The sequence below is a fragment of the Pseudoalteromonas sp. SG45-5 genome, from assembly GCF_014164085.1.
Lineage (GTDB): Bacteria > Pseudomonadota > Gammaproteobacteria > Enterobacterales > Alteromonadaceae > Pseudoalteromonas > Pseudoalteromonas aliena.
The window spans coordinates 1-57,671 of record NZ_JACJEM010000012.1 but is presented as its reverse complement, the minus strand read 5'-3'; the positions used below and the strand labels follow the sequence as shown (position 1 = coordinate 57,671).

At 38.5% G+C, this 57,671-nt stretch carries 51 protein-coding genes (1 of these 51 running past the window's edge); 16 read left to right on the top strand and 35 right to left on the bottom strand.

What is annotated here, in order from left to right:
- Nucleotides 1-272 carry the 5' portion of a DUF3016 domain-containing protein gene (locus H5119_RS05620; RefSeq protein WP_182701533.1) on the bottom strand. The gene continues 220 nt to the left of window position 1, outside the view, so the window shows 272 of its 492 coding nt (coding positions 1-272); its start codon is at nt 270-272; the stop codon falls past the left edge of the window.
- Nucleotides 273-819: 547 nt separating this feature from the next.
- On the opposite strand from H5119_RS05620, the gene galE reads away from it, so the two are divergent.
- Complete coding sequence (galE, locus tag H5119_RS05615) at nt 820-1,836, top strand: UDP-glucose 4-epimerase GalE (RefSeq protein WP_182701532.1); 1,017 nt, start codon at nt 820-822, stop codon at nt 1,834-1,836.
- A 77-nt stretch (nt 1,837-1,913) separates the two neighbouring features.
- Here galE and zapE read toward each other — a convergent pair whose 3' ends face one another.
- The gene (zapE, locus tag H5119_RS05610; protein WP_182701531.1) at nt 1,914-3,023 is read right to left on the bottom strand and encodes a cell division protein ZapE; all 1,110 of its coding nucleotides are present in this window, start codon (nt 3,021-3,023) and stop codon (nt 1,914-1,916) included.
- 59 nt (nt 3,024-3,082) lie between these two features.
- Between zapE and rsuA the strand changes: the two genes are divergently transcribed.
- Nucleotides 3,083-3,781, top strand: a complete 699-nt coding sequence (gene rsuA / locus H5119_RS05605) for a 16S rRNA pseudouridine(516) synthase RsuA (RefSeq protein ID WP_077536051.1) — start codon at nt 3,083-3,085, stop codon at nt 3,779-3,781.
- 9 nt (nt 3,782-3,790) lie between these two features.
- Here the strand turns inward: rsuA and H5119_RS05600 are convergent, their stop codons facing one another.
- Both H5119_RS05600 and H5119_RS05595 read right to left on the bottom strand, forming a co-directional pair.
- Nucleotides 3,791-4,564 carry a YggN family protein gene (locus H5119_RS05600; RefSeq protein WP_182701530.1) on the bottom strand — a complete coding sequence of 258 codons (774 nt, stop codon included), beginning with the start codon at nt 4,562-4,564 and terminating at the stop codon, nt 3,791-3,793.
- A gap of 154 nt (nt 4,565-4,718) precedes the next feature.
- Nucleotides 4,719-7,148: a zinc-dependent metalloprotease gene (locus H5119_RS05595; protein ID WP_182701529.1), complete on the bottom strand. Its 2,430-nt coding sequence runs from the start codon at nt 7,146-7,148 to the stop codon at nt 4,719-4,721.
- 154 nt (nt 7,149-7,302) lie between these two features.
- On the opposite strand from H5119_RS05595, the gene H5119_RS05590 reads away from it, so the two are divergent.
- The gene (locus H5119_RS05590; RefSeq protein WP_077536054.1) at nt 7,303-8,271 is read left to right on the top strand and encodes a class 1 fructose-bisphosphatase; all 969 of its coding nucleotides are present in this window, start codon (nt 7,303-7,305) and stop codon (nt 8,269-8,271) included.
- Between the two features lie 204 nt (nt 8,272-8,475).
- Here H5119_RS05590 and H5119_RS05585 read toward each other — a convergent pair whose 3' ends face one another.
- Complete coding sequence (locus H5119_RS05585) at nt 8,476-8,802, bottom strand: hypothetical protein (protein ID WP_077536055.1); 327 nt, start codon at nt 8,800-8,802, stop codon at nt 8,476-8,478.
- A gap of 43 nt (nt 8,803-8,845) precedes the next feature.
- On the opposite strand from H5119_RS05585, the gene H5119_RS05580 reads away from it, so the two are divergent.
- Nucleotides 8,846-9,205 (top strand): DUF5522 domain-containing protein, encoded by a 360-nt coding sequence (locus H5119_RS05580; RefSeq protein ID WP_182701528.1) that lies wholly within the window; start codon nt 8,846-8,848, stop codon nt 9,203-9,205.
- A gap of 106 nt (nt 9,206-9,311) precedes the next feature.
- Here H5119_RS05580 and H5119_RS05575 read toward each other — a convergent pair whose 3' ends face one another.
- A complete protein-coding gene (locus H5119_RS05575; protein WP_182701527.1) occupies nt 9,312-10,145 on the bottom strand; it encodes a sulfurtransferase in 834 nt (277 codons plus the stop codon).
- Nucleotides 10,146-10,275: 130 nt separating this feature from the next.
- Here H5119_RS05575 and H5119_RS05570 point away from each other — a divergent pair, with 130 nt between their 5' ends.
- Nucleotides 10,276-11,289, top strand: coding sequence for a glycosyltransferase family 9 protein (locus H5119_RS05570; protein ID WP_182701526.1), 1,014 nt, complete (start codon nt 10,276-10,278; stop codon nt 11,287-11,289).
- Between the two features lie 43 nt (nt 11,290-11,332).
- On the opposite strand, the gene H5119_RS05565 is transcribed toward H5119_RS05570, so the two are convergent.
- The 5 genes from H5119_RS05565 to H5119_RS05545 all read right to left on the bottom strand — a co-directional run bounded on the left by H5119_RS05565 (nt 11,333) and on the right by H5119_RS05545 (nt 16,774).
- Complete coding sequence (locus H5119_RS05565; RefSeq protein WP_182701525.1) at nt 11,333-11,752, bottom strand: group 1 truncated hemoglobin; 420 nt, start codon at nt 11,750-11,752, stop codon at nt 11,333-11,335.
- The gene (locus H5119_RS05560) at nt 11,752-12,591 is read right to left on the bottom strand and encodes a DUF3034 family protein (RefSeq protein WP_182701524.1); all 840 of its coding nucleotides are present in this window, start codon (nt 12,589-12,591) and stop codon (nt 11,752-11,754) included. Before H5119_RS05560 ends, H5119_RS05565 begins: the two co-directional genes overlap by 1 nt.
- Nucleotides 12,578-14,893, bottom strand: a complete 2,316-nt coding sequence (locus H5119_RS05555; RefSeq protein ID WP_182701523.1) for an EAL domain-containing protein — start codon at nt 14,891-14,893, stop codon at nt 12,578-12,580. Before H5119_RS05555 ends, H5119_RS05560 begins: the two co-directional genes overlap by 14 nt.
- Nucleotides 14,886-15,548: a methylamine utilization protein gene (locus H5119_RS05550; protein ID WP_182701522.1), complete on the bottom strand. Its 663-nt coding sequence runs from the start codon at nt 15,546-15,548 to the stop codon at nt 14,886-14,888. The genes H5119_RS05555 and H5119_RS05550 overlap by 8 nt, the downstream gene beginning before the upstream one ends.
- Before the next feature lie 119 nt (nt 15,549-15,667).
- Nucleotides 15,668-16,774 carry a phosphoribosylaminoimidazolesuccinocarboxamide synthase gene (locus tag H5119_RS05545; protein ID WP_182701521.1) on the bottom strand — a complete coding sequence of 369 codons (1,107 nt, stop codon included), beginning with the start codon at nt 16,772-16,774 and terminating at the stop codon, nt 15,668-15,670.
- A gap of 178 nt (nt 16,775-16,952) precedes the next feature.
- Here H5119_RS05545 and H5119_RS05540 point away from each other — a divergent pair, with 178 nt between their 5' ends.
- Genes H5119_RS05540 through H5119_RS05525 form a run of 4 tightly spaced genes read left to right on the top strand, consistent with a single transcriptional unit; the run spans nt 16,953 to nt 20,464 of the window.
- On the top strand, nt 16,953-18,023 hold the full coding sequence (locus H5119_RS05540) for a CDP-glycerol glycerophosphotransferase family protein (protein WP_182701520.1): 1,071 nt from the start codon (nt 16,953-16,955) through the stop codon (nt 18,021-18,023).
- 7 nt (nt 18,024-18,030) lie between these two features.
- Nucleotides 18,031-18,717 carry an ABC transporter ATP-binding protein gene (locus H5119_RS05535; protein ID WP_077536062.1) on the top strand — a complete coding sequence of 229 codons (687 nt, stop codon included), beginning with the start codon at nt 18,031-18,033 and terminating at the stop codon, nt 18,715-18,717.
- Nucleotides 18,714-19,949, top strand: a complete 1,236-nt coding sequence (locus tag H5119_RS05530) for an ABC transporter permease (protein WP_182701519.1) — start codon at nt 18,714-18,716, stop codon at nt 19,947-19,949. The genes H5119_RS05535 and H5119_RS05530 overlap by 4 nt, the downstream gene beginning before the upstream one ends.
- A gap of 14 nt (nt 19,950-19,963) precedes the next feature.
- On the top strand, nt 19,964-20,464 hold the full coding sequence (locus H5119_RS05525) for a DUF3299 domain-containing protein (protein ID WP_182701518.1): 501 nt from the start codon (nt 19,964-19,966) through the stop codon (nt 20,462-20,464).
- 51 nt (nt 20,465-20,515) lie between these two features.
- Here H5119_RS05525 and mutM read toward each other — a convergent pair whose 3' ends face one another.
- Nucleotides 20,516-21,325, bottom strand: a complete 810-nt coding sequence (gene mutM, locus H5119_RS05520) for a bifunctional DNA-formamidopyrimidine glycosylase/DNA-(apurinic or apyrimidinic site) lyase (RefSeq protein ID WP_182701517.1) — start codon at nt 21,323-21,325, stop codon at nt 20,516-20,518.
- Complete coding sequence (locus H5119_RS05515; RefSeq protein WP_182701516.1) at nt 21,325-21,840, bottom strand: hypothetical protein; 516 nt, start codon at nt 21,838-21,840, stop codon at nt 21,325-21,327. Before H5119_RS05515 ends, mutM begins: the two co-directional genes overlap by 1 nt.
- Nucleotides 21,841-21,958: 118 nt before the next feature.
- On the opposite strand from H5119_RS05515, the gene H5119_RS05510 reads away from it, so the two are divergent.
- Complete coding sequence (locus H5119_RS05510; protein ID WP_182701515.1) at nt 21,959-22,885, top strand: manganese-dependent inorganic pyrophosphatase; 927 nt, start codon at nt 21,959-21,961, stop codon at nt 22,883-22,885.
- A 289-nt stretch (nt 22,886-23,174) separates the two neighbouring features.
- Here the strand turns inward: H5119_RS05510 and rpmG are convergent, their stop codons facing one another.
- The 3 genes from rpmG to radC form a co-directional block, all read right to left on the bottom strand.
- The gene (rpmG, locus tag H5119_RS05505) at nt 23,175-23,330 is read right to left on the bottom strand and encodes a 50S ribosomal protein L33 (protein ID WP_004335545.1); all 156 of its coding nucleotides are present in this window, start codon (nt 23,328-23,330) and stop codon (nt 23,175-23,177) included.
- 11 nt (nt 23,331-23,341) lie between these two features.
- On the bottom strand, nt 23,342-23,578 hold the full coding sequence (gene rpmB / locus H5119_RS05500) for a 50S ribosomal protein L28 (RefSeq protein ID WP_004335549.1): 237 nt from the start codon (nt 23,576-23,578) through the stop codon (nt 23,342-23,344).
- A gap of 274 nt (nt 23,579-23,852) precedes the next feature.
- Nucleotides 23,853-24,527 (bottom strand): DNA repair protein RadC, encoded by a 675-nt coding sequence (gene radC / locus H5119_RS05495; protein WP_077536068.1) that lies wholly within the window; start codon nt 24,525-24,527, stop codon nt 23,853-23,855.
- Nucleotides 24,528-24,670: 143 nt separating this feature from the next.
- Here radC and coaBC point away from each other — a divergent pair, with 143 nt between their 5' ends.
- The 5 genes from coaBC (at nt 24,671) to H5119_RS05470 (ending at nt 32,127) form a co-directional block, all read left to right on the top strand.
- A complete protein-coding gene (gene coaBC / locus H5119_RS05490) occupies nt 24,671-25,864 on the top strand; it encodes a bifunctional phosphopantothenoylcysteine decarboxylase/phosphopantothenate--cysteine ligase CoaBC (protein ID WP_182701514.1) in 1,194 nt (397 codons plus the stop codon).
- Between the two features lie 111 nt (nt 25,865-25,975).
- Complete coding sequence (slmA, locus tag H5119_RS05485) at nt 25,976-26,563, top strand: nucleoid occlusion factor SlmA (protein ID WP_077536070.1); 588 nt, start codon at nt 25,976-25,978, stop codon at nt 26,561-26,563.
- A gap of 173 nt (nt 26,564-26,736) precedes the next feature.
- Complete coding sequence (locus tag H5119_RS05480; protein WP_182701513.1) at nt 26,737-29,511, top strand: prolyl oligopeptidase family serine peptidase; 2,775 nt, start codon at nt 26,737-26,739, stop codon at nt 29,509-29,511.
- Nucleotides 29,512-29,768: 257 nt separating this feature from the next.
- The gene (locus H5119_RS05475; RefSeq protein ID WP_182701512.1) at nt 29,769-30,779 is read left to right on the top strand and encodes a Fic family protein; all 1,011 of its coding nucleotides are present in this window, start codon (nt 29,769-29,771) and stop codon (nt 30,777-30,779) included.
- Nucleotides 30,780-31,500: 721 nt separating this feature from the next.
- Nucleotides 31,501-32,127, top strand: a complete 627-nt coding sequence (locus H5119_RS05470; protein WP_182701511.1) for a hypothetical protein — start codon at nt 31,501-31,503, stop codon at nt 32,125-32,127.
- A 112-nt stretch (nt 32,128-32,239) separates the two neighbouring features.
- Here H5119_RS05470 and H5119_RS05465 read toward each other — a convergent pair whose 3' ends face one another.
- Nucleotides 32,240-33,424 (bottom strand): NAD(P)/FAD-dependent oxidoreductase, encoded by a 1,185-nt coding sequence (locus H5119_RS05465; RefSeq protein ID WP_182701510.1) that lies wholly within the window; start codon nt 33,422-33,424, stop codon nt 32,240-32,242.
- A 323-nt stretch (nt 33,425-33,747) separates the two neighbouring features.
- On the opposite strand from H5119_RS05465, the gene H5119_RS05460 reads away from it, so the two are divergent.
- A complete protein-coding gene (locus H5119_RS05460) occupies nt 33,748-35,535 on the top strand; it encodes a S8 family peptidase (protein ID WP_182701509.1) in 1,788 nt (595 codons plus the stop codon).
- Between the two features lie 86 nt (nt 35,536-35,621).
- Here H5119_RS05460 and H5119_RS05455 read toward each other — a convergent pair whose 3' ends face one another.
- From H5119_RS05455 to H5119_RS05370, 18 genes are all read right to left on the bottom strand, one after another.
- On the bottom strand, nt 35,622-36,095 hold the full coding sequence (locus tag H5119_RS05455) for a peroxiredoxin (protein ID WP_182701508.1): 474 nt from the start codon (nt 36,093-36,095) through the stop codon (nt 35,622-35,624).
- Between the two features lie 339 nt (nt 36,096-36,434).
- Nucleotides 36,435-38,360 (bottom strand): methyl-accepting chemotaxis protein, encoded by a 1,926-nt coding sequence (locus tag H5119_RS05450; RefSeq protein WP_182701507.1) that lies wholly within the window; start codon nt 38,358-38,360, stop codon nt 36,435-36,437.
- 257 nt (nt 38,361-38,617) lie between these two features.
- Nucleotides 38,618-39,526, bottom strand: a complete 909-nt coding sequence (gene galU / locus H5119_RS05445) for a UTP--glucose-1-phosphate uridylyltransferase GalU (protein ID WP_182701506.1) — start codon at nt 39,524-39,526, stop codon at nt 38,618-38,620.
- Nucleotides 39,527-39,756: 230 nt separating this feature from the next.
- The gene (locus H5119_RS05440; RefSeq protein ID WP_077536079.1) at nt 39,757-40,923 is read right to left on the bottom strand and encodes a nucleotide sugar dehydrogenase; all 1,167 of its coding nucleotides are present in this window, start codon (nt 40,921-40,923) and stop codon (nt 39,757-39,759) included.
- Between the two features lie 194 nt (nt 40,924-41,117).
- Nucleotides 41,118-41,840: a WecB/TagA/CpsF family glycosyltransferase gene (locus H5119_RS05435; protein WP_182701505.1), complete on the bottom strand. Its 723-nt coding sequence runs from the start codon at nt 41,838-41,840 to the stop codon at nt 41,118-41,120.
- The gene (locus H5119_RS05430; protein WP_182701504.1) at nt 41,830-42,906 is read right to left on the bottom strand and encodes a glycosyltransferase family 4 protein; all 1,077 of its coding nucleotides are present in this window, start codon (nt 42,904-42,906) and stop codon (nt 41,830-41,832) included. Before H5119_RS05430 ends, H5119_RS05435 begins: the two co-directional genes overlap by 11 nt.
- Complete coding sequence (locus tag H5119_RS05425) at nt 42,903-44,408, bottom strand: hypothetical protein (protein ID WP_182701503.1); 1,506 nt, start codon at nt 44,406-44,408, stop codon at nt 42,903-42,905. Before H5119_RS05425 ends, H5119_RS05430 begins: the two co-directional genes overlap by 4 nt.
- Before the next feature lie 10 nt (nt 44,409-44,418).
- Nucleotides 44,419-45,363 (bottom strand): glycosyltransferase, encoded by a 945-nt coding sequence (locus tag H5119_RS05420; protein ID WP_182701502.1) that lies wholly within the window; start codon nt 45,361-45,363, stop codon nt 44,419-44,421.
- 25 nt (nt 45,364-45,388) lie between these two features.
- Nucleotides 45,389-46,678 (bottom strand): EpsG family protein, encoded by a 1,290-nt coding sequence (locus H5119_RS05415; protein WP_310737439.1) that lies wholly within the window; start codon nt 46,676-46,678, stop codon nt 45,389-45,391.
- 24 nt (nt 46,679-46,702) lie between these two features.
- Entirely contained in the window at nt 46,703-47,659 is a 957-nt protein-coding gene (locus H5119_RS05410) for a Wzz/FepE/Etk N-terminal domain-containing protein (protein ID WP_182701500.1), read from the bottom strand.
- Entirely contained in the window at nt 47,659-48,531 is an 873-nt protein-coding gene (gene rfbA / locus H5119_RS05405; RefSeq protein ID WP_182701499.1) for a glucose-1-phosphate thymidylyltransferase RfbA, read from the bottom strand. Before rfbA ends, H5119_RS05410 begins: the two co-directional genes overlap by 1 nt.
- The gene (gene rfbB, locus H5119_RS05400; protein WP_182701498.1) at nt 48,528-49,649 is read right to left on the bottom strand and encodes a dTDP-glucose 4,6-dehydratase; all 1,122 of its coding nucleotides are present in this window, start codon (nt 49,647-49,649) and stop codon (nt 48,528-48,530) included. The genes rfbA and rfbB overlap by 4 nt, the downstream gene beginning before the upstream one ends.
- 115 nt (nt 49,650-49,764) lie before the next feature.
- Nucleotides 49,765-51,516 (bottom strand): asparagine synthase-related protein, encoded by a 1,752-nt coding sequence (locus H5119_RS05395; RefSeq protein ID WP_182701497.1) that lies wholly within the window; start codon nt 51,514-51,516, stop codon nt 49,765-49,767.
- A gap of 1 nt (nt 51,517) precedes the next feature.
- A complete protein-coding gene (locus H5119_RS05390) occupies nt 51,518-52,936 on the bottom strand; it encodes an MOP flippase family protein (protein ID WP_182701496.1) in 1,419 nt (472 codons plus the stop codon).
- 33 nt (nt 52,937-52,969) lie between these two features.
- Nucleotides 52,970-54,022: a TDP-N-acetylfucosamine:lipid II N-acetylfucosaminyltransferase gene (locus H5119_RS05385; RefSeq protein WP_182701495.1), complete on the bottom strand. Its 1,053-nt coding sequence runs from the start codon at nt 54,020-54,022 to the stop codon at nt 52,970-52,972.
- A 40-nt stretch (nt 54,023-54,062) separates the two neighbouring features.
- Nucleotides 54,063-54,638, bottom strand: a complete 576-nt coding sequence (locus H5119_RS05380) for an acyltransferase (protein ID WP_182701494.1) — start codon at nt 54,636-54,638, stop codon at nt 54,063-54,065.
- 46 nt (nt 54,639-54,684) lie between these two features.
- Nucleotides 54,685-55,812: a DegT/DnrJ/EryC1/StrS aminotransferase family protein gene (locus H5119_RS05375; RefSeq protein WP_182701493.1), complete on the bottom strand. Its 1,128-nt coding sequence runs from the start codon at nt 55,810-55,812 to the stop codon at nt 54,685-54,687.
- A 196-nt stretch (nt 55,813-56,008) separates the two neighbouring features.
- Nucleotides 56,009-57,322 (bottom strand): hypothetical protein, encoded by a 1,314-nt coding sequence (locus H5119_RS05370; protein ID WP_182701492.1) that lies wholly within the window; start codon nt 57,320-57,322, stop codon nt 56,009-56,011.
- Between the last annotated feature and the right edge of the window lie 349 nt (nt 57,323-57,671).

Sequence of the window (57,671 nt, the reverse complement as noted above, 5' to 3'; positions counted from 1 at the left end):
TCCATACCACCGTAACGAACATCACCTGCTAAATCTAAATCAGTAAATTCTACATTTAATTTATACTCATTTGGCAATTGCTCTGCCAATTTAGTCATGTGTGCTTCAAAACTTTTAATAATATGCTTGTGATACGAACCTTTCGCTTGGTTTGATGAGCGCACATCGCGATAGTCATTAAAGTCATGCCATTTAACAACAGACTCGCCTGCATGAGCAAATACAGGTAATGCTACACACATCAACATTGCAATTTTTTTAACTAAATTCATGACTTTCTCCAAAAAAGATATACCAATCACAAAAGTGTGTATTGGAGTAAACCCAGCATTAGCTTTTACTGCGTTTATTTTAGCACTTGTTTATTAACTATAACTTAATTCCCCACATTGACGTGTTATTTAAAACGTACTAAATGTAATCAAGGTTGTTTAATTTACCAGCATTCAAGAAAGACCGTATTTAAGCTAGGGCGTGTTGACCTTTCGTGATTGATTTTGCAGCAGACTGTTTGGTATTTAGGCAAGGCAGAGCCTATGTAGTGTGGTTGTTCCCCATAAATAGGCGATAACGCAGCATAAATGCCAAGCATGCGCTGCCCTTTGGGTTTTTTCTAGGGGCGATTGACTCTTTGTTGCTCGGTTTTTACTTAGCCCACTAGGTTACAAACCTCGCGCCGCGATTAAATAGCCCCTAGATTGAACAAATTCCAATCCACAAAAGTCAACACGCCCTAATAAAATTACAGATAAAACATGAAAAACAACACGATTTATGGTGAAATTGACACAATTGATAAAAGGTACCCACGGAGCTTTCATGACTATTTTAGTAACCGGTGGCGCAGGCTATATTGGCTCACACACTGTTTTAGAACTTTTACAGCAAGGTAACAAAGTTGTTGTTATTGATAATTTAAGTAATTCATCACAGGAGTCTCTTGCTCGTGTAAAAAAAATCACAGGTAAGGAAGCCGATTTTTACCAAGGCGACATTCTCGACAAATCTTTTTTAGATTCAGTGTTTGCTAAGCACAAAATTGATAGTGTTATACATTTTGCGGGTTTAAAAGCGGTGGGTGAATCAGTTGCCAAACCCGTAGAGTACTATCAAAACAATGTACAAGGGACATTAACACTTGTTGATGCAATGCGTGACGCTGAGGTATTTAGGTTAGTGTTTAGCTCATCAGCGACTGTTTACGGCGATCCTGCTAGCTTACCAATTAGAGAAGACTTCCCCGTAGGCGGTACTACTAACCCTTACGGCACATCTAAACTTATGGTTGAAATGATGCTACAAGATATCGCCAAATCAGATGAGCGTTTTGCGTTTGCTATTTTACGTTACTTCAACCCCGTTGGCGCGCATAAATCAGGCTTAATTGGTGAAGACCCTAATGGTATCCCAAACAACCTTTTACCATTTATTGCACAAGTTGCTGTAGGTAAATTAAAGCAACTTGCTGTATTTGGTGATGACTACGGTACCGTTGATGGCACTGGTGTGCGCGACTATATTCATGTAGTAGATTTAGCAATTGGCCATTTAAAAGCGCTTGATAAAATTGCCTCGAGCACTGGTGCGCTAGTCTATAACTTAGGAACTGGTAATGGGTATTCTGTGTTGCAAATGGTAAATGCATTTATTAAAGCTAGCGATCAAGCTGTGCCGTATCAGGTTTCCCCACGTCGTGCTGGCGACATTGCTGCATGTTATGCAGCACCAGAAAAAGCACTTAACGAACTAGGCTGGGAAGCTCTGCGCGGTATTGATGAAATGATGCAAGATACATGGCGTTGGCAGTCAAATAACCCGAATGGGTATAGACAATAAAGGTCTTATGAAAACAAGGTAAGGTCTAAATTTTATATTTACACTTTAGCCTAATGCCTAAAATCCATTATTTATACTCACCAATTTTGCATTTCTACTATGCGCGACTGTGTCCGTGCATATTCAAAACTCAATTTTTTGCCTTTATATAAATGCTCAATATCAGTTTGGGCATTGATCACTAACAACTTATTACAATCATAAAACTCATCCACTAATGCAATAAAGCGCCGCGCTTCGTCGTCAAAGGTGTGCTCGTCGAGCGTTTGCTTTTCACGTTGATAGCTATCTTCTATACCGTGCACTATCACTTTACCTGTCGCTTTAATACCCATTTGTGGCACGTTCGATACATATAACACATCAAATTGCGTTGCTAAAAACATATAATCGTTAGCACTGCGCGGGCCTGAACATAGCGCCATAAAATCAATCATCAAGGCGCTATCGGCTTTTAATAAATATGGTAATTCGCGGCCATGCACGCTAATTGTATTATTATGAATTACTGTAGAGAAAGACGTTAAAAACTCATTTTTAAAATCGTTATTTGGTAAATTAATAAAATAATGTCGACTATTTTTACCGTATCTAAAACGATGATCATCATCCCCCGCTACATTAATGATATGGCAATGACTATTAATTAAATCAATAGTAGGTAAAAATCGTACCCGTTGCAGGCCGTTGTAATAAAGCTGCTCAGGCTTTGCGTTAGATGTAGCCACCAGCACCACACCTTGTTCAAACAACGCATTAAATAACCTAGCCATGATCATGGCATCGCCAATGTCGCTCACAAAAAACTCATCAAAACACAGTACACGAATATTGTTAGCCCAATGCTTAGCAATCAGTGTGAGTGGATTTGCTTGTCCTTGCAGCTGCGAAAGCTGGGCATGCACTTGCGCTATAAAATGATGAAAATGCAGCCGCTGCTTTTGCTCAATAGGTAGGTTTTTATAAAATAAATCCATCAACATAGATTTACCACGCCCTACTGGCCCATATAAATAAACACCTTTTATTGTGGGTACTTTTTGCCACCACTTTAACGGTGTTTGTAACTGCTCACTTAAGCTATTTAATGCCATTACCGCGTTTTGTTGGGCTGCATCAAAGATAAGCTCACCGGATATAACTTTTGCTTGGTAATGGTTTAAAATTAGTGTGCTGTGCTCTGTCATGGCATTTCACTATCGGCTATAATCGCGCCCATTGTAGCCGACTAAAAATGTGAACTAAAATGAAATTCCCTTGCCGCTTAGATAAATTTATTAGCCACTTAGCAGAAATGCCACGCACGCAAGCCCGCGCGAGCATAAAGCGAAAAGAAGTAAGCGTTAATGGCGAAGTAATTACATCACATAATTTTCAACTTGCTGAGCAAGATGAAGTATTACATCAAGGCGAGCCTTTAGTCTTTTTAGGTAAGCGTTACATTATGCTCAACAAACCTGTCGGTTATGTATGCGCTAATAGTGACGAGCTACACAAAACTGTTTTTGACTTACTTGATGAGCCAAATATGAGCGATTTTCACGTAGCCGGTCGTTTAGATATAGACACCACAGGTTTGGTTATTATTACTAACGATGGCGAGTGGTCACATAAAATCACCTCACCTAAAAGTAATAAATTTAAAACTTACTTGGTAGAAACCCAAGAACCTATTACCGATGAAGCGCTTAAGCAACTACAAACAGGTGTCATGCTGCATAACGAAAAAGATCTAACCCGTCCAGCTATAGCTGAACGACTCGCAAATTACGGGCTGCGTTTGTCAATAAGTGAAGGTAAATATCATCAAGTTAAGCGCATGCTTTACGCGGTAGATAATAAAGTCGTTGAATTACATCGCGAGCAGATTGCGGGGATTAAATTAGATGAAAACCTAGCAAGCGGTGAGTATCGGTTGCTAACAGCCGAAGAGATTAAGCTATAAAAACCGTGTTTAAGATTTTATCTGTACTAAATCAAAATCTGCCATACCTGGCACAATTGCTTGCAGACGCGATTCGGTGACATCCAATGCATTTAAACATTCGCAGTATTCAGATGCTTTAAGTTCAAGTTGATGGGCTTTTTTTTGTAACGACTTATCAATCTCTTTGGTAATGATATCCATGCGTTGGCCCATATCGTTAATGCGATCTTCTATATTACCTTCACGCGATTTAAACGCATCCCCCAACGACATTAAAATAGCACCGAGAGAGCCATGCACTGCAGAGTGAATTTTTTGGCTGATCTCTTTAGTAAAAAAATCATCAATTTGAGAAAGCGATTGTGGCGCTATAAAAAAGAAATCGTCGCCGCGCTTAAACTTATCCATTAATGCACGTTCTACATATTGCAGTTGGGTTTTAAGTACCTCAGGCTCTTTATCTGACATGCCTTCAACAATGTGCTCAATGGCACTTAGCCCTAAGTTAACGCCATCGGTGGCTAGGTTTACTAGTTCAGGTACTGTCTGGCGAATGCCATTACTAAATTGCTCAAGTACTTTGCTTTCGTCGTCACTCAAATCAACCCAATAACCACGAATAAATAATTGGTTATTGTTATTAATTTGCACGCGGGTTTGGCCTTTATCAACAATACGAATTACATCATCGGTAATAATTAAACCGTGTCTGAGTTCTACGTCACACTGCTTTTGAGCGAATACGCTGCTGCTTGAAAATGCTATGGACAACGCCAATATCGAACGAGATAGAAACGCCATAAACACCTCAAAAAGACTAAAATCGAAGGCGGGTAGGTTAACAAAAAACCAACTTTATGCAAGTAAAAGTACGCTATCGGCTATAAGCACATAATAAAACACCGAGCATAAATACACTCGGTGTTTTACTTTAATCGCTTACTAAAAATAAGTACTAAATTGGTGAGCCTGGTGGTATTGGCAATACTTTAAAATTGCTTGGCCACTGACCTTTAATTAAAAACTGATTTATTTGCTCAGCTAAATATTGTTTAAACGCACTCTCGCCACTACTTGTATGGCTTAGCATTGAATTTTGGTTAAAGTCTTCACTAAGCTCAACTAAATAATAACGCAATTGTGCTTGCACCTCTGGGCTGACACTATCACTTGCAACTAAATCAGCCATAGTTTTTGCTGTTAAAAATTGTACGCGCTGGGTGATTTTACCTACCATAGTGTTAGGCGACGATACATTGAACACTTGGCTATAAAGCGCTTTTAATAATTCATCTAAACTATAAAATTCATTATTGCGTGCTTGTTGTTGCGCTAGACGATTTAAGCGTTGTGCGTTTAACAAAAGTGACAAACTATGCTGTACAGCCACCTCTGGCAACGCCATTGCATCAAGTGTTAACCCCGTGCGCCCGACTATGCTTTCGCGAGACTTAGACTCGCCATACGCTTTTGGGGGAATGAGCGATAACACAGATTCAGGAAGTAACAAGTTACTGGGTTTAAGCGTTGCAAAAATAGCGTTTACCGCTTCTTGCTGCACTTTTTTATCAACCACTTGCGCGCCTTTTACGGGTGAATCACCGCGTGTTTCGTATTCATAATCAACACCTGCGATAAGTTTAACCACAGCTTCAACCTGAAAACGGTGAAACAGATAAAGCGGAACTAGTTTTTCCTCTAATTGCGATAGTGAGTCGCCCGTTTTAATATTATTAATACCAAACTGCGAAAGCGCTTTTTTACGTACGTCGAGTACGCGTAAAAGTTCCTGTGAAGGGTTAGTACCATTATCCCATAAATGGGCTGTTGGATGCGCACCACCTTTAGCTCGTGCATCATTGTCTGATATAAACTCAAGGCCTTTGGCTTTATTTTCTTTTAAAATAGCAGCGAGTTCTGCGCTTTCATCTTGGTTAGTAAAATCGCTATAACCATATTTAATTACTTGGCTATCCCACACGCCCATGCCTGTTGCATAGCCACGTGTTACATCAAGCTTACCTTGTTCATTAAAACTAAGTAACGGATGTGGGTAATCCATTACAGAGGCTCTATCGCCGATTGATGCCGCAAAATTATGAGAAATACCTAGTGTATGACCAATTTCATGGGCGCTTAATTGACGAATACGATCAAGCGCCATTGCTTGTAAATTTTTAGCAACTTCATTGCCTTTCAAATAAGGTGCAGCAAGTGCTTCGGCTATTAAAATATCTTGGCGAACACGCAGGGATCCAAGTGTTACATGGCCTTTAATTATTTCGCCAGTACGCGGATCGATTACCGAACTACCGTATGACCAACCACGCGTTGCACGGTGTACCCATTGAATAACGTTGTAACGAATATCCATAGGATCGGCATTACTTGGCAACACTTTTACTATAAATGCGTTCTTATATCCGGCGCCGCTAAAGGCATCGTTCCACCACTTTGCGCCTTCAAGTAACGCACTTTTAACCGGTTCGGGCACGCCTGGATCAAGATAATAAACAATAGGTTCAACTGGCTCACTAATAGGCAGACTTGAATCTTTTTTAGCTAAACGATGGCGTGGTATATAGCGCACATACAGTGACTCACCCAGTGGCGCGGCGTAATCTTTGTGTTCGATACTCCAAAAGCCTGATTGTGGATTAAACTTTCGAGGTGTGTAGTTATCATCTGGTAATTGAACAAGTGAATGATGCATATGCACAGTAAGCGCATATGGGTCGGCACTTACTTGGCGAACAAATTCACCTGGTTTTGTGCCTTTAAAAGTAAGTACCGCCTCAAGCTCAGTATTTTTTACAAACGCCTTTGAGCGATTCATATCTACTGCGCTGCGTGTCTCATCAAGGCTAAAACTGCCTTGCTTACGCGCAGCAAGCGTGCGGCTTACACCATGTACATCACTCAATAAGTAAGGCGTGTAATCAATAAGCGCTATGGCTTTATCTTCGGCGACCACTTTAAAACCTGCGAGTATGCTTGATGCAAACGCTTCTTTAATGCTTTGCTGCTCAGCCTTATTACTCGTATTAGCACGATAGTAAGTGTTTACAGCACGTAGCATCACTTTGTCACCAAAACGCTCAAATTGCACAAGGTGGGTATTACCAAGCTGACCCCGGTCAAGGCCTATGTCATTAGAGCCAATACCATATGGCAAACTTTGCTGTAATAAAAATTGTTGTTCAAACTTATCTACTTTTAAATATACTTTTCCATTTTGGGTATCATAAAAAAATGAGTAATAACCCGGAAAGTGATTCATTTGCGTAGTAAATTCATCAATTGACTTAATTGCTGCGTGCGCTTGGGTTATGATACAGAGCAACACGGTCAAGAATATGTAACTTAGTTGTGATATTTTTTTCATAATCTTATCTTTGTTATTGGCGTTTTAAGTACGATTAGGTGCCACCATTATAAGGTGGTATTCAAACAATACAGGTATTTAAGACGAATTTCAGCGCTCTAAGCTAATCTCTCTCACATTATGATTGGTTTTAACACGTTATCAGGAAAATAGAATGCGTAGACTCCCTCCAGTATTACTTGAAGATGGTTGTTCAAGAGAACTTTTATCGTTAATTCGAACAATTTTAGCAGCATGTAAAGAAATTTCGTTTCGCGTTGGTCAAGGCGAACTATCTGGCGTATTAGGCTCAACCCTTGATGAAAATATTCAAGGCGAAACCCAAAAAAAGCTCGATGTATTATCTAACCAGCTGTTAAAAGATATTTTACTGGAATCAGGCACGGTTAAAGCAATCGCCTCAGAAGAAGAAGACTACACGGTAGCAGGTAATCCAGATGCTAAATTTATCGTGGCATTTGACCCACTGGATGGCTCGTCAAATACCGATATTAACTCACTTGTGGGTACTATATTTTCTATTATGGAAGCGCCTGAAGGCTCTGACGCTGCTGATGAAAGCATTTTTATGCAGCCAGGTCATAAGCAAGTTGCTGCAGGTTACGTACTTTACGGGCCATCAACGATGCTTGCGCTTACCACAGGCAAAGGCACCCGCATGTTTACCCTTGATAAAACACAAGGCAGCTTTTTACTCACTGAAGATTTTGCCACTATCCCTGCAGATACAAACGAATTTGCAATTAATGCATCGAATCAACGTCATTGGCAACCAGCTATGCAAAACTACATCAATGATTTACTAGCAGGCGATACTGGCCCTCGCGCTAAAAACTTTAATATGCGCTGGATTGCAGCGATGGTAGGCGATGTTCATCGCGTACTGAGTCGCGGTGGTTTATTTACTTATCCTACCGACACAAAAGATCCTAAAAAACCAAATAAATTACGCCTACTTTACGAAGCAAACCCAATGGCCATGCTTGTAGAGCAAGCTGGCGGTATCGCATCAACAGGGTCTGAACGTATTATGGATATTCAACCTGATGCAATCCACCAGCGCGTAGCTGTTATTTTAGGTTCTAAAAACGAAGTAGAAACGTGCTTGGGATATCATAAGTAATAAAGTTTTAAGTTACTTGAAAAGAAACACCATATTCAATTTGAGTATGGTGTTTTTTATTGTAAGTGAGGTTTATACCTCGCTTTTAAAATATGTTACATAAGCACGAAGTAATTTCCTACCTGCGAGCTTTTAACGTGAGCAAGCCCTACGTCTACAATCCTGGGCTTGATGTTAAATTTATCTGCAAACATGCAGCTTGCTTCATTTAGCTATTAGCTTCAATATTTGAGCCAGTTTTTCATGATTAAGCACTCCCATTTGTTCACTGTTGCTGAGCGCATAAATAACACCGTCATGCTCTGAGCAATCAATATCATCTCGCGATTCAATTACGTTTGCCCAAAGCTCCAAGTCATCCAAGTCTATTTCGTTACTTAAACAGCGTTTAAGTACATCAATTAAAACCTCGGTTGAGAGAGTATAATGGGTTTTATTGCTATCAGCAGAACCTGAAACAATAACCGATATAGCTTCATCCCTTTGTTCACCAAACGTAATAAATTCAGCTAATGCTTTTTGTGTATTCATAATATTTGTTATTCTTGGCTCACTGTTACTAAAAAGAATTATAATGACTCAACTTAACTGCACTCAATGCAATACCGCTCTAACATGTAATGTGGATAATATATCGGCGTGTTGGTGCAACGAGCTGCCTGCTATTTTACCGCTAGACACCACAGCAACAAGTTGTTTATGCCGCAAGTGCACGCTAAGTAAAATAAATGCTTTTTTAGAGGATGTTTATACACAACCCATTAAAATCCAAATAGACTTTGCAAAACAATTTAGAGGGAGCAGCAATCTAATTGAAGGGCTTGATTACACCATGCAAAATGGCTATATGGTATTTAGTAAGTGGTTTTTTTTAAAGCGAGGATCGTGTTGTAAAAACGGTTGCAAAAATTGCCCGTATGGCTTTCAAAAATAAAAACGCCAAGCTTTTAACGTGAGCAAGATCTACGTCTACAACCTCCTAGCAAAGCTCGTAATAACTTAAACTACAAAAGCTCTACGTCTACAATTTATTAAAATATCTAAACTCTACCTGTAGCAATGGGTAACGCAGTATTTGCGCCCCACTCACTCCACGAGCCATCATAAACACTTAGGTTACTATAACCGCATTCATCAGCAAATAATGCTAAAATACAGGCTGTAACTCCAGAGCCACAACTAAATTGTAACTGCTGTGCATCACCTACTACGTTATTAAATATAGCTTTAATTTCAGAAAGTGGTTTTGCTTCACCTTCATTAAGTAAATCAGCAAAAGGTAATGAGCGGCTGTTAGGTATATGCCCACTGCGCATACCTAAACGAGGCTCGCCTTTTTCACCAGTAAAACGCGTGAGCCCACGCGCATCAAGCAAAAGCGTATTTGGCTTATTTATCGCGCTAACAACCAGCTGCTTATTAATAAAATACTTTGAGTGATAGTGAGCGATAAAATCACCTGCACTCAATGCGTTACTGTAACCTTGCTGCACAGCGTAGCCGTACTCTAACCACTTTTTAAGGCCACCACTTAGTACTTTAACATTATGATGACCCATAGATTTAAGCATCCACCATGCTCTTGCTGCGCTAAATAAACCAGCATCTTCATATATAGCAATAAATGAGTTGTTATTTACACCTTCGCTTTGCATTACTTGGGTAAACTGCTGCTCACTACATACTGTGTTTGGTAAGGGACTTGATCTGTCAGCCAATTTATTTTTTATATCAAAACGTTTAGCGTTAGGTAACATAGCCTTTGGTGAGTAAGTACCTATAACACTTGGGCGTAACATACCTGCATTAAATATCACTAATGCAGGGTTACTGAGTTGTTCATGTAATTGCTGGCAAGTAATGATGTTTTTCATGCTTTATCCAACTGCTGATGATTTAGATCACTTTTAATAGTGCAAAATAAAAAATTCACAAACTAGGCGATTCTCAGTTTTATATATTTAAGTTATTATTATAAATAAGTTAATACCAATATAATGTGCTATGAAGCAACTAATAAATAAAAAAATAACCGGCTCTATTTTAATTATTCAACCAAAGTATATTGGTGATGCAATTAACAGCATAGCGGCAATAGCATTGCTCAGAGAACTTTATCCTGGTAATCAAATAATCTTATTGGTCAAACCGCTTCTTGCAGCTATTTTTGAGCGCGATGACCGCTTAAATTTAACCATAATGATAGATCAGCGCTGTAACAAAAAAAAGCTGTCTTCTGTGTTTTCTTTAGCTAAAAAAATTCGTAATAATAATGTCCAAATGGCTGTAATTATGAGAAGTGGATTCTCTGAGGCGCTATTATGCTCTTTAGCTAAAATTAAATACAAAATAGGTTATAAAAAGAATGGACGCTCTTGGCTACTTAGCCATAGCTACAAACTAAATAATAATCACCATTATATAAATAGATACTGTCGATTAGTGAATGAACCTCACAACAATCCTTTTTCGGCTTCTCCACCTCCGTACTTATTTAGCCAAAAGAGCGAGTTAATAGAGACAACAAGCAAACCTGTAGTGGTAGTTTATTACGGTGGTGTGATCAAAAAACAAAGGCATTACCCATCATCTCAGGCACTTAAATCTTTAGCATATTTGAATGAAATAACACCCTGTCATTTTATACTTGTCGGAGATAATCAAGAGACAACTGAGAATAATAAAATATCAAAAGATTTATACCAACAGCAAATTGATCATCAAGATCTCACAGGACTAACCTCCCTTACCGAATTGGTTGATATAATCGCAAATGCTAATTTATTAATCACTATTGACTCGGGAGCAATGCACATAGCGGCGGCAACAAAAACCGCGTTCGTAGCGGTTGTAGGGCTTGGTACGTCACCGTGGAGCATTGTAGAACCTAAATATGAAAATAAAATATCTTTAGTGGCTAACGGTACAAGTCTGCATGATGCAGATATTATTACAGAAATCACACCCGAGACAGTTGCTAATGCTAGCGCGTCTTTACTTGCTCTGGAAGGTAAATGACTTGAACTCTGGTAATCACTTTATATGTTCTTTTATAAAGTATTTAAATGCGAATAACTTCGCCACGCAGCGGTGCCATTTTAAAAAGAATTTTATTTTGTATTTTATGATTTATTTTTTGTTTATTCATTGCATTAATAAGTAAATCAACCACGTGGTTAAAGTCTTTTTCTGATATATGCATACCCGTATGAATCGCGACCATTGAATCGCCATTATATTTACAAGGGCCTTCGAGCAACATGCACATGTGGGTTATAAAGCCTTGGCGAAAATGCGTAATATTAGCGTGTTCAAAATAATGAAATACCTGCTCATCATTACCTATTTGATTAATAAAGCTATCAATTAGCTTTTCTATGCCGGCTTTACCACCTACCTGCTCATAGAGCGATAATTTAGGTGTATTAGTACAGCCGGCTAGTAACGTTATACATAATAAAAATACAAAAAGGTTTTTCATTACCAATACCCTGTTACCGACACATACCAGCCTGTTTGATCATTTGCACCAGCAATCCGCCCTAAATTTAAATATGCAGTAGTGACACTCACACTTTTATTCGGCATCCACGCAACAAATACATCTTTCCAATCTTGCTCACCTAAGTTGAGATTATCTGATTTTTGCCGATACTCTATACCCACCGCCACTTCACGGCTAAAAAATATCGCGGTACTGCCCTCAAACAGTATTTTTGAACCATTATTAGTATTGGCACTGCCATAACCTAACAAGCCTAATTCGTTTGCTTTGCTATAACGTGTTGTGACGTTCCAAAACCAGTTGTAACCTGCAACCGCACCTAAATGCAGCTTGCTTGCTGCTAAGTAAACATCTGTTCCGCTAGTCTCTTTTGCGCCGATTAACTTAGCAACGGCTCCATCGTTTAATGACTTGTGTGTAATTCCTAAACTTAATTGCGGCAAAGGACTGTAAACAATATCACCATATAAACGAACTTTAACTCCCGTTATTGATTGCTCTATTTTTTTGCTAAGTGCAGGAACATCAAACTGCTGTAATGCATAGCTAAATTCAACGCGGTTAAATACATTAAGCTGCGCACCACATACATCAAGCGTGTAGTCAGTTATATCTGCGCGACTACAAAAACCATTTATCGAAAACTCATCATCACTGGCATACCCAGCAAGTTGCGCCCACGGAACAATACCGCCACCTGCACTCCCCTCTATTTGAGAAACGCCTGGGGTGGCTAATAATTTTCCGCTACTGGCGATACTAGGTACGCTTGTTAGTAATAAACAAAAGACTATAAAGCATTTAATTTTTTGCATAATACTCATGCAGCCATTCTTCTAATAGCTCTGCTTTTAAAGGTCTGCTTAAGTAATATCCTTGTGCATGGTCGCATTTCATATTTTTTAATAAATTTAACGAGTCCAATGTTTCAACACCTTCAGCAACAACAGAGAAACCTAGCTGGTGCCCCAAAGTGATGGAAGACTGCACTATAAATTGATCTTTTTGTGACTCATCTAATTTTAAAATAAAGCACTTATCTAGTTTTAATTCATCGATAGGCAGCATTTTTAAGCGCCCGAGCGATGTTTGTCCTACACCGTAATCATCTAATGATATTTTAACGCCAATCATTTTCAAATCTTCGAGTGCTTTAATGCCTTTTTCTTCATTTTCGATCATATCTCGCTCCGTAAGCTCAATAGTGATCAACCCTGGGGCCACTTTGTATTCTTTAAGTGTATCCACCAATGCGCTATGAAACCCCGGAAATGCAATATCTTGCGCTGATACATTAATAGCTGCTTGTAAATCAATGCCCTTTGATTGCCAATTAGCAACCTGTGCAACAACTGTATTCACAACCCATGCGGTTAACTCTACAATGAGGCCTGATTGTTCAGCTAAATCAATAAATAGCTCAGGATTAACCCAGCTACCATCTTTTCGTTGCCAACGAATAAGCGACTCAACTTTATCTATTTTTTGCGTTTTCATGTGTAGTTTAGGCTGATAGGTCATAAATAATTGACCATCATTGTCACTAATCGCTTGTTTTAATTCATCAAGCATAATTAAACGATCTAAATGTGCTTCATCCTCGCCTACTTGATAATAATGAATACTTTCATGCTCATTTGCTGCGCTATCAACGGCAATCAATACACGGCGCATTAGATCATCACTCGCAATACCTTGCGTAGGATACTGGACAATACCGGCACTAAAGCGCAGATTAATTTTTAATTTTTGAATTGTGTAACATGCTTGCAGTTGCGCCATTAACCCTGCAATACCACTTTTAAGCTCTTTTGCCGCAGCCATTGGAAACACAGTTAAAAATTCATCCCCACCAATACGCGCATGAAAACCGCCAAGTTCATCCGAAAATTCACCGATACGGCACGCAACCGCTTTTAGGCAGTCATCACCAATACGTGGCCCTAATTTGTCATTGATATGACGCAAACCTTTTATATCGATACCAACTAAGGTGTACTCAGTTGAGGGTTCGAGTTGTTCACAAAGTACTTCTAGCATCGCCGAACGATTATAAAACCCAGTAAGTGAGTCATGCTTTGCCTGAAAATTTATTTGCTGTTCACGCTCATGAATATCGTTACCCATGCTGTTGAATGCTTCAACTAAAGTCGTTATTTCTGAACTTTGCTTTTTACCTTTAAATTCAAAGCTGTAATTACCTAATGCAAATTGCCTTGCAATGGCTGCTAATTGAGTCAAGGGAGTAGTTAAATTATTAGCCAGTAAACTACTGGTAACTACGCCCACAAATAAGGTCAAAATAGCCAATACCATTAAGGTCAAAAATAGCTTTTCAAAATCGCTATAGCTTTGCGTTAAATCAGCGCTAAGCAATATAATAATCGGGTGGCTGTGCAATGAAGGTAGGTTTATATCGCGATTGCGATACACTAAATATTCACTAAAAAAGCGTGACGTAGTGAGTGTATTAAAATAATTAACAGGCTCAAATTGTTCAGGGCGCTTAACTAACGAGCTAATAACCAAATCATCCGCACTTCCTATGAAGCTCACATCCATGCCGGTTAAGTTTTTAAGTTCGCTGGCAACACTATCGTCAATTTTAAAGCCAACCAAACTATAAGCCACTGTACGAGGCGCTTTTACTGGTAGTAAAATAACTTGATAAAGTTCTTTGTTTAATACAACAAAACTAGATTGCTCAGGAGCATTTAATAACTCTTTCATCAATGGTCGTAAATCGTGGGCAAAATGATCTTCACTGGTGTTAGCTGAAATTAGCGTCCCTGACAAATCAATCAACATCATAAGCTCAGCATCTATACGCTGGCTATGATTGAATAACACACTGCTTATAGTTCCTGCATCACGCGTAGCAACTGCTTGCTTAAAGCCAAAGTCAGAGGTAAGTACCTTGGCTGCTGTTAATAGTAAGCTTTCTTTTGATTTTAAATATTGCTTATAAACGTTTTGCGCTACGCTAATATCTTGATTAACTTTCTCTTCTTGAAATTTACTTGTAGACCACCAAAAACTAAACAAACTGACCATAGTAGTTAATAACACTAAGCCAACACAAAGTATGGTTATACGATTTTTTAAACTATTAGTCATTACCAGCCTTAAATTTACTGCCAAACGTATTACGTGGTGATGGTGATGAAGTATTTATTGTTACTACTAAATCACTTTTATCATTAATTGTTATGATTTTTTTACTCTCCAACGACTCAGTTTGCAAAGGGTGCCATACACTAATTTGCAGAGGAAAATCATTTAAAGGTAACTCAATGCGGCCTTGTTTATCTGTTTTATAAACACGTTCACTGCTTGCTACGTAAATATAGCCAACCATAGAATCATGAATGTTACATCCCAAAACAACAACACCTTGTTGCTCAAAAGTAATTGGATCTTTTGGTTGCCCTGAATATAACTTTAGTTGAAATGGTTTAGCTTGTGAAAAAGAATACACATGATGACGAATGTTATCACTATTAGGAAAATTCACTCGCTGCCCTTTTTGTACAATTAATAGCTCAGGTAAAAACTGCTTATGAACCTGATCCATAATAGCAACGCTACGAGGGGCTAGCGAATACGGCTTATTTATTTGTTCTAATTCAACTACCGCATCTGCTAATTGTTGACCATATTGATCTTTAACGACTAACTCAATATTTTCAGCCAGAGCTGAGTGACTAAAAAGAAAACAGGTAATTAAAAAACAGTAATTTTTCACACAACGCTGTAATACCCGTTTAAACATAACAACACCCAACGATTAATATTAGGTTAAGTTAATTTGAGACAGGGACTAATTGCAAGAACTATAGCCCAGTAACTAAAAATAAAGACTTAGCCACTGGTCTACTTAATTCTTTAGGATTACTTTTTAACAATCAGTCCGTAATCGTTATCTAAAATAGCAATCACTTCTTTACGAGGATCTTCAGGAATAACAATCTCTTCACCAACAATCTTACTTGCAATACCTACGTAGGTGTTTGACACTTCAAGCATTACTGATTCCGGTAAAATGTAGTCTTTAGCCAGTTGTTCACGCTCGCCCATGCGATCTTTATTTAATAATACGTCGCTTTCAGGCACATTATTAATAAGCAACTGACGAAAGCCCTCTTTAGAATTTTCGACAATTTTACCTTCACGGTAAGACGCTTCATCCCAAATACGCGATGAATCGGGAGTACCTACTTCATCAATATAAATAAGTTGCTGCGTGCCGTTTAAATCCTCTACATAACCAAACTCAAATTTTGTATCAACAAAAATTTGCGCAAGCTTTGCAAGTTCATCGCTAATTAATTTAAAGCCTTCAACTAATAACTTTTCGTATTTGGTTACATCATCTGCAGATTTAAAATTAAATACGTCTAAGTTATTAGTGATATTAGCTCGGGTAATATTTACATCATCAACAGCTGGAATATCGGCAACACCTTCAATAATACCTTTAGTTGATGGTGTAATGAGTACATTATCGAGCTTTTGATTTGCTTTTAAGCCCTCAGGTAAATCAATACCGCAAAAGTTACGAACGCCTTTTGCGTAATCGCGCCACATGCTACCGGTAATATATTGACGTGCAATAGCTTCAACTTTAACAGTACTCGCTTTACGCACAATCCATACATAAGGATGCGGAATATCAACAATATGGTTACCCGCAAGGCCTGCTTTATCAAATAACTTAAACCAATGCGATGCCACCGTATTTAATGCAATACCTTTACCTGGCACACCGTTTAAGCCATTTTCGCCCTGCCAAATACAATCAAATGCAGAAATTCTATCGGAAATAACCATAATAGCTAATTCAGTCCCCGCAGGTACTTTATAGCCTTTTTCTTTAATTAATCGCGCGCTATCTTCATCAGTTAACCAATAAACTGAACGAACCTTACCGCTGTGTACTTCACCTTTGGTACGAATGGGTAAATCATCGTTTACGTCTAAAACTTTATAGCTAGTCATGCTATCTCCGGGGTTAGGGATGCTCAAAGAGCAAAGTATGGTTTGGGGTTATATGGGCGGTATAATAATCCACCCCATGAAAAAGCTCAATCTTGCACTGAAAACAAAAAACGGTGAATATTTATATAGCTGTAATAATAGGGTAAACTTAGTATGCTAACTAGCCTAAGGAGATACCTTGAACTACCTAACCGCCACAAAAAATAAAAAATACCTAATGTATATTTCTCAAAACTATTCATACGCTATTTTGAGGCCATTACAGCAGCAAATATTAGCGCATGGTGGTCAGGTAAGCTGGTTTTTAGAAGGCAAAGATGTCAATCCAAATTTTTTGACTCCTGACGAGTTAAGGCTTACTTCTATCGAGCACATAAAACAATGGCAACCAGATGCAGTTTTCGTCCCTGGAAATGTAATTCCTAATTTTATTCCGGGTAGAAAAGTGGCTGTATTTCACGGATTCAATTCAGGAAAATTAAATCGAAAAGGGAAAGAAGACCATTTTAATATTCGCGGTTGTTACGATTTATATTGTACGCAAGGACCAAATACAACAACCCAATTTAAAGAGCTGGCTAAGCAACATGGTTTCTTTAAAGTAACTGAAACTGGCTGGCCAACACTCGATCCACTTTTTAACGATACCTCAAATAATCCTTATGTAAGTGACGACTCTCGCCCTACTTTACTTATATGTTCTACTTTCTCACGAAAGCTATCACTTGCTCCTAAATTATATGGGCAAATAAAACATTTTAGTGAACAAGGTAGGTGGCGTATTTTGATGCAGTTTCATCCTAAAATGCCTGCCGAATGGGTTAATAAATACAAAGCACTGAGTAACGAAAACCTAACATTTATTGAAACCGATAATGTGTTGCCGTTACTGCAAGCTGCTGATGTTATGCTGTGCGATACATCGTCAGTTCTTTTAATGTTTTTACTACTACGTAAACCGGTAGTCACGTTTTGTAATCAGAAACCACTTCCTCATTTACTCGATATTACCGACGCTGATGAAGTAGAAGCCGCTATTGAACATGCACTTACTAAACCTAGTGATTTAATGCAAAATATTAAAAGCTATTGCCAAGAGCTTCATCCATATACCGATGGTCAATCTAGCCAACGCGTATTGAATGCAGCTAATGAGCTGTTACAAAGTAACGAGAAACTAAAACCCAAACCGCTAAATGTTTTAAGACAGCTAAAAATGCGTAAAGCTCTAAATTATTGGGGTTGGTAACCAAATAATGATCAACCTAAAAAACGTCACTTTTAAATGGCATAAAAATGATAACGCCCCCACGCTTAGCATCAGCGAATTAATTATAAAGAAAGGCCAACATGTTTTTTTACATGGCCCTAGTGGCTCTGGTAAATCAACGCTGCTTGCATTACTTGGGGGAATAAATACCGCCACCAGCGGCGATGTTGTAATATTAAGTCAAAATTTAAATACGCAAAGTAACACCAAGCGAGATGCATTTAGAGCGGATCATATTGGCACTATTTTTCAAAACTTTAATTTACTGCCTTATTTAACACCCCTCGAAAACGTGGTTTTAGGGTGTCAATTTTCTAAAATACGTCAGCGCCAAGCATTAAAACACTCCACTACTTTAACCAAAGAAGCCAAGCGCTTACTAAACGCACTTGGCTTAAGCGAGCAACAATATAATAAAAATGTTGCAGAGCTAAGCACAGGTCAACAGCAGCGTGTTGCCGCTGCCCGCGCTTTTATTGGCAGCCCAGAACTAATAATAGCGGACGAGCCTACATCTGCACTCGATACCCAAAACCGTGAAAGCTTTATTAAATTACTGTTTGAACAAGCCAAATACTCAAACAGTACTTTGATGTTTGTAAGCCATGATGAAAGTTTAAAACCGTTATTCGACCGCTCAGTTGATCTTATCAGCTTGCAGGAGCAGCTATGATCCTTGCTAAACTTGCTTACAAAAGCCTATTAAATCGTCGTACCAGTGTGCTTTTAACGCTCTTTACAATCGCCGTTAGTGTCATGTTACTGCTTAGCGTTGAGCGCATACGCATTGATGCCAAAAGTAGTTTTAGTAATACAATTTCGGGCACTGATTTAATTGTCGGCGCACGCACTGGCGATATACAATTACTGCTTTCCTCTGTCTTTAGAATTGGCCACACCAACAATAACGTAAGTTGGCAAAGCTATGAATATATAACAAGCCAGCGTGGTGTAAAATGGAGCATACCTATAAGCCTAGGCGACAGTCACAAAGGCCAAGCTGTACTGGGTACAACACTTGATTACTTTAGCCATTATCGTTTTGCAAAAAAGCAAAGCTTAAGCTTTAACAAGGGTCACACTTTTAATGCCATTAACGAGGTGGTACTCGGCAGTGATGTCGCAACTGCATTAGGGTATAAACTTAACGACTCTATTGCTATATCTCACGGCATGGGCAACACAAGCTTTCATCACCACGACGATAATCCGTTTAAAGTAGTAGGAATTTTAAATCCCACAGGAACACCCGTTGATAAAACGCTACATATACCGCTTGCAGCTATCGATTTAATTCACGGCAACAATTCTGGCGATGACCATGACGAACATAACAGCCTAATTGGCCATCCAAAGCAAATTACTGCGTTTTTAATGGGATTTAAATCGCCTTTATACACATTGCAAATTAGGCGCAATATAAATCAATATAAAAAAGAAGCACTGCTTGGCATTATGCCAACGGTCACACTTAAAGAATTATGGCAAATGCTCGCCATTGTAGAAAACGTACTGATGTTGTTTTCAGCCGTAATTGTGTTGGTAAGCTTACTTGGTATGCTAACCTCGCTGCTTGCCAACTTAAGTCAGCGTCGACGTGAGCTTGCCATATTACGCTCAGTAGGTGCTCGCCCATGGCAGTTATTTACGCTCATTAGTATCGAATCATTATTTACAACATTACTTGGTTGCATAGTGGGCTGTGCATTATATTACTTAGCGCTATTTACAGGCGGCTCTTATTTGCAAAGCCACGCTGGCATTAGCGTTAACATAGCCATGCTTTCTAGCTATGAACTTACACTTATCGGCGTTATTATGATTGCTGGCTTTATTATTGGCTTAATACCCGCTACACGCGCTTACTTTTATTCGCTCAGCGATGGCATGAGTATAAAAACATAATTATTAGGTAGTTTATGACTTTTTTCAAAACAACATTTTATTACAGCGCGCTAGTGTGCTTACTAATAAGCAGCTTTATAAGCAACGCAAACCCACCAAAAGAGATTTTTTGGGAAGACTTAATTCCTAAAAATCATGTACAAATAGACACACAAACTCAAGCTAATCACGACGGTAGTGAGCAAAACTGGGTGCAGCCCGATTTAGATGCCCCTATTGTAAAAGAGCTAAATGGACAATCGGTTAGCTTACCTGGCTTTGTTGTGCCGCTTGAGGGTGACAGCGAAGTCATTACCGAGTTTTTACTGGTACCGTACTTTGGCGCTTGCATACACGTTCCGCCGCCACCACCTAATCAAATAGTGCATGTAACAATTAAAGGCGGTGTCCCTATTGAAAGCCTATACGACGCAATTGTGGTCACAGGAATAATAAGCACTGAATCATGGTCAGGAGAGATAGCCCAAACAGGCTATAAAATCAAAGCAGTAGGTGTTGCACCGTTCGAACTTTAAAATATACGGTCAATCGAATTAAATTGACCGTATATTTTAAATTCAAGTAATCTACTTTTGGCAGTTTGAGCAAAAAATAGTACTGCGCTGCCCCAATCTAATTTCTTCTAATTCGTTTTCACACGTCATGCACCGTTTTCCTTTGCGTCCATAAACTAATAACTCTTGAGCAAAGTAACCTGGCTTTCCATCGCTTTGTGCAAAATCTTTAAGCGTTGTTCCACCTTGTTTTATGGCCGCAGCAAGCGTGTCTTTTATAATAGGGATAAGTGCCTGATAATGCTTTAGTGATACTTTGCCAGCCTCTCGTTTGGGATGAATACCGGCTTTAAAGAGTGATTCATTCGCGTAAATATTACCGACTCCAACAACCACAGCGTTATCCATAATAAACTGCTTTACGGGCACTTTTTTATTGCGCGATTGTTCGTACACGCGTTTAGCAAAAAAATCATCAGTAAGCGGCTCAGGACCAAGCTTAGAAAGCAGCTTGTGTACCTCTCCTAGCTCTTGCCATAAGCAGCAACCAAAACGACGAGGATCGTTTAAACGCAGCGCCTTACCATTACCAAAAATAAACTCAACATGGTCGTGCTTTTTTAATGGTTCAGCTTTATCTACTACACGTAAATTACCCGACATTCCCAAATGCAAAATAGTACTACCAAGTTGGCAATGTAACAGTAAGTATTTAGCTCGTCGTTCAATGCTTGTTACGGTTAAGCCTTCTAGTTGATAAACATCATCAGGCACTGGCCAACGCATACTGGCATTGTAAATGTTCACCTTAGTAACAACTTGGTTCTGTATATGGGGAGTGATCCCCATTCGGCTCACTTCTACCTCTGGTAACTCAGGCATTAATTAGACTCACTTTGTGAAAAATCAAAACTAGGAAATAACTGCTTCGCAGTCGCTAAATCAAGCTTAAGTACTCGTTGGCTACTTTTTTCAAGTAAGTAATAATGCGCATTATCTTTATACAACAAATAAATCCATGGCAAACTCTCCCCTGCTAACTCAAATGTAGCGACATATAAAGGCGCTCTAGGACTAAACACAACCGACTCATTAATATTTATAAGCTCAATACTTTGCCAACGGTTGATAAGCTCACCAAGCTGCTGTTCAGACGGCAGCCAACGAAGAGATACGTCATTTTGTAACGCAGTTGTACGCCAACTAGTGCCAATTCGTTCAATTTTTTGATCGACAAACTTAAGGGTCAAAACAAAACTCTGCACTGGCAATAACGGCTGCATTGATGGCGCATCGATATTGCTAAAAAGTTGTTTATGCCAGCCATTTAAAAAGAAGATCATAATCAACATCGAAAATATAATAACGTTGTTCCAACCTTTGCGGCCCAGTCGCATATTTACACACCCAATTAATTCAAGAATTTAAAGTGTAACTAAAACTTAATTGCACTGTCTATATGTTAAACCCTACATACTTTGTTAGAATATCGGCAAATTTATAGGAGTTCCGTCAATGTCTATGTATGTAGTGGGCCATAAAATCCCAGATTCAGATTCTATTTGTGGTGCAATTGCACTCGCGTATTTAAAAAACCAAATCGATGAGCCAGCAATTCCAACACGTCTTGGTGAAATTTCACCAGAAACGCAGTTTATCCTTGATAAATTTGGTTTCGAAGCACCAGAGCTAAAATTAAGCTACGCTGGTGAAGATGTTTACATTGTGGATCACACAGAAAAAACACAAGCACCCGATGATATCGACCAAGCTCGCGTTGTTGGCGTGGTAGATCACCATAAGCTAGGTGACTTAACATCATCGACTCCGCTTGAATGCTGGATCCGCCCTGTTGGTTGTTCAAACACCATTATTAAAATGATGTACGACTTTTACAGTGTAGAAATCCCAAAAGACATCGCTGGTATTATGCTATGCGCTATTTTAAGCGACACCGTAATATTTAAATCGCCAACATGTACCACAGCCGACATTAAATGCGTTGAAGCCCTAGCAAAAATTGCAGGCATTGAGGATTTTAAAGAGCTTGGCATGGATATGTTTCGCGTTAAGTCTGCTGTAGAAAACACACCAGCGCGTGACTTAGTGATGCGTGACTTTAAAGATTTCAACATGAACGGTAATTTAGTCGGCATTGGCCAGCTAGAAGTAATCGACCTTGCTGTTTTTGATGATATTAAAGCAGATCTTGCTGCTGATATTGCTAAGCTAAAGCAAGAGGGCAATCGCCATTCTGTATTTTTACTGCTTACCGATATCATGAAAGAAGGCTCAGAAATGCTAATTGTATCTGACGATGCAAACTTAGTTGAGCAAGCTTATGGTGTAAAACCAGAAAATGATAAAGTATGGTTAGATGGTGTACTGAGTCGTAAAAAGCAAGTTGTGCCACCATTACAAGATGCGTTCACAAAAATCTAATAATGTTTTCATTAATTGATTTAAAAGCCTTGTTGGTTATGCCAACGAGGCTTTTTTATATTATACCAATTGCATTAAATTAGTGATCTATTATAGCGATAAGAAAATAGTGCAATAACAAGGCTAAAATTATGATACATAGTTGTTCTATATAAATAATTTTTAACGTCGTTAGTGAGTTGTTTAATACGCTAGAATGATCATGTTTTTAATAAAATTGGTATAATCATAATTTAAACAATAAAAAACCCAGCCTAGGCTGGGTTTTTAAATTCTAAAAGAACTAAAATTACTTAATTTTAGCTTCTTTAAAAAGAACATGTTTACGAATCTTTGGATCAAACTTTTTGATTTCCATCTTCTCAGGCATGTTACGTTTGTTTTTGTCAGTAGTGTAGAAAAAACCAGTACCGGCAGTTGAAACTAAACGGATTTTATCGCGCATGATTCAGATCCTTAAACTTTAACGCCGCGAGCACGGATTTCTGTAAGAACCGTGTCGATGCCTTTTTTATCGATAATACGCATACCTTTAGTAGTAGTGCGTAATGTTACAAAACGTTTTTCACTTTCAACCCAAAAACGGTGTGTTTGTAGGTTAGGTAGGAAACGACGTCTAGTCGCGTTTCTCGCGTGTGAACGGTGATTACCAACCGCTGGACGCTTACCTGTAACTTGACATACTTTAGACATGTCTATATATCTCCAATAACTTCGCTCGAGCTTAATTTAATCTAAGGCCGTGTATTTTCGCCCTAGAGATAAATCGAAGGGCGCTCTTTATACAGCTTTTACAGGCAAAGATCAAACACTGATCTATCCAATCAGCTCATATATGTAAATTTGATAGCGGCTAATTATAAAGATCGAATGCCCTTAGGGAAAGTAAAAACTGCATTTAAATTAAACTAATTTGCTAAAACTCGTTAAACAGCTCATTTTTAACACACTTCTGTGCCTAACAAAGCTAAATAAGGCCTCGCTCAGCAAAAGAAACACAGGTTTCCCCACCCACAATGATGTGATCAAGCACACTTATGTCTACCAATTGCAGTGCTTGTTGTAATTTATTGGTTATAAGTTTGTCAGCTTGGCTAGGTTCTGCAATACCACTTGGGTGATTATGTGCAAAAATAACTGCCGCAGCATTGTTTTTAAGCGCCGCCTTTACCACCTCTCGCGGATAAACACTGGCTGAATTAATCGTACCGTAAAAAAGAATTTCATCTTTCACTAATCTATTTTGGCTGTCGAGGTATAACACCATAAACACTTCTTGTTGCAAGCCACGCATTTGAAGAGTGAGATAGTCGTAAACCGAGTTTGGCGAATTAAACACAGCGTCTCGCTGGCAACGTTCCTGCATATATCGCTGGCTTAATTCAAGAACTGCTTGTAGCTGCACATACTTTGCGGTCCCTAACCCCTTTTGAGAACAAAACTCCTCAATACTGGCATTAAACAAGTTATGCAGTGTTTTATTTTCATTAAGTAAATGCTGAGCCAACTCGATTACGTTCATACCAGGTAAGCCAGTGCGTAAAAAAATAGCCAGCAACTCTGCATCTGTTAATGCTTTGGCTCCTTTAGCAATGAGCTTTTCACGTGGGCGAAGTGAATTTGGTAGCGATGTTAATTGCATTATTCATCCTTGCTGAGCAAAAGTGTCTTTTAACTGTAATGCAAATTTTTAAATTAGCCTGATAATTTCAAATTAAAAACTTAGCTGTACAGGTAAAGATTTGTTATTTTAGCCACAATATTAAATAAGGCTTATAGACAACCATGATTGATTTAACCAATAAAAAAATTGTACTGGGTATTACCGGCGGTATTGCAGCTTATAAATGCGCCGAATTAGTTAGACGATTAAAAGACCATGGTTGTGAAGTTAAAGTGGTAATGACCGAATCGGCCAAGCACTTTATAACCCCCTTAACAATGCAAGCGGTAAGTGGTGAAATAGTATCAGACTCATTGCTCGACCCCTCTGCTGAAGCGGCAATGGGCCATATAGAGTTTGCAAAATGGGCTGATCTAATTTTAGTCGCACCCGCAACCTGTAACATTATTGCTAAAATGGCGACCGGTATTGCCGATGACTTATTAACAACGTTACTGCTAGCTACACCAGCTAAAGTAGCCGTTGCGCCAGCTATGAACCAACAAATGTATGCACACCCTGCAACGCAAGCTAATTTAGCAACGTTAAAAGCACGTAACATACTTATTTGGGGCCCAGGTAAAGGAGAACAAGCCTGTGGTGATGTAGGCGCTGGTCGCATGCTAGAACCTCATGAACTTGTTGAGTTATGCATTGCGAAAGAGCAACCACAGTTACTTTTGGGTAAAACAATTACCATAACAGCAGGGCCAACACGTGAGCCACTTGATCCGGTTCGTTTTATATCAAATCACAGCTCAGGAAAAATGGGCTATGCACTCGCACAAGCCGCTTTATTGCTTGGCGCAAAAGTGAATTTAATTTCAGGCCCCGTTAATATTAAGCCGCCAACTGGCGTAAACTTAATTAATATACAAAGCGCTGAGCAACTACTCGCAGAGTCACTTACTTACGCTCCACAATCAGATGCATTTATTGGCTGCGCTGCCGTTGCCGATTACCGGGCTGCGAATGCTGCGACTCAAAAAATGAAAAAACAAGGTGACGAACTTACCCTCACCTTAGTAAAAAACCCTGATGTGATTGCAGCAGTTGCAGGCCTTACTCAAAATCGCCCTTACACGGTCGGCTTTGCCGCTGAAACACAAAATGTAGAAAACTACGCTAAAGGCAAACTCAAAAACAAAAATCTCGACATGATTTGTGCTAACGATGTATCGCAAAGTGGCTTGGGGTTTAATTCTGATCAAAATGCGCTAACGCTTTATTGGCATAATGAGCAGTTAGAATTAGCGCAAAGCAGTAAAGTAGAAATTGCCCGCAAAGTGATCGAGCAACTCGCTAAACACCTATAAAAAGGCTGGAAACAAACTGAATAAAACATTAACATAAGCCATTCATTTGAACAAAAAATGACTAGGGTCCTTAACTGTGCCACTAAGAAATAACTAAAAAAAGGAATGTTCATGCCTGCGACAAAAAAAAGCAATCGCAAAGAGCAAATACTGCAAGCACTCGCACAAATGTTAGAAACCAGCCTAGGACAACGTATCACCACAGCTAAGTTAGCCGCTGAAGTAGGCGTATCGGAAGCCGCGCTGTACCGTCATTTTCCTAGCAAAGCACGTATGTTTGAAGGCCTGATAGAGTTTATTGAAGACACTCTTTTATCGCGCATAAACCTTATTTTAGAAAATGAAAAAGAAAGCCAAACTCGCATTTATAATATTTTGTTATTACTTTTAACATTCGCTGAAAAAAACCCAGGCATAACCCGTATTTTAACGGGCGATGCCTTGCAAGGTGAGCAAGAGCGCTTACGCGAACGAGTGCAGAGCTTTTTTGAAAAACTCGAAACCCAGTTTAAGCAAGTATTACGTGAGCGAAAACTACGCGAAGGTAGAAATTTTCAAAGCGATGAACTGACACTTGCAAATTTTTTACTTGCTTATGTTGAAGGTAAAATGAACCAATTTGTACGCAGCGACTTTAAAGCAAAACCAAGCACTCAATTTGAAAAGCAATGGCCAGAGTTACAAAAAATCTGGCTTTAACTACGACTCTTTGCCAAATTAAATTTATAATTAGCAGATACAAAAAGCGACCTTTTGGTCGTTTTTTTGTATCCGCATGTTACTCATCGTCCCTGCTTGCTATTTATCTGATCTACTCGAAATATTAATCAAACTCGTTACACTAAATAAATGTTAAAAAATGAGAACCTATAATGAAAACAAAGCTCACCTTATTAAGTTCTGCGCTTATTATTAGCTTAACGAGCACAGCTATAAACGCCAAAGACGCATTGCAATTTAAAGATATATTTAATTTTAAATCAGCTAAAAGTACTCAGCTATCTGAAGATGGGAGTATTTTGTCACTCAGTGCAACGCCTTATCGTGGTAATGCCACTGGCCAAGTTTACTCACTGAGCAGTAATAGTTTAATTGGCGAAGTTGAGCGAGGTACTAAACCCGTTATAAATAAAGCTGCAAATTGGGTCGCATTTACGCAAGTACCTACTTTGCTTGAAAAAGAAACCAGCAAGAAAAAAGACACACTAAAAAATAATGTCGTACTCGTAAACACACTATCAGGCGAACAACAAAGCTTTGCTGATGTTAAAGATTATAAACTGTCAGACGACGGTGCTTGGCTTGCTTATCGTTTAAATAAAGCCGCTGATAAAGAAGATGACGAAAAAGAAAAAAGTGAAAGCACTGGCGACATTAAAGACGAGAGCGCAATTTCACCAGATAAAAAAGATAAAACTTACTCACTCGTTATTATAAATTTAGCCGATAAACGCAGCCACACAATAGAAAACGTATTTAGCTATGATATTAGCGCGACTAACGATCAATTACTGGTTAGCCAAAGTTACAGTGATGGCAATAATAATCAAATAGCGCTTATAAACTTAAATAACTTTCAAAGCACAACCTTAATAGATGAGCCTGGCGTAGTAGCCAGTAAAATAGCTTGGCATCCAACAAATACGAGTGTTGCGTTTACTGTAGGAAATTACGTCAATGACGATACACGCCGCCGCAACTACAGTTTACAGCTATGGAAAAACGAACTTCTTTCAACAATAAGCTCGCCAAATAAAGATTGGACAATAGGTAAAACAGCCACGCTAACATGGTCTGAAAACGGCGAACGCTTATATTTTGAGAATCATCCAAAACTCGCAGCGAAAGTAAAAGCAAGAGAATACACTGACGAAGCATCACTTTACGATTTTGATACCATACGTGAACACAAAGGTTTAAATGTATGGCATAACAACGATGCACAAATAAAGCCGCGCGAAGAGCAACAATGGGACGAAGTTAATAAAACTCGCCATTACAGCGCGGTGTACCACGTTAATTCACAAAAAGCGGTACAGCTAAGTACCACTAATATGCCTGAGGTTGCACTAAACTCTGAGCGAGATGTGTCTTTACTTGGCTCATCTAACATCCCCTACCTAGAAAAAATAATGTACGGCGGTTTTTTTGCAGACTACTTTGCTGTAAATATAAATACAGGCAAGCAAACAGCTATTATTAATGACTACCCATTTAGGCCAAGCCTTGCACCTAATGGTGAGTTTGCCGCTTACTTTAGCAATAGCCAAATACAGCTTAAAGATTTAAAGAACAATCAAGTAGCCTCACTGACTAAAGCAATTCAGGCCACCTTTGCTGACGATAAACATGACTACCCTTCAACTCAGCCAGGCTATGGCTTTGCCGGCTGGATGCAAGACAGCAGCCAAGTACTTGCTTACAGCAAATACGATATCTGGGCATTTGACGTACAAACTAAGCAAGCAACCCGTTTAACCGATGGAAAACAAAGTAATACGCAATATCGCGTTGTTAAGCTTGATAAAGACCAAATTGGCTTTAAAAAAGCAGACACCCTGCTTTTATCTGCTATAAACCTACAGACTAAGCAAAGCGAAGTTGCAAAACTCGACTTAACTACAAATACGATCACCAAAGTACTGAGTGGACAAAAACGCTTTGAGCTGGTCAAAAAAGCTAAAAATGCCGACAAGTACGTGTTTACCTCGCAAACTTACAGTCAATTTCCTGATTTCTATCACACTGACTTTAGTTTTAGTGCACCAAAAAAAGTAACGACATTAAACCCACAAATTAATGATTTTGCTTGGGGTGAAAAGCCAGAACTAATAAGCTACAAAGGCTTTGATGGCGAAGACTTGCAAGGCGTGCTTATAAAACCAGCAGGCTATAAAAAAGGTGATAAAGTCCCTGTTGTTGTGTACTTTTACCGTTATATGAGCCAGCGCATGTTTGATTTTCCAAAAATGGAATTAAACCATCGCCCTAACTTCCCTATGTTCACATCAAACGGTTATGCAATATTTTTACCTGATATTCGTTTTGAAATAGGCCACCCAGGCAAATCATCAACACAAACCATGATTAATGCCACCCAAAAGCTAATCGACTTAGGGATTGCTGATCCAAATAAAATAGGTTTACAAGGCCACTCATGGGCGGGTTATCAAAGCGCCTTTATGATCACCCAAACTGATATGTTTAAAGCCGTTGTGTCAGGGGCTCCTGTATCTAACATGACCAGTGCTTACAGTGGTATTCGCCTTAAATCGGGCCTTGCACGTCAATTTCAATACGAAACAGGGCAAAGCCGTATTGGCAAAAACTTATTTGAAGCACCAGAGCTTTACATTGAAAACTCACCGGTGTTTTTTGCAGATAAAGTAAACACTCCCATCTTAATTATGTTTGGTGATAAAGATGATGCTGTTCCATGGCACGAAGGCGTACAGTATTATTTAGCACTACGCCGCGCAGGCAAAGACGCCACCTTTTTACAATATGAAGGTGAACCGCACCACTTGAAAAAATTCCCTAATCAGGTCGACTTTTCAGTGCGTATGATGCAGTACTTTGATCATCATTTAAAAGGCAAGCCTGCCGCCAAATGGATAACTGAAGGAGAAGCATTTATTGAAGAATAAATGCAGTTACTTATTGTTAGCAATCGTGTGTTTGGTTTTAAAGTAATTTTGTATTGTTATTAACAATCATAAAAACACGCCATTTTGAGCCCTCTTTGTAAAGAGGGCTATTTACCTTATAAATACTTAATAAAAACATAGGATAGATGTAAGGCTTTACTCTTTATTAATAATTTTAAATTATACCAATAGCGCTGACTTTTAAGTTTGATTAGCGTATCTTATAGATCGAATTAAAGCTTAAAATTTATTATTTCATGAGTCATTTTCAACCTCCCTTTACGATTACAGCAAAAATTATTCACTATATTTCTGATATTGCCGAAGCCCTTGGTAAGTTGTCTGTTTTTTATAATAAAAACGACATACATCAAGACCGCGAAAACATTGTCAAAAATCAGATTCAAAACACTCTTGCTATTGAAGGCAGTGATTTAACCAGCCCGCATATAAATACACCACATCGTGATGACGGCCATTTGATGGCTGAAATCGCCCAAGAAAAAAACGACATAGCTAACACCTATAATCAATTAGAAAATTGGGATACAAACCTTTGCAATGACTTTTTAAGTGCGCATAAAACCCTCATGCTATCGCGAGGAAGTAATGCGGGTCATTATCGAACCAGCAATGTCGATAAAGGTAAAAGATTGCAAATGGCTCCACAAGCTCTGCATATTCCACAAATGATGGGAGAGCTGTTTAGTTGGCTTGCTAGCTCAAACCAACATCCTCTTATAAAAAGCTCGGTGTTTCACTATGAGCTTAAATTTATACATCCCTTTGTTGATGGTAATAGCCGGATTGGGTGTATTTGGCAAACTCAAATGCTAAAGCAATGGAACCCATTATTTGCTCTAATGCCAATAGAGGGCATCGTCGCGACAAGTGAAGAACAATACCGCACAGCAATAAGTAACAGTACCGAAACAGGTGACTCTTGCGCCTTTATAGAATACATACTAGAAAACGTTTTATGTGCAGTTTTAACATTTAATGATTCATTATCAGACAAAAAACCAACCCCCCAACAAAACCCCACAACAGCAAAAACCCAACAAACCCCACAAGTTAAAGCCTTAATAAACGTACTATCCCAAGCGGGTGATTCTTTAAATCGAAAGCAATTACAAGTAAAACTAAATTTAAAAGACAGAAAGCATTTTAGAGAGCGTTACCTAAAACCAGCTATAGATGCCGCGCTAATTGAGATGACAATACCTGATAAGCCAAACAGCAAATTGCAAAAGTACAGGTTAGTTTAATAAACATAAGCATTTAAATAATGCAGCCATAAGCGCCAGCAATAGTTTGTTTTAAGTGATAAAACGTGAAAGAACAAAGATGATTTATAGCATATACCAAGGCATGAAATGAGAACGTAATGAATAATCTAATCCGCCAGTACAACCGATAGTTTAATAAAAATCACATTACTGGCGGTAAAAATAACAACAAAAATACGCTAAGATACAAAGTTCAATGTGCTTACAATCCACCTAATTTCACTTAGACTGACTATATTATGACTTCGATATGTTGAATACTAATCAAACAAAGTTAAGCTGTTCACCTCTGTATAAAAGTACACATATGTTCAGCGACAATAAAATTAACCCGTAACAATATGTATAATAATACCTCACAGCCACTGTGAATTTTATAAACCCTATAATACTAAGGATAATGTAAAAATAAACGTTTCTAAATTTTAACTCAAACTAGTCTTACTATTCATGATCTCCCCTGCTGTAATACTCTGTAATACCATCACAAAAATTCCTTCTATAAAGTGTTTATTTCCGTGAAACTAAACGGACTTATAATTCAACATAACGATAGGAAGAGCAGTGTGGAATTATAATGGTAATCCTTCCTAAAAAAGAAGAATATATAAAACAACTCATGAATTACGGGCAATCAGAAGTGCTGGTGGCTGCATAACAATAGTGCTTAATACTTGAACTTAAAAAGAGAAAATACAAAATGTCTCAAGAAATAATTAAATTAAACTTTATCAACCGCTCTAGCGATATAAATAACAGTGAAGTGGTTATTTTCCAAAAAAACATCGCGGAAACTTTTGACGAACTAGCTGTTGCTTGGCGAGTTATTCAAAATTGTGGCCGTAACGATAACCACCCTTTTAATTATTCGTTGCAATTTCAAGTTTGTGCAAGTGATTCATATGGTAACTATTCACCAGAATTGAATGCCTATGAAGGTCAATCCTTTGAAATGGTCAAAGATACCTCTGGTGATGTGTTGCAATTATCGTCAACACCTGCAGTATCTCCACAGGAAGTTGAAATTAAAAACAATTTAAGTACTCGTGCAATCAGTGGCAACATCTATCGCGACGGTAAATTACTCGCGACAAAAACTAATCTTGTACCTAGTCAAAAAGGGGGATTCCAATTTAAGCCAAGTATTTTTATTGGTGTTGCCTCTCAAGTCGAAGAAGGTGAAGTAATAAATTCAGCAATTATTCAACAAATAAATACCGAAATTAACCTCTTTGGTATTAAAAATGCTGACATTGTGATGACTGGCGGTGGTTCAGGGCCTAATGCAGCGGCATTTAGCTTTCATTTAGAAAACATTAATAGATAGCCTGCAACATCATCCAAATGTTGCAGGCTATTTATTTAGCCTCAACATTTTTATTTTTACACTTATGTGCAGCGACAATAAAGTTTGTAACTTTAGAATGATGGCTTAACCGCTAACAATACTGCCCTGCTGCGAAACCACAGCTCCACGCATACTGAAAGTTGTAGCCCCCCAACCAACCCGTTACATCGGTTACTTCGCCTATAAAGTATAGGCCTTTAGCTTTTTTAGCTTCAAACGTTTTAGAGCTTAGCTCGCCAGTGTCTACACCACCGAGTGTAACTTCTGCTGTTCTATATCCTTCTGTGCCATTGGGTTTAATTTGCCAAGCGTGAATGTAATTTACTAACTCATCTATTTGAGCATGTGTAAGCTGATTAATATTACAATCTGGTATTGCTTTGCTTTCGTGCAGTATTTCTATAAAGCGTTTAGGTAAAATAGTTGCAAGGCTGTTTTTTAACGACTTTTGGGCTTGCGTTTCTCGCCAATTGGCAAGTTGCTGTCTTAAGTCTATTTCAGGTAGTAAGTTTATAGTTACAGCTTGCCCTGCTCGCCAAAATGAGCTGATTTGTAGTATTGCAGGTCCCGATAATCCACGATGCGTAAAAAGAATATTTTCTTTAAATACAGTGCCGTCTTCGCTTGAAACGTCACATGGGATACTAATTCCCGAAAGCCCTTCAAAGCGATCTTTATCGTGCTGATGCAAAGTAAATGGCACAAGTGCAGCCATTGTTGGCAATACATTTAACCCAAACTGCTCAGCAACTTTATAGCCAATGGGGGTTGCACCTAGTTTAGGCATCGTTAAACCACCCGATGCAATGACTAACGACTCACAGTAAAGCGTTTCTTGCTCGGTCACTACGCAGTAACCATTATCAGTTTTTGATACGCTGATCACTTCGTTACGTAACTTGATATTTACCCCAGCCCATTCACATTCGGTCAGTAAAATATCAACAATGTCTTGTGCGTTATTATCACAAAACAGCTGGCCAAGAGTTTTGTGGTGATAAGCCAAACCATGTCTGTCCACCAGCTCAATAAAATCATGCTGAGTATAGCGACTTAAACATGATTTAACAAAATGTGCATTACTGCATAAGTAGTTATCTGGACTCGCATTTTCATTTGTAAAATTACAACGCCCACCACCACTTATTAAAATTTTACGACCGGGTTTTTTACCCATATCAAGTACAGTAACGCTTCGACCTCGGTACCCAGCTTGTGCCGCACACATTAATCCGGCAGCTCCCGCGCCTATTACTATTACATCTACTTGGGCCATTAATTTATCTCACTAAAAATTTTTTTCGATTATAGCAAATTTAAACATGTCCAACGTATCGAATTGATTATTAGTAATTACACAACAAATTAAATGTATTTAACTCACTAAAAGCAAAAAAGTATAAATAAACAGCACTTTTAAACTATTAAAAAGAGTATTAAAACAACAAAATGACTATAAAAGCACTGTAAACTCTCGTTATAACCAAATTAAACAGGTACATAATGAAATGATATTTTAACTTAATTAACAGATCGTTTACTTTAATTCCCTTCTCGCAGGTTTAGTCTGCGTAAAAGTTAATAACACTAGGGATAATTATGACAACAACTAAAATCTTTAAAAAATGCGTTATTGCATTAACAGTAAGTACAATCTTTACAGCAACATCAAGTATGGCTAATCCTGCTCAAGCGCTTGCGCCTTCAATGGCTGAAACATCAGCAAAGTTACAAAACCAAAATAGCGCTGAAACACAGTTCATTATTAAATATCAACATAACACTAATGACATGGTAAATATTTCATCTGAAAATACCAATTCTGCAAGTATGAATAAGCGAGCACAAAATTTTGTTAAAAGCTTCTCTTCCAAAAATGGGAAAGTAAAGGGCAAATATGTACGCGCTATGGCACTTAGTAACCACCATGTAGTACGTGCAGATAAAAAACTCAACGCAGAAGAAGCACAAGAGTTTATGCAAGAGCTAGTTGGCTCAGGTAATGTTGAGTATATTGAAGTTGATCAAATGTTACAGCCGTTTTCGACACCTAATGATCCGCGTTTTGATGATCAATGGCATTATTATGAGCAAGCAGGTGGCCTAAATTTACCTACCGCTTGGGATAGCGCAACAGGCAATGGTGTGGTTGTGGCAGTACTTGATACAGGTTATCGCCCTCATGCTGATTTAAACGCAAACCTTTTACAAGGTTACGATATGATTTCAAATCTATCGGTCGCAAATGACGGTGGTGGTCGTGATAGCGATGCTCGCGACCCTGGTGATGCGGTTGCAACAAATGAATGTGGCACTAATGATGCTAAGAGCTCTAGCTGGCATGGTACTCATGTAGCCGGCACCGTTGCCGCAGTTACTAATAATGGTGAAGGTGTTGCAGGTGTTGCTTACGACGCCAAAGTAGTACCAGTGCGTGTATTAGGTAAATGTGGTGGTTTAACTTCTGATATTGCTGATGGTATTATTTGGGCCGCTGGCGGTAATGTATCTGGCGTGCCAGCAAACGCTAACCCTGCCGATGTTATTAACATGAGTTTAGGTGGCAGCGGGTCATGTAGCTCTACGACTCAAAGCGCAATTAATGCGGCACGAAGCAACGGCGCAGTGGTTGTTATTGCCGCAGGTAACGACAATGATAATTCAGCAAACTACAACCCAGGTAACTGTAATGGTGTAATAAATGTTGCTGCTGTAGGTCGCAGCGGTGGTCGCGCATATTACTCTAATTACGGAAGCAATATTGATGTTGCAGCACCTGGCGGCGCGCAAAGTTTTGCAAACGACTCAGAAGGTGTTTTATCTACCTACAATACAGGTTCATCAAGCCCTTCACGCGACAGCTATAGTTATTCGCAAGGCACATCAATGGCTGCACCACATGTAGCGGGTGTTGCTGCACTTATTAAACAAGCTAAGCCTAATGCGACGCCTGATGAAATAGAAAATATTTTAAAATCAACAACCCGCTCATTCCCTGCAAGCTGTACTAACTGTGGTACAGGTATTGTTGATGCGGCCGCCGCCGTTGCAGCTGCTGGCGGAGCAGATACGACTAAACCGGAAGCTGGTGGTGGCTCTGTAAGTGATGTAAATATTAGTGCAGGTCAATGGAAACATTACACATTAGATGTCCCTGCTAACATGTCTACATTTACAGTAACAACCTCAGGCGGTAGTGGAGATGCTGATTTACATGTTAAATTTGGTAGCCAGCCAACAGCCTCAAGTTATGACTGTCGCCCGTATGAAGATGGTAATGAAGAAACATGTACATTTAGCAGCCCGCAAGCCGGTAAATGGCATATCAGCATTAACGCATACAGTCGCGTTTCTGGTTTAACAATTAGCGGCCAATATAAGCCATAAATAATTAAAAAATAACATTATAAAAAGAAAACCCCGATTGTTAAAGTCGGGGTTTTATATCACTTAAATACATGAAATATTTAAATTTATAGTTTTTCTAGAATAGCTTCTGCACGGCTAACAGCAAATTCTTTGTCTTGCTCTACAAACAAACCCATTACGACGCTATTTTCAACTATCATAGCGTAACGCATCGAACGGATCCCACCAAAACCAGCCGTATCTTTATCAAGCCCTAATGCCTTAGTAAAACTAGCATCGCCATCACCTAGCATTAAAATTTCTTCTGCATTTTGTGAATCTCCCCATGCTTTCATTACAAATGCGTCGTTTACTGATACACAATAAATGGCATCAACGCCCTTTGCTTTAATTTTATCTGCAAACGTTATAAATTCAGGCAAGTGGGCATTAGAACAAGTGGGTGTAAATGCACCTGGCACCGCAAATAACACGACTTTTTTACCTTCAAATAAGTCATTGTTAGTCAGCGTTTTCATACCATCATCGGTTAACTGCGACAGAGTAATTGCAGGGAGTACTTGGCCTTGTTCAATCATCATAAATCCTTAAAAAATTGTAGTACCCACTTCATTAAAAATATGATCATTTTAACAAGTAAAATCAATCACTAATTTAATACACTTGGGATAGGAGTAACCAGGGTCTATTGACCTTTTTGGATTAAAATTTGTTCTATCTAGGGGCAGCGCATGTTTGGCATTTATGCTGCGTTATCGCCTATGTGTGAGGAACACTATATAAGCTATGCCTTGCCTAAAAACCAAACAGTCTGCAGTAAATTCAACCTCGAAAGATAAACAGCACCTAGCATACAGGCTTTGCCTAAAAACAACATACACGGCTGTAAATTTAACCTCAAAAGATAGTCTCCATAATTAAAACTTGAGGCTGCCTTTAATCGTTTGCATTTGCTGCTGCAGTTGGTTTTGAATATCGTTAACGAGTAAACTTGACTCGCTTACTTGGCCTTTCATACTCTCCATTGATTGGCTAAAATTATCCAATAAACTATTTTGCTGCTTAGCTAATGCCATAGCCTCAAAAGCAACACTATTTGCACTTTGCGCATTATCGGCCACCCCTTCAGAGTTCAGCTTTAGCTCTTGGGCATTTTGTGTTTGTAATTGAGCCCCTTCGGCTAAGGCCGATATTTGTGCAGAGACAACCCGAGAGTTTTCAGTTAATAAATTGAGCTGATCGTTTATGTCACTTAGCGATCCTTGAGTTTGACGCGCTAATTGCCTCACCTCATCAGCTACTACGGCAAAACCACGGCCATGCTCGCCAGCTCTTGCTGACTCTATCGCTGCATTTAGTGCTAATAAGTTAGTTTGATCCGCAATATTTCGAATAATTTCAATTATTTTTCCTACACCATCAACACCATTTAATAACTCTTGAATACTTTGCATGCCATGCTCTACACGCTCTTGAGTCTCAGAGCTGGCATTGAGCATATTTTGAGAAAACCCTAAGCTTTGCTCCATTGCTGAAAAGGTACTTTTTGCGTTATCAGCAACTTGGGAGTTAATATGATTAACCTGCTCACCTATGTGTTGAATATCGCTTAGCAAATTTTGGTTTTGCTCAACTTGCCCATGACTTAATGAGGTTTGCTGACTGATCGTTTGCAGATGGTTACTCATCTGCTGCATAAAATCGTTAACGACTTCGAGCATTTCTGCACGATCTTGTGCTTCATTTCGCTGGCGATCAATTAATAGGTTAAAATATTGCGCTATTTCGCCCACTTCCGTTTTTTCATTTTTGCATTCAATATTTTTAAGCTCATTGCTCTCAATTAAAAAAGCAAAGCCATCACGCAACTGCCTCAATGGTGTGAGCACTTGATTTCGTTGCACAAAATAAACACCTGCAGCCAATATAACAAGTGTGCCTATAGCAACACAAAATACCCAAAAAACACGCTGTTTTAAAGTGCCCTGCTCTACTTTTAACAATTGCTCTGCATTTATAACCGTGCTTGAAAGTGTACTAATTTGTGCGCGCAGATTATTAAAACCACTTTCGCGCTGCTGCGTTTGTTTTAGAGTACTTGATAAATCACGTGGATAACGACTTGGCCAACTCAGCAGCTCTGACTTTATTTCGTCGGCTAAATCTTCGGCCTCTTCGTCAACAAATAAAGCATCTTCATCCACATCACTCATTACACCTAAGTTAGGTAGTTGATCGATAGACTTGGCAACTTGGTTTAAATTATTAACACTTTGCTGCAAACTTTGATAAGTACTTTCATCATACTGAAGGATTAATTGATAAGTAAACAAAGATAAATTAACAGCTTCGCTATAGTAATCACTGGCCAGTGTATAGTAATTGAGTGCATCACTATTTTGCGGTGGTGCTTTTGTAGCGTAACTGATAAGCGCTGACGCAGAGCCCGTCATTTGCCTCAATGCATTATCGAGTAAGGCCGTTTCGTTGCCTGAGAGCTTGCCAAGCGCTCGATACTTACCGTTTATATCATCGTTGAGTGCAGTTAGCTGCTGCTCAAGCTTAATGCTTAAGTCATTGGGGAGTATAGATAACTGATTGGTTTTTATTAACTCAATTGAATTTGATGCGAGATTTAAATATTGACTATCACCTTGGTCTAAGTAGTTACCTAACTGCCCTGCTAAATCGACCAGAATAGTATTTTTAAGCTGGCTGTAGGCCGTATCTTGTTGCTCTAGTTTAAGTAATGTTTGGCTCGCCCAAAACAGTGTAGAACCTAATAAAACGCTTGCCGAAGCCAGCAATATTGCTAATAACCGAGTAAAGGATGAAACGCGCATAAATCTAAGTTCCTATAGTGAATGCGCGCATAGAATATTAACTATTTGTGACAGTTTGATGACTCTTATTTGCAACTACAAAATAAGCTAAAAAACCATGCAAAAGTAGTGATTTTGATAGGTCACTTTACTTCGTTATACCAACCTGCTTATATATGGGGTCTATTTAACGTTAAGAAAATTACGCTAGAACTAGGCAAAAATTTTTGTATCTAGTTGCTCTAAATAAAAAATTTTTAACGACGTTATAGTGCAATTTAATTCGTTAAATTGATCAAAGATTTATGCAGTTTGGTATTATATAAAAACTGAGAAAACTCCTCACCTAACTTATCGTCACGCATACTGTACTCAACTATCGCTTTTAAATAACCAAGTTTGTCTCCACAATCATGTGAACGCCCGCTCATATGAAATGCCTCTACAGTTTCTTGTGCCATGAGTGAGTCAATCGCGTCAGTCAGTTGTATTTCATCACCAGCGCCAATCGGTGTTTTAGCTAACAGTGGCCAAATATTTTTGCTAAGCACATAACGCCCAACCACTGCTAAGTTTGAAGGAGCGAGCTCAACCGTTGGCTTTTCAACCATTGCCATAATAGCGGCGCTTTCACCTGGGCTAAGCTGTACACCGTTAATATCTGCAATGCCGTATTTACTAACCTCATCGCTCGCGACTGGCTCCAGCATTATCTGACTCGCCTTAGTTTCGCTAAATCGCTTGATCATAGCCGCCAAGTTTTCGGTTTTTTGATCTGCCGTATAAGCATCAAGAATGACATCGGGTAAAAGTACAACAAAGTCATCATTACCTACAATTGGCTTAGCACATAAGATAGCATGCCCTAACCCTTTAGCTTCGCCTTGTCGCACACTCATAATGGTTACATCAGGTGGGCAAATAGAGCGAACTTCATCGAGTAGTACGCGCTTAACGCGCTTTTCGAGTGTTGCTTCAAGCTCGAAACTCGTATCAAAGTGATTCTCAATAGCATTTTTTGAGCTGTGCGTTACTAACACAATCTCTTTTATCCCTGCAGCAACGCATTCATTTACTATGTATTGGATAAGCGGTTTATCAACAATTGGCAACATCTCTTTTGGAATCGCTTTAGTCATTGGCAACATTCGCGTTCCAAGGCCAGCAACGGGGATGACAGCTTTCATAGGTAGTCCTTTGATTTAAAATAAATAAGCAATTAAATTAAGTTACCAGTTATGAGATAGATCTAAGCTGAATGGGAGTAAATGAGAGTTTAAAAGCAGGTTACGAGGCCAAAAGCGCTGAGAGTGATTTAAGGATTGAGTTTGATATGACTTACAGGAGCACTTTATTTATTGCTCCTGTGATATGGCATAAATCATTAAAAAGCGGGGTATAAAACCTCGCCTAAAGCTTAATCGCTACCAAATAAATCTCGGGTGTAAACTTTATCAACAATATCACTGAGCGCCTCAACCATTCGGTTTGCAACAACCACATCGGATATTTTTTTAAACTCGTTTAAATCTTTAATCACACGAGAATGGTAAAATTCATTTTCGTTGAGTGTTGGTTCATACACTACAACTTCAATCCCCTTAGCTTTTATACGCTTCATAATACCTTGAATAGCTGAAGCTCTAAAATTATCTGAGCCCGTTTTCATCACTAGTCGGTATATACCCACAACGCGAGGGTTACGTTTAATTATGGAGTTGGCAATAAAATCTTTACGTGTTGTATTTGCATCAACAATTGCACCAATAATATTATTGGGTACATTTTCATAATTAGCACGAAGTTGTTTAGTATCTTTCGGAAGACAATATCCGCCGTAGCCAAATGAAGGATTATTGTAGTGTGTGCCAATTCGAGGATCTAATCCTACACCTTGAATTATCTGCTTACTATCCAAACCATGAGACTCTGCATAGCTGTCTAACTCATTAAAATAGGCGACCCGCATAGCCAAATAGGTATTTGAAAAAAGCTTAATCGCCTCAGCTTCGGTTGAACCAGTAAATAAAATGTCTATATTTTGCTTAATAGCACCTTGCTCTAGTAGTTTAGCAAAGACTTTAGCACGCTCACTTTGCTCACCTACCACAATACGAGACGGGTACAAATTATCGTGAAGCGCATTGCCTTCTCGTAAAAATTCAGGCGAAAAAATAATATTATTACAGTTAAATTTTTCTTTTACAGACTCCGTAAATCCAACAGGAACCGTTGATTTAATAACCATTACAGCACCTGGGTTTATAGAAAGCACATCAGTAATTACAGCCTCTACTGAGCTAGTATTAAAGTAATTAGTCTCTGCATCATAGTCTGTAGGTGTTGAAATAATCACGTAATCTGTATTGGTATAAGCGAGGTGCTTATCAGTCGTCGCTGTAAAATCTAAATCGGTGCGTTTTAAATAAAGCTCAATTTGCTCATCAATTATTGGAGATTGCTGGTTATTTAATAACGCTATTTTTTTCTCATCTATATCAAGCGCTACAACTTGATTATTTTGAGATAAAAGCATCGCATTAGAAAGGCCCACATACCCGGTGCCAACTACAGCTATTTTCATCTTTATTCCCTTAGGCTATTCATTCAGTAGGCTATTAATAATACGCATACTCAATAAGCCATCACCGTATGGATTATGTGCCACACTCATTCATTTAATATAATGGGTATAACATCTCGTGCTTAAAAATTAATGTACTTTAAATCAATTAAATATGTAGAAATAACAAAAATCAGCGCTTTATTAATCAACCTTTACATTTTTTTTGTTAAATAGTAATAAACATATTTAACCAGATTGCCTTGGCGAAGTAAGCGCGAAGGCTGTGACAATAATCTAAATAGCCATTCTAAGTTTAAGGTTCTAAAAAAGTGAGGCGCACGTTTAACTTTATTTGTGAAAACGTCATATGTACCGCCTACACCCATAAAAAAAGTATCAGGAGCATATTTTAAACATTCAAAAATAAACAACTCTTGGCGTGGTGAACCTAATGCTACACTGACTATTTTAGCACCTGAGCCAACAATTTCATCAATCACTGATTGTTGCTGCTCTTTAGTAAAATAACCATCCTTGCAACCAACAATATTTACACCTAATGCTATTAGTTTTTCGCTGGTTTGTGAAACCGTGCTTTGCGTAGCACCTAGTAAGAAAACTGGCGCTTGTTGCTCAATAGAGCGAACCATTAGTCGCTCCCACAATTCGCAACCTGGGATCCGTGCTACTTTAGAATTCAAACGCCTAGACATAACGTACGATACGCCGACTCCGTCTGGATAACGAAGTGTCGCGCTTTGTAAAATACTCATCAGGAGAGGATCTTTTTTTGCCGCCATTATTTTTTCAGGATTAATTGCGATACCCACGCCAGGTTGCACACCTTCGACTGTCAATATAGATGAATTTATAAGTTCATCTATAGATTGATAAGCAGCAACATCAATACCGCCTACATTTACTTTATTTATCATTAACGTTTTTCGCTTGTAACTTGGCGTACATATTAAATATTTGCTCTGTAACTACTGATAAACGATATTTTTGTGCCGAACTAATTGCACTATCGCTCATCTTTGTATACTGCTCATCTTGCATGCTCAATATATGTTGTATTGCATTAATAGCACTTGAACAAACACTATCGTCTTGATTTGGTATTAAAAAACCATTTTTTCCATCTACTACTTGTGTACAAGCTCCATCGGTTCGAGTAGCAACAACTAAGGCACCGCATGCCATCGCCTCACTCATCACTAAACCAAACGACTCATTATATGACAAGTTTATTAATATTAAGCTTGAGTTATAAATTGTAACCAGTTGCTGTGGAGTGCAGCTACTGAAATATGAAATACTCACATCTTGATTATTTTTAACCTGCTCTATAAATTCACTATTTCCAGCGCCAACAATTGCAACTCGTATTTTACAAGGAAATGTTAGTAAAATCTCTTTTAGCCTTTCTATTCCTTTATTTTTATCAAGCTGCCCAACGAACACAACATCAAACTGCTTGTCTTTAAAAGTACATTTTTCATGTTTTTGATAAAAAATATCATTTACGCCAGCGCTTTGTACCGTACAAGGCACTTGTTTAAAAAATCGTTCTTTTAATTTATCACTTACAAAAATTGACTCATCAACAAAATCAATACACTTTTTATATACTCTACTGGGAGGATAATAACTATAAATATCACTGCCATGAAAAGTTACTATAATTTTAACTTTCCAATTTCTTAGCATTTTATAAGTGATAGCTAATAAGACATTAGGGAAAAAAAAATGAACATGAATAATGTCTAGTTTCTTCATCGAAAAAATATACTTAAACAAAAAGCGAAAGTAAAAAAAAGGATAACGAAATAAGCGTAATAAACCAGACTTCTCTTCTTGGTCTAGATAAAAGTAATTCATATCTAAATCAGTATACTTTTTTAAGCTAGTATACTGATTCATTATAAATCGACCTGAATTAGGTTTATTTTTGCTTGGCCCCATATTAGAGAGCAGTAATACACGTATTGCTTTTTTCATTTTTTATTATTTTCCATGCGCTTACTTTTTACACCGTAGTTTGCACGTGATGGAATAAAATGAAACATTAGCCTATAAATCAATTGTATAGATGGAATTGTTACGGGGTTTGAAAGTGGAGTATATCCTGATTCAACTTTGATTTTTTTATACTTTACAGCCACTTTTCTCCATATTTTTTTAAGCGCTCGGTAGCGAACCGCTTTAGCGTAATCTTGCTGTATAAAAGAATCAAAGATCCCCCTTGCAGCAAAAGGTGAAACAACAGTAAAAAATTGCGCAGCTAAAATATTACTGCCAAAAATAGTATATCTGCCACCTCGCCCATATAAAAACTCATAATAAGTCACTTTTTGGTAATCCGTTAACGCTAGGCTATCTGTACGTTGAACAAAGTCTTGCCACAAAATAGTAAATTCTTTATCGGTTAACTCTTTGTACCTTAAACGCATTAAAGTTTTTGCCTTAAAATTAATCACACTATAAATAAATGGAAATAACTTTAAAACTTCACCTCTTTTGCCTTTAAAATTTATATAAGTGCCACGCTGAAATAAATCACCTAAATAACCATCAAAAAATATTTTTGCTTGTTCAAAGTGTTGCGCGACAAAACTATAATTAGTTAATAGCCTTGGAATAGGGTTGAGTGTGCCAAAAGCCATTTCATCTAAAATAGCCTGCTCTTGTTCATGTAATGGTTGCTCACTATAATCAAAAGCTAAATACGTTTTAAAATCCTCACTAAAGCTGGCAGCTATTTCTCTCTCTGGTGAGTGATCTGGTCCATAAGTAAAGCCATATTTATAAGTGCCATTTGCCAATAAATACCTAGAATCAAGGCCGCTACTGATAGGTAATATTTTAGAGTTCTCTTGCCAAAGTGAAGTTAACTTTTTAACAGCGTCAGCTAACGAATCTAAAGGCTTAGCTTCATGAAATACAAAATAAGAGCGCTCACTCATCACTCCAACACAACTCCCTGGTGTTAGCCTCTGTAAGCCATCAAAAAGAGTGTAATTACCAAACAAGTGGTTTTTTTTATTTAAAATACATTGCATGTCATGGTTGAGATGATGCGAATCATTTTTTAACACTTTAACGCTAGGGGCAACACGTAACTGAGTCGATAACTTATCAATAAAGTGCGTTGATAAACCAAGCGGATCGGTAAAAACAAACTCTTCGTGCTCATTCTGCCAAAAAAGCGTAAACACACCAGTCAAAACATTATTTAAAACGTCAATTCCTTGTGCCACAATATCATTAGCTAAAAGAGTTAATGGGTTTAGCTGCTCTTTATAAATAAACCAGCCTGACATAATAAAAATATTATGCTCTATTTGCTCATACGGTAATTGCGACCAATTTTCCTCGTCATATACAATGCAACCGGTGACTCTACACGCTTGTGGAAAATCGAAAATACGACTATTGTTTTTAGTCAAATAAAGTGACGACGGGAGTCGTTCTTTATCGCAATTAATATACATGCCACGCATCAAACGCCCCTTAATAATCCGAAGTAGCCATACTGACTGAAGAACGCTGCTGACGTTTCAATAAATAGTACTCAAGTGGCTTTTTACCAAAAATACTGCCAAGTACCAGTTTCGCAAATACGCGCATCGATAGCGGTGACATTTTTAGGGCTTTAAAATAATGTGTTATCGCAGTAGTACGATTACCACTTCTTAGCTCAAAATCAGCAAGGCTTTCATATTGACGCGCAAGGCCTTTCTTTAAGCCTAAACTTATATACTCAGCCTCATATTTAGCAATAACCGCCCTATGCCCATTTGCTTTTGAAACGGGGTTACACGATATGCCATCATCCGCCAACTGATAGGTGATCAGAGGCTGCGCAATATGTATAGCTTTGTATTTTTTTGCTAGTCGAAGTAATAAATCATAGTCTTGCATGCTAGGTAAGCTGCTATCAAAGCCATTAATTGAGCGGATAGCCGTTGTTGATATAAGTAAAACGGAAGTACAAATACCAAACCCTTGCTTTAGCAAAGACAAATAAAAATCATCATCGCTTACACATTTAAAATACCGTTTCCAGCCTTGATATTCTAAAAACATATCTGAATAACAAATTTTTGCATCACTTGAGCTCAAAGCAGCTACTTGAGTTGCTAGCTTGGTGTCGATCCACAAATCGTCGTCGTCTAAAAAGGCAACATACTCACCTTTGGCAGCCTCTAAGCCAGTATTCCTAGCTTGACAAGCACCGCTATTTTTATCGTGACGTAAATAATGAATACGCTCATCATTAGCGTATCCAGCCATAACATCAGCTGTTAAGCGTCTGTCTTCACCTGAGGGATCATTATCATCGATAATAATGATTTCCAAACATGAATAAGTTTGATTCTTAACGCTTTCAATCGCTTTCGACAAAGCCTCAGCGCGCTTAAAGGTAGGTATTATAACTGTAACTAATTTATTCATATTTAACCTAAATAAAGGTGTACGACTATTTATTACGGTATCCATCGTAATAAATAACTTCAGTGTTCCAATAACGCTTAAACATCACAAGATAATCAAAGCCACGCCTTTCTAGTGGGTGACTGTGTTTATCGCCTTTATAAAAGAATTTACTCTCATTTATTAATACCACATAAGAAAATGCAGCTATATGAAAGCCCATCAGTAAAAATAAAAAGACGCCAGTGATCGACTTAGGTTGTATATATTGCAAAGCAAAAAGTAGCATAGGTGCGTAAAGTAAGTACAAAGGTAGAAAAATACGATGCAACTCCTCACCTATAAAAAACAGTGCCACTGTACTGAGTAAGGTTAAGTAACTCATCATGTTAAACAACCTTAAATAAGCAACATTATTGGTTTTTAAATAACCGGGTAGTGCAATAAGGTTCACAACAATAAAAAACAACAACGAAGGGAGCTTTGAAAAGTTAGGCTCAAACACTAATCGCGTCAGAATTTTATTCACCATATAATTATTAACAACTGAGCCGAGTATTTTAATAGCAACAACCCCCGCTAGAGCCGCCAATACAAACCCTAAAAACATAACAATAAGTTGTGATGCACTCCAACGGCGAGTTAAATGCTTACTAAAAATCAGCAAAGGAAGTAATAAAACAAATGTAGAAAAATGAACAAGCCCTCCTAAAATAAAGATAAGGCTGCCATACTTTTTATTTTTTTGCGCATACCATATTCCCATAAGTAAAATAGGAACTGCCATACATGTGCGGATCAAATGCCATTGAAACTGAAAAAACTTATAAAATAGAATAATCAGTAAAAAACATAATAGCGGACTTGGCCCATCAACTAATTTACAAAATTTCCAAATTAATCCATAAGTGATTAACACGGATAAAAAATAATATGTAAAAATATCGTTATCGGTTAACCATGCTACAGCCCAGCTATAAAGTCCAAATAAAGCATCACCATGTTTAGCGTAAAGTAACGATACACTGAGCATACTTGAGAGTTCATCATAGCGATCGTACGCCATTAAATACGATGGCATATCATCGGAACCGTTCCACAAATAGCCAATGTACCTAGACGCAATAAGTATGCTCAGTGAAACAGACACTGCAGCAACTAGCAAACTATCTAAGCGTGTTTTCTTTACTGAAAATGCATATAAAAACAACCCTAGTAACCAAAAAACAAATGGTAAAAGCAGCCAGCTTAAAAGTAATAGGCAGCCAGATATATACAACTTAGCGTCATTACTATTATTGCTATTAACTGTATTTATACTATTACTAGTATTCACTGTAGCTGGCCACAAATGCATAAGTTAAGCGCGTGCATTTGTAGCTTTATTATCACGAATAAAATGAACTAACAAAACCATAATACATATAAAAAACACCGAAAAAGCAGCACCTAAAATACAAATAACCGCTCTATTAGGCGATGATTTTTGCTCTTCTATAATCGGACTTTCTATTACTTTAAAAGCAAATTCTTTTCTCACTTTAGCCAATAGCATCGCTTTGGTTTGCTCTTCAATAATGGTGTAAAAAACATTTTGCATTTCAGCAATATTTGTATTGGTTAGCTCTTCATTTAAATATTTAATACTTTCTTTGTTTTCTGCGATTTCTCGCTCTCTTACCGATTTATTAATTAATGTAACTATATTCTCTACATACACTTTAGAAACACGAGGGTCTATGTGCTCAAACGAAATTTCTACCAACCCTGTTACTTTATCTTGTTCTATGGTCAGGCTTTTCAAAAAACGCTCGTATGCCTCATAAAGAGTCGGTTCAAAGGTTTCCTGTGTTTTTTCATCTACTAACCACTGACCATTTTTATAAACACTGTCGTCAAGCTCCAGCGTTTCACTATCTTTGTCCCACTTTTTGGCAGCAAATAAATTTACTTTTACATTATTATTTTCGATAAATTCATATAAAAAATCTTTCGACTTAATAACTTCTAAGTAAACCCCCGTTTCATCACTAGACCCGCCTAAATTAATGCCCGCCACACTCGCTAAGCCGCCAAACTCTCCGGCTAAAGCAGACAATCCACCGCCTTCTTGCTGTTTTTGAGGAGAAAGTAGTACCGACGATTTATACATATTTGGTAACGTTAAGGAAAATGCTAACACGCTCGCACAGCATAAAAAAGAAAGTGCAATAATCAGCCATTTTTTATTCCATAAAATTAGCCACAGCTCAATAAGATCAAGTGCGTTTGTATTTCCTGAGTTTTGTGTCGAAAACTGATTTAAATTTTGAGCCATTAGTGTGTTCCTGCCGCCAGCTTTAAAAGGTACTGACCATAACCCGTTTTGTTAAGTGCATGTCCTTGCGCCACAAGTGCATCTTTTGTTAACCAACCTTGTGTATAAGCAATTTCTTGTAGGCAGGCGATTTTAAAGCCTTGTCGTTTTTCAACCGTTTGAACAAACAACGACGCCTCCATTAAGCTATCGTGAGTGCCAGTGTCAAGCCACGCAAACCCACGCCCTAGTACTTCGACTTTTAAGTTTTTATCTTCTAAATAAGCTTGGTTAATTGCAGTAATTTCTAATTCTCCACGAGCTGAAGGTTCAACTTGCTTCGCTTTTTGTATTACTGAATTATCATAAAAATAGAGTCCTGTAACAGCATAATTAGACTTAGGTTTCTCTGGTTTTTCTTCTATAGAAATACCATTAAAACTCTCGTCAACTTCAACCACACCAAAACGCTCAGGATCGTTAACCTGATAAGCAAAAACACAAGCCCCTTGCTCAATTTTTGCCATCGCTTTTAATTTAGGTGAAAAATTAGCGCCATAAAAAATGTTATCACCTAAAATCAAACATACTGAATCTTGACCAATAAAGTCCTCACCAATTATAAATGCTTGAGCTAACCCTTCAGGTTTTTCTTGAATTGCATACGTTAGATTTATACCAAAATTACTACCATTACCGAGTAGAGCTTGAAATTGAGCTTGGTCTTGCGGGGTTGTAATGATCAAAATATCTTTAATGCCAGCAAGCATTAATACCGACAGTGGATAATAAATCATCGGTTTATCGTAAATAGGTAAAATCTGCTTAGACACGCCAAGCGTAATCGGGTGGAGCCTTGAACCACTCCCGCCAGCTAAGATAATTCCTTTCATGTATTTTCTCCTAAACGTTCTCGCTGATAAGTTCCGGCTTGTACTTGTTTGCACCAATCAAGGTTCTCTAAGTACCATTTTATTGTTTTACTAATACCCGACTCAAACGTTTCTTGCGGTTGCCAGTTAAGTTGACTATCTATTTTTGATGCATCTATTGCATAACGTCTGTCGTGTCCTGGTCTGTCTTTTACAAACGTTATTAGTTCTTTAAATGATGTTAAGTTACGTGGTTTTTTTTCAATAAGCTTATCTAGCTCGGAACAAATAGTACTAACAACTTCTAGGTTTGACTTTTCGTTATGCCCGCCAATATTGTACGTATGCCCTACTTCGCCAGCAGTTGCCACCGTGAATAGAGCTCTTGCGTGATCCTCTACATATAGCCAGTCTCGTATTTGTGAACCATCGCCATAAATAGGCAAGTCTTTACCTTCTAATGCATTTAAAATAACTAATGGAATAAGTTTTTCAGGGAAGTGGAACGGCCCATAGTTATTTGAGCAATTAGTAATAACAACGGGTAAGCCATAAGTACGCTGCCATGCTCTTACTAAATGATCTGAACTTGCTTTACTCGCTGAATACGGACTACTAGGCGCATACGCAGACTCCTCAGTAAACAAAGGTAAATTTTGTGAAGCGTTTTCCCCCTTCTCACTTCCCTCTTCAGTCTTCATATCTGCTGGATGTGGTAAATCGCCGTACACCTCATCGGTCGAAACGTGATGAAACCTAAATGCGTGTTTTTTAGTTTCGTTTAAAGAAACCCAATATGCACGCGTTGCTTCAAGCAATGTATATGTGCCAACAATGTTAGTCTGAATAAAATCACCAGGGCCATCAATTGAGCGATCAACATGAGACTCCGCCGCTAAGTGCATGATAATATCTGGCTGGTACGTTATAAATAATTTATCCAGCTTTTCCCGATCGCAAATATCGCCCTGTACAAAAGTATAACGCTCTGAGCTATCAATGCTTTTTAATGATTGTAAGTTACCTGCATAAGTGAGTTTATCTAAATTAATTACTTTATGCGGTGTCTCCTTGATTAAAAAGCGTATCAACGCACTACCAATAAACCCTGCTCCACCAGTAACAACAATAGTTTTCATTAAAAGCCTTTACTTTTTACATATACAATTTGCTCACCAAATACAATTTGTAAGCACATCAAGTTATTATCGCAAAATAATCCCGTGTTTACCATATTCACTACTGTTTGAGGCATTACTGTAGGCGCTTTAAATAAAGCTCAACAGTTAATAAGCTGCCTATTTTTTCTGGCTTAATTGCATCGTCCATAGCAAAAAAACGGGTTACAACATTATCAATATATTCATCACCTAATAACTTTTTAACTTCGCTATTTGAATCACATAATGTGTTTTTTATATAACGTTTAAAATTAGCCTCTCGCAACCAAGTATCGTACGCAACATAATGCCTTTTAGGCGTAATGCGTCGATATAGCTTACGGGCAAAACGCTCAAAAACAGAGCCTTTAATTAAACCCACTAGGCGTTGCTTTAACGGGTTGTTCACCGGTTCAACATCTGTTGATTGCAGCGAAATAGGTTTTCCTGTTTGCTGCCATGCAATCGTTTTAAAGTAATCAGGGTAATAACGCAGTAACATCGCATGATAAAGCTTACCATTGCGGCGATATTCATCTGGTAACGAGTACAAAAACGCCACTAAATCGTTATCCATAAACGGCTTAAAATTATGAAGTTCATGGCTGAGCAAATCACTACCAGCGCCAATAAAACGTACACCTCGGTTGTAAATTAAAATGGGATCATCGTTAGTGTGTTCAAAGTAGGCATCGGTAATATTTGCATTGGGTAAGTGTTCAAAGTAACGCTCTGCGATTCGCTGCGATTGGCTAAGCGATAATTTGTCCTGAGCAAATAAGTAACTGCCACCAAACGTTACATCCCCTAAATAGCCGTTAAGCAAATAATTGGAGTCAGCGGCTATATTACTTACTGAGCTTAATGCGTGCATATGTAGCATATTTTTAAGGCCGTCGGTTAGCCATACGCCATGCTCACGGCCATCAAACCAGTTATGCTCATCTATACTTACCAACTGATTCGATACACCTGCCAGCTGTGCAACTTGCTCAGCCAGTACAGCATCATCACAACCAGCCTCGCCAAAGGTGTACGTTTTTATTGTACCTTTAAAGTGCTGTTTTGCAGCTGCAAGTAATACGCGAGAATCAAGCCCGCCACTTAATGTTATAGCCAATGTTGGTTGCTTAACTGTTTTTATGCAACGCTCAACCGCACTATCAAACAGGGTATAAGCGTGCGCTGTTGCCTCATCAAACGTCATTGCATTGTTTGTTTTAATATCAGCCCAACTCCAATACCGTACCGTGTCATACTCTAAACTGGTAATATCAATACTTGTAATTGACGCAGGTGCTAAGCGTTTAATATTGCTAAACAAAGTTTGCTCACCTAGCATGTGTCCCACATCAACAAATGTTTTAAGTGCCGCAAGGTCAATGTGTTGTACATAGTCGGGATTTAGGGCAAGTGCTTTAGGCTCACTGGCAAACCCTTTAGCTTCGAGGTTATCAGCCCACAAATAAAGAGGCTTTATGCCAAAGCGATCTGTTGCTAATGTCACTTTTTGAGCTTGTTTATCAAAAATAACAAACGTGAAATAGCCATTTAGTTGGCTACATAACTCACTTAAGTTGCCTATCAAATATTGATTTGCCACAAGCTCTGCAACCTCGTCTTGCTGGCAATCTGTACCATTAATTGAGTACACATCTCCCCATATATCAACACTTAAATTTTGATTATTAAAGTGATGATGTGCAATACCCGCAGTTGTTTTTATTAGCTGCTGGTATTGGCCTTCTAAACACCAGCTACTTGCAACTTTACCCGCCACCTCCGACAAACAAGGGTGAGTATCGGGTAATATATTCTTACTAATAAAACCTACTATGCCAGGCATTCTACGAACCTCGAATAAACTTAAAAACTTTTATTAATTGTGGAGCTATAGCAAGCACATACCCAACACAAATAAACGCAAACAAATATACTGCCGATAACATTAATAAAGGCTGTACACACACCAAAACAAACAACGACACCATAGCAAATGCCAGCACAGCCGGCGCAAGTGATAAACACAAACGTGCTGCCGACAGGCCGCTAACTGGTTTTATTAAATACAGCCAATGCAATACAAATAATACAACTTGCAATAACACCAACATCTTAACCATTTCAACAATGCCCGACTCAATGCTAAACACAATAATCAATGGCCGGACAATTGTTACTCCCATATTCCACCAAAAACCACGTTTAACGTTACCACTGGCTCTTAAAAGCACCCCAATAGGATTCATCATTGAAATTATTAACATGTACAAAGCCAGCCAACGCAGTAGCTGAGCATGTTCAAGCCATTGCTCACCAAAAGTGAAACTCAAAACTAAATTCGGAAATAACGCAACAAGGCTATACAGAGGAATATTAATTAAGCTAAGCAAACGTAAAATCATGCTATATAACAGCGCTAAACTGTGTGTATGTTGATGATTAACCATCAACGGAAACGCGACTTTATTAACCACCGGATTTATAAGCTGCAAGGCAGGCCTAAACACTAATGCTTTTACATAAGCATAAATACCTAACGCCTCAGCACCCAATAACTTACCAATTAAAAGCTGATCTAGTTGAGCACTTATAAAATTTATAAAGCTCTCACCGGTTTGGTACAAACCATATTTGATTGGCTCAATAATACTGTGTATACGCAAACGCGTAAGCTTTGGTCGTAAATGTGCAAAACCAATAAGTAAACAACCACTAAGAAGCAACGCATTTAACAACTGCGATACCACCACCGAAAGCAAGCGTAAGTCAAAGGCAAGTAACACAATGAGTACGGTAAAACTTACAACACTGGCAAATACCTCTATTTTAGCAATGCTATTAAACCGCATAGCTTGTTGTAGTAAAGCCAAAGGTTGCTGGCCAAAACTACGAATTAAAAATACCGGCGATAAATACCACAACAGCAATGTTAGTGCCTGCATATCAAAAAATAGCGCCATAGGAAACGCCATTGCAAACACCACAACCGAAATAAATAACCCCAGCAATACATTTACTATATATAACTGATTAAGCTGGTCTTTAACTAAATTTTTATGGAAAATAAGGGCATTAGAAATACCCGCATCACCAAAAATTTGTGCAAAGCTAACCACCAATTGCACTATTGCCAGCACACCCAGCTCAGCAGCCGTTAAATAGCGCGCCAGCACTATTAACTGAACTAACTGTAACAACCCCTTAATAAGCGTTGATGAGGCCGTCCACGACACCCCACTTAACGCATCACGCGCTACGCTCATGTATTTTTCTCAATAAAAATCGGGCACATAAATCTAGGCTTCTTCATACAAACTTTGCAACATTGCTCGCCATTTAGGGGCCAGAGCCTGCTCGGTAAAATGCTGCTGCATTAAATCTGCATTTTTACTATTTTGCTTGCTTGCTAACTGTGCAAGCTCATCAAAACTAAGCGCTGGTAATGTTTGTGTTTTATACACGTCAAAACCTAACGACGTTAAATTGCTGTAGCTTGACGTGCTCGCCAGTAAAAATAAAGGCTTACCCATAAGCAACATTGCATACGCAACATATAGTCCCTGCTGCCTTTGCTGAGCAAATACAGTAATATTAACGTCGTTTAATAAATCGTCATATTGCGCTTTGCTTAACATGTTTGTAATAGCCACTGCTTTATTAGCAAATAGTGCATTAGCATGGCTAATAACGCGTTCAACATAGTGAGCTTCACCGCCGTAATTAAGCGGCATTATTATTTGTATATTACACCCCGCTAAATGGGATAGCTTATCCAAGGCTTCAATATGATTATTGCTTGAGGCAGCCGAATTACCCAGCAAGATTTTTAAAGGTTGCTGGGTAAAATTAGCGCTGGTCGCTGCTTCCTGAACCTGCATACCAATAAGTGGATAAGGCAATACGTCAACTGTTTTACGTTTTAAAACCTGTTTAGCAAGCTGAGCATCGCCTGGATTTAATGCAAAAACGTGATTAAAACGATTAATAACCAATGCATGCAATACATGCACAATACGCTGCTTAATAGTGCGCCCTGCTTTAGTGTGCCTATATAATTCTGCGCCCCACAACACACAGCTACTGCGTTTAGTAACAGGGCTAAAAAGTAACTTTTTCCATATGTGCATATCAAACACACCATGAAATACCACGTTATCGGCTTTAGTTAAGCCGTTAAGCAAAGCAAACAACTCTGCATTATCTGCATAGGTTACAAAACCATCAACGCTCTGCGCTGATTTAACCCAAAATACTTGGCTACAATTGGGCTTGCACTGCACATTAAAAAATTGCTGCATGGGAAAATAATGATGTGGTGTGTCGGCAAACACATGAATAACCTGTTTCATATAACTTTACTCATATAGCTTTACTCATAGCGTAGGCTCATTATTGCTCGCTATTATAATGCGTTAAAAATGCAGGTTCTAAATTAAGTAAATTTTTACTGCGCGGTTTTATATATTTCGCAGGTTGTCCGGCGTAAATACCCCAAGGCTGTAAATCTCGATTAACCAAGCTTAATGCGCCAAGAGCAACACCGTCATCAAGTACTACATTGGGTAAAATAACGCAGCCAGCCCCCACAATAACGTGTTTTTTGAGCGTTACAGGGCCATGTTCTACGTTAGTAAACTGCTCATTCACTGTGGGATTAGTTAAGTACTCGCCCGAGTAATCGTCACTGCTTGAATAAATAGACACTCTGGAGGAAATATTACAAAAATCATCAATACTGATTTTACCCGCGCCTATTAATGAACTAAACACCGCAATATGTACATGGCTGCCTATAAAAATCCCGCCCTTACCTGCGCTGATTACACAAAAGTCGTCAATACGTACGTTATCACCTAGGCTAATTGAGCCTACCCCGTAAAATGAGGCCTGCGTAGAAATACGTACATTTTTGCCTACACGCAAAAAACCTAAATCAAGCAATGCTTGTTGTGTATATATTGCCATATTAAACGCCTTGTAATATCAACCTAAAACAGCTTAAGCACTGGCCTTAAGCACAGTCATTAAGCACAGTCATTAAATGATCACATATTTCGTCTACGCCATCGAGGGTTAAGTCTGTAAACATAGGCAAGCACAAAATACGTTCGCTAAGGCTATTTGCAAGTGGGGTATCTCCGCGCATGCCATACGCTGGGACTTGGCTCAAACTTGGGTAAAAATAACGACGAGTTTGCACGCCCACCTCAGTGAGCGCCGCCTGCACTTTTAGTAGTAGGGTTTGTGATTCAAAAACCACCGGCATATAAGCGCCATTGTTATTACCATCACAGTGCCAAACTTGTAACTGTACGGTATTTATTGCTTTTAATCGTTCAGTGTAACGCTTACTTAATTGCTGGCGCCACGACGTTATATGGTCAAGGTGCTCAAATACACTTAACCCCATAGCAGCGTGTACTTCGCTCATTTTGGCGTTTATACCTACAAATTCAGGGTATTGTTGTGCATCAAAGCCAAAGTTAATTAACTGCTTTGCTTTTAAATAATCGGCTTTGTGCTTAAAAATAATCGCACCGCCTTCAACACTATGAAACAACTTTGTGGCATGCAAACTCAATGTCGCTGCATCACCTTTGTGCAATACGCTTGTTATAGCCATATCATTGCCAGTATTTTTAATATCGCTGGCAAAAGCATGAGCCGCGTCGTAAATAACTTTTAAATTATGCTGTTTGGCAGCGCGTTCAATACCCGCTACATCGCATGGATTACCAAATACATGCACCCCTAAAATAGCCGTTGCGTTATTTAACTGTGCCTCACTGGCTTTTGTTATATCTATATTGTAGGTGGCAGGGTCAATATCAATAAACTCAGGGGTCAGGTTTGCAAAACATAGCGAGCTGGCCGTCGCTGCAAATGAGAAGGGGGTTGTTAACACACAAGCGCTTTTGTTAGTGTCAATATTAAGTGCCGCAAACGCCACTTGCAATGCTAATGTACCGTTAGCAACCAGTAATAGGTGCTCAACATTAAAATACTCAGCAAGTTGCTGTTCAAGCTTTTGCAAACACGGGCCATTATTAGTAAGCCAGTTGCGCTCAAATACCGATGCAATGTGTGCTGTATAGTTATTTAACGGGGGTAAAAAGGGCTTTACAATGGGGTATTTCAAAGCGATCACTCATAAAACAAAAAGGTGGGGCAGTGTAGCAAACAACGGGAGGGTTGTGAATTTTGAATTTTAAATGGTAAGGGGTGAATTGTGAATTGTCTTTAATTAAAAATTAAGCATTTAAAATTCACAATTGAAAAAGCGAGCCTAAGCTCGCTTTTTTAATAAACCAACTGGTTTATGTATAAACTCAGTATTAGTGAGTTAGTACACGGTCAGCAGATTTTTTATGGTAGTAAACACCTTTAACACCGATGTTAGCTGCAGGAGCGTTAACAACAACGTTAATGTGAGCATTACCAGTTACACCAGATTCAGCAGCGAAAGCAGCTACTTCTAGGCTGATGTTAGTTACAGAGTTAGCAGAAGCAACTTGAGTTAGTTCTTTTACGTATGTTTTGCCGTCAGCTTTAAGTGTTACAGTGATAACACCTTCAACAGTACCACGGTTAGCTACTGTGATTGACTGAGAGTACTCAGAACCAAATGGCATAAGCTCGATATCATCTGTAGAACCATCTAAAGTCCAAGAACCAGCAGAAACTGCTGAGAAAGGAATAGTAGTTGTAGCATCAGCAACAGATGACTCAACTGTGAAAGACTGAGGTGCAGTAATTACAGAACCTTTCTTAGTTGCGCCAATTACATTAAACGTAACAGTTGAACTTGCAGCTGGTAATGTAGCATCTGTAATTGTTAATGTAGATAAGCCTTTATCAACAGAAAGTTTAGCAGCACCAAAACCAGTTGTTGTAAAAGCGTTAGCTAGTTCAGCAGCTTCAACAACACCATCAGCGTCACCGCCGTTTGCAGCAAGGTCGTAATCAGCAAGGTAAGAGAAGTTACCTTTAATTACGTGAGTTTCTTTAGTAAGAGTAATTCCATCAATCGCAGCACTATCGTTTGTAGCAGCAAGTGTTAATACATCAGTAAGACCTGTAGTGAATTCTGCACGGCCTTTACCAGTTGCAACAACACCATCAAGCTTAGTTACAGTGTAAGCTACTTGATTTACAAACATACCTAAATCAACAGCTTTAGCAGCATCATAGTTACCAATCAACGGGTTAACTGAGATCGCATTTGAAGAAAATTGAACCTTTTGCTTGTTAGCTGGTGAACCAGATAAAAGCTGGAAACCTGCAATTGTGATATCGTTAGCAGCTAAGTGGTTAGCAGTTGATACGCGGAAACGAACTGTGTTGTCGCTTGAAAAATCAACGAAAGAAAAAGTAGCTGTACCAGCTGTAGGAACAGCTGTAGGAGTTACTGTTTTATCAAAAGTTGCGCCAGAAACTGTAACAACAACAAGGTCATTTACAATGTAATCACTACCAACATCTAGAGTAACATCACCAAAATCAGCAGCTTGTAATTTACCAGCTGCGGCAGTTGTTGCATTACCTTCGATTGAAATATTTTTAGAGCCACCAGCTACAGTAAGTTCTCCAGCATTAGCAACACCAGCAACACCAGTTAGCGCTAGCGCTAATAAAGTTTTCTTAAACATTTTTTATTCTCCAAAGTTTCATGAAACAGGAACTTTCATTGTTCCCTTTATATTTATGGCTGATCATGCACCATAGGCCGTCACCTAAGTGACTACTAATCAGACCAAGAGTAGTCTAAACATTGTTAGTTTATTGTCAAGCAATTAACTAAGCTTAAACTAATAGATTAATGTTACCGTTTTATGTACCCACACACAAGGTTTAAAAACCCTTAAAAATCAGCGTGATATAAAAAACACAAACAAAAAAACATATTATTAACAATCGCTTAAATAAAATCATTAGATAGCGTTTATTGAGCATTTAAACAGTGTAGTAAATATACAGCACTGTGCATAACTGTGCATA

Excerpts from the sequence above, each read along its gene's own strand:
- H5119_RS05510 (WP_182701515.1), top strand. The coding sequence starts at position 21,959 with ATGTCTATGTATGTAGTGGGCCATAAAATCCCAGATTCAGATTCTATT.
- H5119_RS05580 (WP_182701528.1), top strand. The coding sequence starts at position 8,846 with ATGACTCAACTTAACTGCACTCAATGCAATACCGCTCTAACATGTAAT.
- H5119_RS05585 (WP_077536055.1), bottom strand. The coding sequence starts at position 8,802 with ATGAATACACAAAAAGCATTAGCTGAATTTATTACGTTTGGTGAACAA.
- galE (WP_182701532.1), top strand. The coding sequence starts at position 820 with ATGACTATTTTAGTAACCGGTGGCGCAGGCTATATTGGCTCACACACT.
- H5119_RS05435 (WP_182701505.1), bottom strand. The coding sequence starts at position 41,840 with ATGATAAATAAAGTAAATGTAGGCGGTATTGATGTTGCTGCTTATCAA.
- galU (WP_182701506.1), bottom strand. The coding sequence starts at position 39,526 with ATGAAAGCTGTCATCCCCGTTGCTGGCCTTGGAACGCGAATGTTGCCA.
- H5119_RS05600 (WP_182701530.1), bottom strand. The coding sequence starts at position 4,564 with ATGGCGTTTCTATCTCGTTCGATATTGGCGTTGTCCATAGCATTTTCA.
- mutM (WP_182701517.1), bottom strand. The coding sequence starts at position 21,325 with ATGCCTGAGTTACCAGAGGTAGAAGTGAGCCGAATGGGGATCACTCCC.
- H5119_RS05450 (WP_182701507.1), bottom strand. The coding sequence starts at position 38,360 with ATGCGCGTTTCATCCTTTACTCGGTTATTAGCAATATTGCTGGCTTCG.
- H5119_RS05410 (WP_182701500.1), bottom strand. The coding sequence starts at position 47,659 with ATGGCTCAAAATTTAAATCAGTTTTCGACACAAAACTCAGGAAATACA.
- H5119_RS05575 (WP_182701527.1), bottom strand. The coding sequence starts at position 10,145 with ATGAAAAACATCATTACTTGCCAGCAATTACATGAACAACTCAGTAAC.
- rfbB (WP_182701498.1), bottom strand. The coding sequence starts at position 49,649 with ATGAAAACTATTGTTGTTACTGGTGGAGCAGGGTTTATTGGTAGTGCG.
- H5119_RS05440 (WP_077536079.1), bottom strand. The coding sequence starts at position 40,923 with ATGAAAATAGCTGTAGTTGGCACCGGGTATGTGGGCCTTTCTAATGCG.
- H5119_RS05465 (WP_182701510.1), bottom strand. The coding sequence starts at position 33,424 with ATGGCCCAAGTAGATGTAATAGTAATAGGCGCGGGAGCTGCCGGATTA.
- H5119_RS05550 (WP_182701522.1), bottom strand. The coding sequence starts at position 15,548 with ATGTTTAAACGGGTATTACAGCGTTGTGTGAAAAATTACTGTTTTTTA.
- H5119_RS05385 (WP_182701495.1), bottom strand. The coding sequence starts at position 54,022 with ATGAAACAGGTTATTCATGTGTTTGCCGACACACCACATCATTATTTT.
- H5119_RS05370 (WP_182701492.1), bottom strand. The coding sequence starts at position 57,322 with ATGTTTAAGAAAACTTTATTAGCGCTAGCGCTAACTGGTGTTGCTGGT.
- H5119_RS05425 (WP_182701503.1), bottom strand. The coding sequence starts at position 44,408 with ATGCGTGGCATGTATATTAATTGCGATAAAGAACGACTCCCGTCGTCA.
- H5119_RS05545 (WP_182701521.1), bottom strand. The coding sequence starts at position 16,774 with ATGACTAGCTATAAAGTTTTAGACGTAAACGATGATTTACCCATTCGT.
- H5119_RS05595 (WP_182701529.1), bottom strand. The coding sequence starts at position 7,148 with ATGAAAAAAATATCACAACTAAGTTACATATTCTTGACCGTGTTGCTC.
- H5119_RS05455 (WP_182701508.1), bottom strand. The coding sequence starts at position 36,095 with ATGATTGAACAAGGCCAAGTACTCCCTGCAATTACTCTGTCGCAGTTA.
- rpmG (WP_004335545.1), bottom strand. The coding sequence starts at position 23,330 with ATGCGCGATAAAATCCGTTTAGTTTCAACTGCCGGTACTGGTTTTTTC.
- H5119_RS05570 (WP_182701526.1), top strand. The coding sequence starts at position 10,276 with ATGAAGCAACTAATAAATAAAAAAATAACCGGCTCTATTTTAATTATT.
- H5119_RS05555 (WP_182701523.1), bottom strand. The coding sequence starts at position 14,893 with ATGACTAATAGTTTAAAAAATCGTATAACCATACTTTGTGTTGGCTTA.
- rpmB (WP_004335549.1), bottom strand. The coding sequence starts at position 23,578 with ATGTCTAAAGTATGTCAAGTTACAGGTAAGCGTCCAGCGGTTGGTAAT.
- coaBC (WP_182701514.1), top strand. The coding sequence starts at position 24,671 with ATGATTGATTTAACCAATAAAAAAATTGTACTGGGTATTACCGGCGGT.
- H5119_RS05480 (WP_182701513.1), top strand. The coding sequence starts at position 26,737 with ATGAAAACAAAGCTCACCTTATTAAGTTCTGCGCTTATTATTAGCTTA.
- H5119_RS05395 (WP_182701497.1), bottom strand. The coding sequence starts at position 51,516 with ATGCCTGGCATAGTAGGTTTTATTAGTAAGAATATATTACCCGATACT.
- H5119_RS05530 (WP_182701519.1), top strand. The coding sequence starts at position 18,714 with ATGATCCTTGCTAAACTTGCTTACAAAAGCCTATTAAATCGTCGTACC.
- rsuA (WP_077536051.1), top strand. The coding sequence starts at position 3,083 with ATGAAATTCCCTTGCCGCTTAGATAAATTTATTAGCCACTTAGCAGAA.
- H5119_RS05590 (WP_077536054.1), top strand. The coding sequence starts at position 7,303 with ATGCGTAGACTCCCTCCAGTATTACTTGAAGATGGTTGTTCAAGAGAA.
- H5119_RS05470 (WP_182701511.1), top strand. The coding sequence starts at position 31,501 with ATGTCTCAAGAAATAATTAAATTAAACTTTATCAACCGCTCTAGCGAT.
- slmA (WP_077536070.1), top strand. The coding sequence starts at position 25,976 with ATGCCTGCGACAAAAAAAAGCAATCGCAAAGAGCAAATACTGCAAGCA.
- radC (WP_077536068.1), bottom strand. The coding sequence starts at position 24,527 with ATGCAATTAACATCGCTACCAAATTCACTTCGCCCACGTGAAAAGCTC.
- H5119_RS05475 (WP_182701512.1), top strand. The coding sequence starts at position 29,769 with ATGAGTCATTTTCAACCTCCCTTTACGATTACAGCAAAAATTATTCAC.
- H5119_RS05460 (WP_182701509.1), top strand. The coding sequence starts at position 33,748 with ATGACAACAACTAAAATCTTTAAAAAATGCGTTATTGCATTAACAGTA.
- H5119_RS05525 (WP_182701518.1), top strand. The coding sequence starts at position 19,964 with ATGACTTTTTTCAAAACAACATTTTATTACAGCGCGCTAGTGTGCTTA.
- H5119_RS05420 (WP_182701502.1), bottom strand. The coding sequence starts at position 45,363 with ATGAATAAATTAGTTACAGTTATAATACCTACCTTTAAGCGCGCTGAG.
- zapE (WP_182701531.1), bottom strand. The coding sequence starts at position 3,023 with ATGACAGAGCACAGCACACTAATTTTAAACCATTACCAAGCAAAAGTT.
- H5119_RS05390 (WP_182701496.1), bottom strand. The coding sequence starts at position 52,936 with ATGAGCGTAGCGCGTGATGCGTTAAGTGGGGTGTCGTGGACGGCCTCA.
- H5119_RS05380 (WP_182701494.1), bottom strand. The coding sequence starts at position 54,638 with ATGGCAATATATACACAACAAGCATTGCTTGATTTAGGTTTTTTGCGT.
- H5119_RS05515 (WP_182701516.1), bottom strand. The coding sequence starts at position 21,840 with ATGCGACTGGGCCGCAAAGGTTGGAACAACGTTATTATATTTTCGATG.
- H5119_RS05565 (WP_182701525.1), bottom strand. The coding sequence starts at position 11,752 with ATGAAAAACCTTTTTGTATTTTTATTATGTATAACGTTACTAGCCGGC.
- H5119_RS05430 (WP_182701504.1), bottom strand. The coding sequence starts at position 42,906 with ATGAAAAAAGCAATACGTGTATTACTGCTCTCTAATATGGGGCCAAGC.
- H5119_RS05560 (WP_182701524.1), bottom strand. The coding sequence starts at position 12,591 with ATGCAAAAAATTAAATGCTTTATAGTCTTTTGTTTATTACTAACAAGC.
- rfbA (WP_182701499.1), bottom strand. The coding sequence starts at position 48,531 with ATGAAAGGAATTATCTTAGCTGGCGGGAGTGGTTCAAGGCTCCACCCG.
- H5119_RS05535 (WP_077536062.1), top strand. The coding sequence starts at position 18,031 with ATGATCAACCTAAAAAACGTCACTTTTAAATGGCATAAAAATGATAAC.